This window comes from Algoriphagus mannitolivorans DSM 15301 (assembly GCF_000429425.1).
GTDB classification, from domain to species: Bacteria; Bacteroidota; Bacteroidia; order Cytophagales; family Cyclobacteriaceae; genus Algoriphagus; species Algoriphagus mannitolivorans.
Genome location: NZ_AUBV01000001.1, coordinates 1 through 57,671 on the forward strand (window position 1 = coordinate 1; position 57,671 = coordinate 57,671).

General features: G+C 41.8%; 48 protein-coding genes and 1 other RNA gene (1 of these 49 running past the window's edge). 32 read left to right on the forward strand and 17 right to left on the reverse strand.

Annotated elements, in window-relative coordinates:
• Positions 1-140 precede the first annotated feature (140 nt).
• Positions 141-707: a DUF3109 family protein gene (locus tag G458_RS0100005; RefSeq protein ID WP_026950076.1), complete on the reverse strand. Its 567-nt coding sequence runs from the start codon at positions 705-707 to the stop codon at positions 141-143.
• 250 nt (positions 708-957) lie between these two features.
• On the opposite strand from G458_RS0100005, the gene rnpB reads away from it, so the two are divergent.
• Together rnpB and G458_RS0100015 are read left to right on the forward strand one after the other, a co-directional pair.
• Positions 958-1,379, forward strand: an RNA gene (gene rnpB / locus G458_RS21295) — RNase P RNA component class A.
• A 15-nt stretch (positions 1,380-1,394) separates the two neighbouring features.
• On the forward strand, positions 1,395-2,552 hold the full coding sequence (locus G458_RS0100015; protein WP_026950077.1) for a sigma-54-dependent transcriptional regulator: 1,158 nt from the start codon (positions 1,395-1,397) through the stop codon (positions 2,550-2,552).
• A gap of 187 nt (positions 2,553-2,739) precedes the next feature.
• Here G458_RS0100015 and G458_RS0100020 read toward each other — a convergent pair whose 3' ends face one another.
• The gene (locus G458_RS0100020; protein ID WP_026950078.1) at positions 2,740-3,735 is read right to left on the reverse strand and encodes an acyl-CoA synthetase family protein; all 996 of its coding nucleotides are present in this window, start codon (positions 3,733-3,735) and stop codon (positions 2,740-2,742) included.
• 70 nt (positions 3,736-3,805) lie between these two features.
• On the opposite strand from G458_RS0100020, the gene G458_RS0100025 reads away from it, so the two are divergent.
• Entirely contained in the window at positions 3,806-4,480 is a 675-nt protein-coding gene (locus G458_RS0100025) for a hypothetical protein (protein WP_026950079.1), read from the forward strand.
• A 52-nt stretch (positions 4,481-4,532) separates the two neighbouring features.
• On the opposite strand, the gene G458_RS0100030 is transcribed toward G458_RS0100025, so the two are convergent.
• Positions 4,533-6,941, reverse strand: a complete 2,409-nt coding sequence (locus G458_RS0100030) for an alpha-ketoacid dehydrogenase subunit alpha/beta (RefSeq protein ID WP_026950080.1) — start codon at positions 6,939-6,941, stop codon at positions 4,533-4,535.
• A 437-nt stretch (positions 6,942-7,378) separates the two neighbouring features.
• Here G458_RS0100030 and ald point away from each other — a divergent pair, with 437 nt between their 5' ends.
• Positions 7,379-8,494: an alanine dehydrogenase gene (gene ald / locus G458_RS0100035; RefSeq protein WP_026950081.1), complete on the forward strand. Its 1,116-nt coding sequence runs from the start codon at positions 7,379-7,381 to the stop codon at positions 8,492-8,494.
• Positions 8,495-8,549: 55 nt separating this feature from the next.
• Here ald and G458_RS0100040 read toward each other — a convergent pair whose 3' ends face one another.
• On the reverse strand, positions 8,550-9,512 hold the full coding sequence (locus G458_RS0100040) for a tryptophan 2,3-dioxygenase family protein (protein ID WP_026950082.1): 963 nt from the start codon (positions 9,510-9,512) through the stop codon (positions 8,550-8,552).
• Positions 9,513-9,628: 116 nt separating this feature from the next.
• Here G458_RS0100040 and G458_RS0100050 point away from each other — a divergent pair, with 116 nt between their 5' ends.
• On the forward strand, positions 9,629-10,834 hold the full coding sequence (locus tag G458_RS0100050) for an acyl-CoA dehydrogenase family protein (RefSeq protein WP_026950083.1): 1,206 nt from the start codon (positions 9,629-9,631) through the stop codon (positions 10,832-10,834).
• Positions 10,835-10,875: 41 nt separating this feature from the next.
• Here G458_RS0100050 and G458_RS0100055 read toward each other — a convergent pair whose 3' ends face one another.
• Genes G458_RS0100055 through G458_RS0100065 form a run of 3 tightly spaced genes read right to left on the reverse strand, consistent with a single transcriptional unit; the run spans position 10,876 to position 16,591 of the window.
• Positions 10,876-11,754 carry a hypothetical protein gene (locus tag G458_RS0100055; RefSeq protein WP_026950084.1) on the reverse strand — a complete coding sequence of 293 codons (879 nt, stop codon included), beginning with the start codon at positions 11,752-11,754 and terminating at the stop codon, positions 10,876-10,878.
• 9 nt (positions 11,755-11,763) lie between these two features.
• The gene (locus G458_RS21595) at positions 11,764-15,480 is read right to left on the reverse strand and encodes a T9SS type A sorting domain-containing protein (RefSeq protein WP_084438787.1); all 3,717 of its coding nucleotides are present in this window, start codon (positions 15,478-15,480) and stop codon (positions 11,764-11,766) included.
• A 10-nt stretch (positions 15,481-15,490) separates the two neighbouring features.
• Positions 15,491-16,591 (reverse strand): DUF1573 domain-containing protein, encoded by a 1,101-nt coding sequence (locus tag G458_RS0100065; RefSeq protein ID WP_026950085.1) that lies wholly within the window; start codon positions 16,589-16,591, stop codon positions 15,491-15,493.
• A gap of 71 nt (positions 16,592-16,662) precedes the next feature.
• Between G458_RS0100065 and trpS the strand changes: the two genes are divergently transcribed.
• Positions 16,663-17,640: a tryptophan--tRNA ligase gene (trpS, locus tag G458_RS0100070; RefSeq protein WP_026950086.1), complete on the forward strand. Its 978-nt coding sequence runs from the start codon at positions 16,663-16,665 to the stop codon at positions 17,638-17,640.
• Between the two features lie 38 nt (positions 17,641-17,678).
• Here trpS and G458_RS0100075 read toward each other — a convergent pair whose 3' ends face one another.
• The 5 genes from G458_RS0100075 to rsmA form a co-directional block, all read right to left on the reverse strand.
• A complete protein-coding gene (locus G458_RS0100075) occupies positions 17,679-18,071 on the reverse strand; it encodes an HIT family protein (RefSeq protein ID WP_026950087.1) in 393 nt (130 codons plus the stop codon).
• A gap of 48 nt (positions 18,072-18,119) precedes the next feature.
• A complete protein-coding gene (greA, locus tag G458_RS0100080; RefSeq protein WP_026950088.1) occupies positions 18,120-18,593 on the reverse strand; it encodes a transcription elongation factor GreA in 474 nt (157 codons plus the stop codon).
• A gap of 153 nt (positions 18,594-18,746) precedes the next feature.
• On the reverse strand, positions 18,747-19,682 hold the full coding sequence (locus tag G458_RS0100085) for a 2-hydroxyacid dehydrogenase (RefSeq protein WP_026950089.1): 936 nt from the start codon (positions 19,680-19,682) through the stop codon (positions 18,747-18,749).
• Between the two features lies 1 nt (position 19,683).
• Entirely contained in the window at positions 19,684-21,051 is a 1,368-nt protein-coding gene (gene mgtE / locus G458_RS0100090; protein WP_026950090.1) for a magnesium transporter, read from the reverse strand.
• Complete coding sequence (rsmA, locus tag G458_RS0100095; RefSeq protein ID WP_026950091.1) at positions 21,038-21,823, reverse strand: 16S rRNA (adenine(1518)-N(6)/adenine(1519)-N(6))-dimethyltransferase RsmA; 786 nt, start codon at positions 21,821-21,823, stop codon at positions 21,038-21,040. Before rsmA ends, mgtE begins: the two co-directional genes overlap by 14 nt.
• Positions 21,824-21,928: 105 nt before the next feature.
• Here rsmA and pdxA point away from each other — a divergent pair, with 105 nt between their 5' ends.
• The 7 genes from pdxA to accC all read left to right on the forward strand — a co-directional run bounded on the left by pdxA (position 21,929) and on the right by accC (position 27,601).
• Positions 21,929-22,954: a 4-hydroxythreonine-4-phosphate dehydrogenase PdxA gene (pdxA, locus tag G458_RS0100100; RefSeq protein ID WP_026950092.1), complete on the forward strand. Its 1,026-nt coding sequence runs from the start codon at positions 21,929-21,931 to the stop codon at positions 22,952-22,954.
• A gap of 106 nt (positions 22,955-23,060) precedes the next feature.
• Positions 23,061-23,639 carry a YceD family protein gene (locus G458_RS0100105; RefSeq protein ID WP_026950093.1) on the forward strand — a complete coding sequence of 193 codons (579 nt, stop codon included), beginning with the start codon at positions 23,061-23,063 and terminating at the stop codon, positions 23,637-23,639.
• A 12-nt stretch (positions 23,640-23,651) separates the two neighbouring features.
• Positions 23,652-23,843 carry a 50S ribosomal protein L32 gene (rpmF, locus tag G458_RS0100110; protein ID WP_026950094.1) on the forward strand — a complete coding sequence of 64 codons (192 nt, stop codon included), beginning with the start codon at positions 23,652-23,654 and terminating at the stop codon, positions 23,841-23,843.
• A 227-nt stretch (positions 23,844-24,070) separates the two neighbouring features.
• On the forward strand, positions 24,071-25,069 hold the full coding sequence (locus G458_RS0100115; RefSeq protein WP_026950095.1) for a beta-ketoacyl-ACP synthase III: 999 nt from the start codon (positions 24,071-24,073) through the stop codon (positions 25,067-25,069).
• Positions 25,070-25,092: 23 nt separating this feature from the next.
• Complete coding sequence (efp, locus tag G458_RS0100120; protein WP_026950096.1) at positions 25,093-25,656, forward strand: elongation factor P; 564 nt, start codon at positions 25,093-25,095, stop codon at positions 25,654-25,656.
• 95 nt (positions 25,657-25,751) lie between these two features.
• Positions 25,752-26,228: an acetyl-CoA carboxylase biotin carboxyl carrier protein gene (gene accB, locus G458_RS0100125; protein ID WP_026950097.1), complete on the forward strand. Its 477-nt coding sequence runs from the start codon at positions 25,752-25,754 to the stop codon at positions 26,226-26,228.
• A gap of 23 nt (positions 26,229-26,251) precedes the next feature.
• Positions 26,252-27,601 carry an acetyl-CoA carboxylase biotin carboxylase subunit gene (gene accC / locus G458_RS0100130; protein WP_026950098.1) on the forward strand — a complete coding sequence of 450 codons (1,350 nt, stop codon included), beginning with the start codon at positions 26,252-26,254 and terminating at the stop codon, positions 27,599-27,601.
• A 51-nt stretch (positions 27,602-27,652) separates the two neighbouring features.
• On the opposite strand, the gene G458_RS0100135 is transcribed toward accC, so the two are convergent.
• Positions 27,653-28,090: a hypothetical protein gene (locus tag G458_RS0100135; RefSeq protein WP_026950099.1), complete on the reverse strand. Its 438-nt coding sequence runs from the start codon at positions 28,088-28,090 to the stop codon at positions 27,653-27,655.
• Between the two features lie 227 nt (positions 28,091-28,317).
• Here G458_RS0100135 and G458_RS0100140 point away from each other — a divergent pair, with 227 nt between their 5' ends.
• The 4 genes from G458_RS0100140 to G458_RS0100155 all read left to right on the forward strand — a co-directional run bounded on the left by G458_RS0100140 (position 28,318) and on the right by G458_RS0100155 (position 36,585).
• Complete coding sequence (locus G458_RS0100140) at positions 28,318-30,630, forward strand: PSD1 and planctomycete cytochrome C domain-containing protein (RefSeq protein ID WP_084438788.1); 2,313 nt, start codon at positions 28,318-28,320, stop codon at positions 30,628-30,630.
• A 1-nt stretch (position 30,631) separates the two neighbouring features.
• Positions 30,632-32,086: a DUF1501 domain-containing protein gene (locus G458_RS0100145; protein ID WP_026950101.1), complete on the forward strand. Its 1,455-nt coding sequence runs from the start codon at positions 30,632-30,634 to the stop codon at positions 32,084-32,086.
• A 4-nt stretch (positions 32,087-32,090) separates the two neighbouring features.
• The gene (locus G458_RS0100150; protein WP_026950102.1) at positions 32,091-34,205 is read left to right on the forward strand and encodes a c-type cytochrome domain-containing protein; all 2,115 of its coding nucleotides are present in this window, start codon (positions 32,091-32,093) and stop codon (positions 34,203-34,205) included.
• Between the two features lie 175 nt (positions 34,206-34,380).
• Positions 34,381-36,585 (forward strand): adenylate/guanylate cyclase domain-containing protein, encoded by a 2,205-nt coding sequence (locus G458_RS0100155; protein ID WP_026950103.1) that lies wholly within the window; start codon positions 34,381-34,383, stop codon positions 36,583-36,585.
• Here the strand turns inward: G458_RS0100155 and G458_RS21255 are convergent.
• Both G458_RS21255 and G458_RS21260 read right to left on the reverse strand, forming a co-directional pair.
• Entirely contained in the window at positions 36,560-37,789 is a 1,230-nt protein-coding gene (locus tag G458_RS21255) for a S8 family peptidase (RefSeq protein WP_051286922.1), read from the reverse strand. The genes G458_RS0100155 and G458_RS21255 overlap by 26 nt on opposite strands.
• Before the next feature lie 43 nt (positions 37,790-37,832).
• The gene (locus G458_RS21260; protein ID WP_084438789.1) at positions 37,833-39,164 is read right to left on the reverse strand and encodes a S8 family peptidase; all 1,332 of its coding nucleotides are present in this window, start codon (positions 39,162-39,164) and stop codon (positions 37,833-37,835) included.
• 222 nt (positions 39,165-39,386) lie between these two features.
• On the opposite strand from G458_RS21260, the gene G458_RS0100170 reads away from it, so the two are divergent.
• From G458_RS0100170 to G458_RS0100220, 9 genes are all read left to right on the forward strand, one after another.
• A complete protein-coding gene (locus tag G458_RS0100170; RefSeq protein ID WP_035467499.1) occupies positions 39,387-40,532 on the forward strand; it encodes an acyltransferase family protein in 1,146 nt (381 codons plus the stop codon).
• A gap of 79 nt (positions 40,533-40,611) precedes the next feature.
• The gene (locus G458_RS0100175) at positions 40,612-41,604 is read left to right on the forward strand and encodes an endonuclease/exonuclease/phosphatase family protein (protein ID WP_026950105.1); all 993 of its coding nucleotides are present in this window, start codon (positions 40,612-40,614) and stop codon (positions 41,602-41,604) included.
• 38 nt (positions 41,605-41,642) lie between these two features.
• The gene (locus tag G458_RS0100180; protein WP_322786233.1) at positions 41,643-42,176 is read left to right on the forward strand and encodes a DUF5655 domain-containing protein; all 534 of its coding nucleotides are present in this window, start codon (positions 41,643-41,645) and stop codon (positions 42,174-42,176) included.
• A gap of 99 nt (positions 42,177-42,275) precedes the next feature.
• Positions 42,276-44,558, forward strand: a complete 2,283-nt coding sequence (locus tag G458_RS0100185; RefSeq protein WP_026950107.1) for a S9 family peptidase — start codon at positions 42,276-42,278, stop codon at positions 44,556-44,558.
• Between the two features lie 383 nt (positions 44,559-44,941).
• A complete protein-coding gene (gene hisG / locus G458_RS0100195) occupies positions 44,942-45,802 on the forward strand; it encodes an ATP phosphoribosyltransferase (protein ID WP_026950109.1) in 861 nt (286 codons plus the stop codon).
• A 30-nt stretch (positions 45,803-45,832) separates the two neighbouring features.
• Positions 45,833-47,128, forward strand: coding sequence for a histidinol dehydrogenase (gene hisD, locus G458_RS0100200; RefSeq protein WP_026950110.1), 1,296 nt, complete (start codon positions 45,833-45,835; stop codon positions 47,126-47,128).
• Positions 47,125-48,177 carry a histidinol-phosphate transaminase gene (hisC, locus tag G458_RS0100205; RefSeq protein WP_026950111.1) on the forward strand — a complete coding sequence of 351 codons (1,053 nt, stop codon included), beginning with the start codon at positions 47,125-47,127 and terminating at the stop codon, positions 48,175-48,177. The genes hisD and hisC overlap by 4 nt, the downstream gene beginning before the upstream one ends.
• A gap of 131 nt (positions 48,178-48,308) precedes the next feature.
• The gene (hisB, locus tag G458_RS0100210; RefSeq protein ID WP_026950112.1) at positions 48,309-49,403 is read left to right on the forward strand and encodes a bifunctional histidinol-phosphatase/imidazoleglycerol-phosphate dehydratase HisB; all 1,095 of its coding nucleotides are present in this window, start codon (positions 48,309-48,311) and stop codon (positions 49,401-49,403) included.
• Between the two features lie 100 nt (positions 49,404-49,503).
• Entirely contained in the window at positions 49,504-50,304 is an 801-nt protein-coding gene (locus G458_RS0100220) for a tetratricopeptide repeat protein (protein WP_026950113.1), read from the forward strand.
• Here G458_RS0100220 and G458_RS0100225 read toward each other — a convergent pair.
• Complete coding sequence (locus tag G458_RS0100225) at positions 50,301-51,182, reverse strand: ATP-grasp domain-containing protein (RefSeq protein WP_035467502.1); 882 nt, start codon at positions 51,180-51,182, stop codon at positions 50,301-50,303. The two genes, G458_RS0100220 and G458_RS0100225, sit on opposite strands and share 4 nt — an antisense overlap.
• A 96-nt stretch (positions 51,183-51,278) precedes the next feature.
• Between G458_RS0100225 and G458_RS0100230 the strand changes: the two genes are divergently transcribed.
• A complete protein-coding gene (locus G458_RS0100230; protein WP_026950115.1) occupies positions 51,279-52,031 on the forward strand; it encodes a polyprenol monophosphomannose synthase in 753 nt (250 codons plus the stop codon).
• Here the strand turns inward: G458_RS0100230 and G458_RS0100235 are convergent.
• Positions 52,009-53,226, reverse strand: a complete 1,218-nt coding sequence (locus G458_RS0100235; protein WP_026950116.1) for an ABC transporter permease — start codon at positions 53,224-53,226, stop codon at positions 52,009-52,011. The two genes, G458_RS0100230 and G458_RS0100235, sit on opposite strands and share 23 nt — an antisense overlap.
• Before the next feature lie 41 nt (positions 53,227-53,267).
• Here G458_RS0100235 and G458_RS0100240 point away from each other — a divergent pair, with 41 nt between their 5' ends.
• The 5 genes from G458_RS0100240 to G458_RS0100260 all read left to right on the forward strand — a co-directional run.
• Positions 53,268-54,446, forward strand: a complete 1,179-nt coding sequence (locus G458_RS0100240; RefSeq protein WP_026950117.1) for an exo-beta-N-acetylmuramidase NamZ family protein — start codon at positions 53,268-53,270, stop codon at positions 54,444-54,446.
• A 97-nt stretch (positions 54,447-54,543) separates the two neighbouring features.
• Positions 54,544-55,488, forward strand: a complete 945-nt coding sequence (fmt, locus tag G458_RS0100245; RefSeq protein ID WP_245579204.1) for a methionyl-tRNA formyltransferase — start codon at positions 54,544-54,546, stop codon at positions 55,486-55,488.
• A gap of 77 nt (positions 55,489-55,565) precedes the next feature.
• On the forward strand, positions 55,566-56,411 hold the full coding sequence (locus G458_RS0100250; RefSeq protein WP_026950119.1) for a DUF4412 domain-containing protein: 846 nt from the start codon (positions 55,566-55,568) through the stop codon (positions 56,409-56,411).
• Between the two features lie 86 nt (positions 56,412-56,497).
• Positions 56,498-56,992 (forward strand): dihydrofolate reductase, encoded by a 495-nt coding sequence (locus tag G458_RS0100255; RefSeq protein WP_035467503.1) that lies wholly within the window; start codon positions 56,498-56,500, stop codon positions 56,990-56,992.
• Between the two features lie 4 nt (positions 56,993-56,996).
• A protein-coding gene (locus G458_RS0100260; RefSeq protein WP_026950121.1) for an SDR family oxidoreductase crosses the window boundary here: on the forward strand, positions 56,997-57,671 show its 5' portion. Its footprint extends 111 nt past the window's final position; only the first 675 of its 786 coding nucleotides appear in the window; its start codon is at positions 56,997-56,999; its stop codon lies off the right edge, out of view.

Sequence of the window (57,671 nt, forward strand, 5' to 3'; positions counted from 1 at the left end):
AAAGTTATTTCCGTAATTTTTCCAGGCCTTTTAAGGGGCCGAAAAATTCCAGAATAACTTTTTCTACCACTTACACACTTATCGGGACGCTACCACAATAGGCAAAGCTTCTTGAAACTTTGCCTTTTTATTTTTTGGTTTTAATCCCCTTCGATTTCTTTCACCAGTTCCTGATACCAAGATTCCCCGTATTTCCGAACCAATGCATCTTTCAAAAATCTGTACAAGGGGACTTTTAGACTATTTCCCAAATGGCAAGCCGGATCGCAGATTTCCCAGCGGTCATAATTCAAAGCATCAAACTGATCATATTTAGTAATCCGAATAGGATACATATGACATGAAATGGGCTTTTTGAAATTCACCTTTCCATCCAAGTAAGCTTGTTCGATTCCGCATTTTAATATCCCTCTTTCATCGTAAAGGGCGTAGGCACATTCCCTATTATCACCAATTGTAGGAGTCCCCTTGTCCCCGTCTTTATCAATGACCCAAGTTCCTTGCTCCTCGATGACTCTTCTTCCCTCCTCCGTGATATAATCTTTTACCAAAGGATAGATTTTTTCCAAAATCTCTGTCTCCTCATCCTCTAAGGGAGCTCCCGCATCCCCTTCGACACAACAGGCTCCCTTGCAGGCCATCAAATCGCAGACAAAATAATTTTCCTTGATATCATCCGATAGCACGGCGTTCCCTACTAAAATCATGATTAAGCGTTTTGGACAAAGGTAAGAAAAATGACTTCCTGAAATGATTTAATAAGCCTCCCAAAAAAAGAACCGCCCCTATTCGGAGCGGCTCAACCCAGCACTATGAAGAAAGGCTATTGACCTTCCAAGTAGAGAACAGAGATTGATCGGATTTGTTTTTCACCAGATGAAAAAAATTTAATTTTTTTTAAAAAATTCATTTTTGGTCTCCCAAAAACGGATTCGGTAAAAATGACGTACTTTGTATTGTGCAAGTCGGCTTGTCGCTGTCCCGATGACCATCGGGGAAGAGGAAAGTCCGGGCAACAAAGAGCGCCATACTTCCTAACGGGAAGGGTGCTGTCTGGAGACGGACAGTACACAGAAAGTGCCACAGAAAACAAACCGCCTTTTGAATTCAGGTTTCGCCCTGAGCCATTCAAGAGGTAAGGGTGAAAAGGTGGAGTAAGAGCCCACCGCCCCGACAGTGATGAAGGGGGCACGGCAAACCTTATGGGTTGAAAGATCAAATAGGCCCCGGGCAAAGAGCTGCTCGTTCGATTTCCGTGCAAACGGGATTCCGGGGTGGGTAGATCGATGGATCCCGATCGTGAGGTCGGGGCTAGATAAATGGCAAGCCTCTTTTGATTTCAGAAGAGACAGAACCCGGCTTATAGACTTGCACTTTTTTATTTAATTTACAGCATGCCTAAGATTCTGATTATAGACGACGAACGGTTTATCCGTGCCTCCTTGAAGGAGATATTAGAATATGAAAAATTTGACGTTTCCGAAGCCCAAGACGGGGAAGAAGGACTTCAAAAAATAAAAGAGGAAGATTTTGACGTAGTTCTTTGTGACGTCAAAATGCCCAAAATGGATGGAATCGAAGTTTTGGATCAAGCCAAAGCCCTTGAAAAATCCCCTCAGTTTATCATGATTTCAGCCCATGGAAGCATAGAAACAGCGGTGGAGGCAACCAAAAAAGGGGCATTCGATTTTATCCCCAAACCACCCGATCTGAACCGCCTGCTGTTGACAGTCAGGAATGCGCTGGAAAAGAAGAATCTGGTCACTGAAACCAAGGTTCTAAAGAAGAAACTTTCCAAAAAATTTGACATGGTCGGAGAATCTCCAGCCATCGCAAGAGTGAAAGATACAATTGAGAAAGTAGCTCCAACTGACGCCCGTGTCTTGATCACCGGACCAAATGGAACGGGAAAAGAACTGGTTGCGCATTGGATTCATCAAAAAAGCAACCGTAGCGCAGAACCTTTTGTCGCAGTCAACTGTGCGGCTATTCCTTCAGAATTGATCGAGTCTGAGCTTTTTGGTCATGAAAAAGGGGCGTTTACCTCTGCTCACAAACAAAGAGCTGGAAAATTTGAACAAGCACAAGGAGGAACACTCTTTCTGGATGAGATTGGCGACATGTCTCTTTCTGCACAGTCTAAGGTATTGAGAGCCCTTCAGGAAAACCTGATTAACCGTGTAGGAAGTGATAAGGACATCAAAGTGGATGTGCGGGTATTAGCGGCTACCAATAAAGATCTCAAAAAAGAAATTGAGGGAGGACGATTTAGAGAAGATTTATATCACCGCTTGAGCGTCATTTTGATTCAGGTTCCTGCCCTAAAGGACAGGAAAGAGGATATCCCATTGTTGGTGGATAAATTCCTGGATGATATCGCTCAGGAGAACGGAGATGTCAAGAAAGGCATCACCAAAGAAGCACTGGATAAACTCCAAGAATTCCCTTGGACAGGCAATATCCGTGAACTCCGAAACGTGGTGGAAAGACTCGTGATTCTAGGTGAGGCGAAAATCAGCCTGGAGGATGTAAAAAAATATGCTGACTATTGAGGCCAGCATATTTTTTTAACTATTCGATGGAGCGGTAGTGCTTGCTTTGGCATAAGCTGGGCAAGGCTTACTGGATGCGCAGGCGCCAAGCGCTAAAATTCCGATGACAAGTGCTATAGAGGCAATTCTTTTCATAAATTAATTTTTTAAGCTGATCAAATATGTTCAATAAATTTTAAGATAGCAATTACTGCACCAACAAGTTGCAGCCCCGAATTTCCGAATTGTCAAATCTTCCGAGGACTTCGAGCATTCCACTTTCGTCTAATTTCCCTAAGTCCTGTGTTTCTATGAACGAACAAGAATGAAAATTAGCCAAATCAATCACATTAATTCCACCTTGGGATCGATTTGACCAACTCAGGGGATCATTTACATCCCTAAGTTTTATTCGCATGGAAGGCGGCAGGCTAAATTTTCCCTCTCCCATAGAGTATCCCTGGGACATCAATTCCGTCATTCCATATTCTGAATGGATAACCGAAACCTCAAAATAATCCCGAAGTATTTGGTGTACTTCTTCCCGGATCATTTCTTTCCTTCTGCCTTTCATCCCCCCTGTCTCCATTACAATCAATTTGTCCATGGGAGAAAAATTCTTACCGGATTCTGCCAAATCCAATAAGGCAAATGTGACTCCTAAAAGCAGCACTTTCCGGGAGCTGTTTTTCAATTCAGCAAGAGTAGCCAACAAATCATCTTGATTATAGAGGTAAAATCCGGAAAACTCGGATTTTGATTTTTCAATAAAGTGCTTCGCCATGGAAACTAGGCTGCTTCCGGGGCGCTCCAAATAAGCCGGCAACAAGGCTAACACATGATAATCTTCAATATTGCCGTAAAAGGACTCGAAAACCCTTAGAGAATGCTTTAAGTACCAAGACTCCGACCAATAGAAATGCTTGCTGGTGGTCATTCCTGTGGTCCCACTGCTTGAATAAAACCCTTCAAAATCCTCTTCCACTCCACAGACGACTGCCCAATCCTTAAAAAAACCAATCGGTAAAAAGGGTATTTGATCTAATTGGGAAATTTGGGAAATATCAATTGATCTAGCCTTGATATATTTATGGTAAATTGGATTTGCTTTGGCCTGAAACCTAAAAATATCAAGCGCTAAATTCTCAAATTCTTCAGACTTCAAATTCTCAATCCTTTCTGAAAAACTTTTGAATTCTAGCATCGTTTTATTGTTTACGTTTTACCAAGGAAAAAACTTACCTTATTTTCAGGAGTAAATTTACCTTTAGCCCATGCGATTAAAAAACTATTTAGGATTATTCTTGACCGTTGCACTGGCAGGGACTTCGTGCATTAGTCCACCCGAAAACTTTCCCAGCACACCGGAAATTACTTTTTCAAAAATTGAATATGTGGCTACTCCGAGTTTAGACTCTCTGATTATCAGTGTCAAATTCAAAGATGCAGAAGGAGATTTAGGTTTATCGCCTACAGATATTAATCCCCCCTATAATCCACTCAACTACAAAAGAGACGCTGCTGGAAATCTAATCACCTATTCTAAAAGACCAGCCGGAGCACCAAATTATAACCCTATAGATTGGGTAATTGATCCAATTATCAATAACACCGTCATTAGAGACACGATCTGGGTAGAACAAAACGAAAACCAATACAATATTTTCGTTCGCTTTTATATCAAAAGAAATGGAAGGTTTACAGAGTTCAGATGGCAAAACCCACCCTTCTACACGACTTTCAACGGGAGATTCCCTAGGGTTTTAAACTCAGATGAAGGTCAACCTGTTGAAGGTACAATTGAGTATAAAATGCTTTCCTCCGGATGGGAATCTATCTTCAGAAATGATACCATTCGAATCGATGTTGCCATTCAGGATCGTGCTTTAAATCGAAGCAATGAAGTATCAAGTCCAGAGGTAACACTGAGAACCATCACAAGAAATTAAAAAAAATAGGCAGTGAAAATTCACTGCCTATTTTGCTTATAGCCTGGCTTTTTTAAAGAGCCGGATATTTTTGAGGATTAGTCTCGTGCATCATCCAGTAGGCTTTTTCTACCACGTCTTCGACGCTAGGTTTGGAGAAATAATCCCCATCCGAAGAATAGGCTGGTCTATGAGCTTTTGCCGCTAAGGTCTGAGGCTCAGAATCCAAATACTTGAACACATTTTGATGATCCAAAACTTGCTGTAGCATAAATGCTGTAGCTCCACCCGGAACATCTTCATCAGCGAAAATAACCCGATTAGTTTTTCGGATAGACTCCCCTATGATGCCATGAACGTCAAAAGGAAGTAGCGTTTGAACATCGATGACTTCAACGGAAACTCCAACTTCTTCCAGCTCTTGGGCAGCCTCCATGACTATTCTACACATACTTCCGTAAGTCACAATGGTTAGATCTCTTCCTTCCCTCAGAACTTCAGGTTTACCCAAGGCAACAGAATATTCTCCGATGTTGTGAGGTAGTCTTTCTTTCAATCTATATCCATTTAGACACTCAATTACAATTGCTGGTTCATCAGACTCCAATAAAGTCTTGTACATACCAGCTGCCTGAGTCATGTCTCGAGGTACACAAACAATCATTCCCCTTAAAGTAGAAAGAATCATTCCCATTGGCGAACCAGCATGCCAAACTCCTTCTAAGCGATGGCCTCGGGTTCTGACGATCAGAGGCGCTTTTTGGCCACCTTTGGTTCGGTATTGAAGAGATGCCAAATCATCAGATAGCATCTGTAATCCATAAAGCAAATAATCCAAATACTGGATTTCCGCCACAGGTCTCAATCCTCTTAAAGCTGCTCCGATACCCTGTCCGACGATAGTACATTCCCGGATGCCAGTATCCGTTACTCTCCATTGCCCGTGCTTAGCCTGTAATCCTGCAAACGCCTGATTCACATCACCTATTTTCCCTACATCTTCTCCAAAAGCAAAAAATCTTGGGTCATTTTCCAAAGTGTGATCAAAGAAAGCCTGCAAAATTTCCCGGCCGTCCACTAAGGCAGATTTATCGTCAATCTTAGCTGGGACCTCAGGAATATTCAATGCAGCCCATTGAGATTTGCTATAAAGATGACTATTGTATCGGTCATGATTTTTCTCCTTCTGCTCCTCATACCATGCTTTAATCTTGGATTTAGCGGTTTCAGAATCATCTTTTGCAATCAATAGACTCTTTCTTACAGAACTGATAACATCCTTTCGAATTGGATTAATCGTTTTGGAAAGGTCCTCAGCTATCTGCAAGAGGGTGTTTTTTTGAGCACTGGAATCCGCCAAATCTTTGATAAGGCTTACGGCTTGCTGAAGCTCAGTCTTTATTTCACCTGAGAATTGAGCCCAAGCTGCTTCTTTTTGTTTTTTTACAAATGCCTTTTCTTCAGCCTCGATTCGATCGAGTTCTTCTTCGGTAGCAATACCGTTTGCCAAAATATACTCTCTGAATTTCTTAATGCAATCCCAGTCTTTTTCCCACTGGAGTCTTTCAGCTGATTTATAGCGTTCATGGGATCCAGAGGTAGAATGACCTTGTGGCTGAGTCATTTCTTCCACATGGATCAAGACTGGCACATGTTCCTTTCTTGCTAGGCTTCCCGCAAATTGAAAAGCCTCCATTAAGCCTTCATAATCCCAGCCTTTCACCTTCAAGATTTCGAATCCTTTTTCTGATTCGGTTCTTTGAAACCCGGCTAAGATTTCAGAAATACTTCCTTTGGTTGTATGATATTCTTGAGGTACAGAAATGCCAAATCCATCATCCCATACTGATATTACCATTGGCACTTGGAGAACACCAGCAGCATTGATGGATTCAAAAAACATCCCTTCAGAGGTCGAGGCATTCCCGATCGTTCCCCAAGCCACCTCATTTCCATGATTGGAAAACTGAGATAGATCGCTCAGTCCTGGGTTTTCACGGAATAATTTGGAGGCATAAGCCAAACCCAAAAGTTTTGGCATTTGCGCTGCTGTTGGGGAAATATCCGCAGCGGAATTATACATTTTGGTCAGATCTTTCCAAGTACCATCAGCATTGATCGACCTTGTGGCAAAGTGACCATTCATCAGTCTTCCTGCACTTGCTGGCTCTGCCTCGACACTGGTATGAGCATAGAGCTGAGCAAAATACTGCTGCACGGTCAGCTCGCCCAATGCCATCATGAAAGTCTGATCCCGATAATATCCAGAACGAAAATCCCCTAATTGAAAAGCTCTTGCCATGGCGAGTTGGGCCAATTCCTTTCCGTCACCGAAAATTCCGAACTTGGCCTTTCCCATGAACACTTCTTTACGTCCCATAAGGGAAGCATGCCTACTTCTGACAGCCACCCTGAAATCTAACAACACATCGGTACTTCGAACTGAAGAAGCGTTATCTTTTTCTTGTGATTTAAAGCTCATAGAGGGTAATTTACTTAAAGTTACTTTGGGTCTTTATTTGGGTTATTCCAAAAATAACCAAAAACCTTTGACCAGCAAAAAACATAAGACCTAGATTTCCATCAAAAATTTTGAAAAAATATTTAAAACATGAATTTTGCAAAATTTTATTTTGACTTTATCTCATTTGTTAATTCTTAATATTTCAAATTGAATTTCAAACCTTAGCATTTTTTATTTGGCACTTGAAAAAAAATTTCAAAATTTTTATTTTTTAAAATTGAATTTTTGAAATTTTATAAAAGTATTTTGAATTAAAACAAATTTCATTCTGATATTTTAACATAAACCAAATCAATACAGAATACTATTTTTAAATTGATAAAATTGAGACTCCACCTTGTTATCTTTGCGCACATTACATAGCAGAATATCAAAAACCCCAAACAGAACTAGCCATGATAATAGGTGTTCCTAAGGAAATCAAAAACAACGAAAACAGAGTAGCCTTAACCCCAGCGGGTGCCAAAGAATTGGTCAAAAGAGGACATACTGTCTATGTTCAACATTCAGCTGGAGAGGGCAGTGGATTTAGTGATGCAGAATACGAAGCTGCAGGTGCTAAAATTCTTCCTACTATCGAAGAGACTTATGCGATTGCAGAGATGATCATGAAGGTGAAGGAGCCTATCGAGCCTGAGTACAAGCTGATCAAAGAAAATCAATTGTTGTTTACATATTTCCACTTTGCTTCCTACGAGCCTTTGACAAAGGCCATGGTAGAAAGCAAAGCAGTTTGCCTAGCTTATGAGACCGTAGAAAAGGCAGATAGAAGCCTTCCGCTACTTGTTCCAATGTCTGAAGTAGCCGGTAGAATGGCAATTCAGAAAGGCGCAAATTATTTGGAAAAGCCACTTGGAGGCCGTGGGATTCTTCTTGGAGGCGTACCAGGTGTTCTTCCAGCAAAAGTTTTGATTTTGGGCGGAGGTATTGTAGGTACTCAGGCGGCTTGGATGGCTGCTGGATTGGGCGCTGATGTAACTATCATGGACGTTTCTCTACCGAGAATGAGATACCTTGCAGATGTTATGCCAGCCAACGTGAAAACCATGATGTCCAACGAATACAATATCCGTGAAATGATCAAGGACGCGGACCTGATTGTTGGTGCGGTATTGATTCCAGGTGCAAAAGCTCCACATTTGATTACCCGTGATATGCTGAAAGACATGAAAAAGGGTACCGTATTGGTAGACGTGGCGGTAGATCAAGGAGGATGTATTGAGACTTGTAAGCCAACCACTCATGAGAACCCTACTTTCGTGATTGACGATGTAGTACACTACTGCGTGGCCAATATGCCAGGAGCGGTTCCTTATACTTCTACCCTTGCCTTAACCAATGCTACTCTTCCTTATGCTATTCAATTGGCGGATAAAGGATGGAAAAAGGCAGCTCAGGAAAACCCTGACTTGGTGCCAGGCCTAAATGTGATCAACGGAGAGATCGTTTACAAGGCAGTGGCAGATGCATTTGAAATGCCTTATGCAATGGTTGAAAAATATCTAGCCTAAGCCCTAAATATAGAGGAAACAAAAATCCCGTCAGGATCAAACTGACGGGATTTTTTTATGATTCATCTCCGAAAATCTCTTTGATTACCCAGCCTTTCCCCCACTCTTCCATTTCCTCCTCGGTCCAAAGCTCTGGAAAGAAAATTACTTTTTGAAAACGAGGTGGAAGGTATTTCTGCCAGTTGGTTCCTCCGGTCGCCGCAATATCCACTGGATCTTTCTGAAGATATCTAACTGCTGACTTATAGTGAGCCAGAGGCCAGAAGACATTCGCCTTTAGATCAAATTTCCGCATCAATTCTGTCATTTCTTGACTTGGTGAATCTAAATCCATGTATTTCTGCCATAAGTTCTTTCTCCTGTATTCCTCAATCAAAGATTTTAATTGCTTACCATACTTCAACTCGAAATTTTTTAGTGTAAGGGTCTTTTCGCCTGTCGCTAATTCTATTGCTCCTTTTTGCCAATAGAGATTTTCAAACAGATCATCTGCTGGAGTGTGATAGTCAAATTCATTTCTTTTGGATAATTCTACCAAATGAAATGCATCAGTAGCCATCAACTCAATTTCCCTAAACTGAGCACTTTGAAATCCTGAAGAAGGCAACAAGGACATTCGGAATTTCAAAAACTGTTCGCGTTCCATGCCTTTCCACATCATTGCAAAGGAGCTGATCAAATGATCGAAATACATCAAAATCCTTTCTAGTCTTGTTTTGAAAAACTCCTCACTCTTTTGATTTTGATCGGAGATCTGTTCCATCTCTGAAATGATCAGCTTGAAATACAGTTCTGTAATCTGATGGTAAATGATGAAAATTTTCTCGTCTTTAAAGCTGGTCTTAGGCTGCTGAAGAGATAGCAAAACGTCCAAATTGATGTATTCCCAATAGGTCAGATAGTCTGCATACAGAAGTCCCTCAAGGTAAGAAACCATATCCTGACCAGAAGCTTTAAACTTATCTTGGAGCTGTTGTATTTTATCTAAAATCTTCGGATCGAATTGCTGCTGGTTCATGGGAATTTTTAAGGAAAAAGGTAGTTTTTTATGTGCCAATCTCCTTAATTTCGGAGGTTCGCTGACCATAGGAAGCGACAAAATTGTATCATTCTGACAAATAAACCAAAATTACCATGGATGCTAATTCGATCCAGAAATCGTTGAAACAGGACACTTTTGAAGGAGTTGACTTTCTGGACCTGGATGACTTGTTGACTGAGGAGCACAAATTGATTCGTAGCTCCATCCGAGATTTTGTTAAAAAAGAGATTTCTCCATACATCGAGGATTGGGCTCAAAAAGCCCATTTCCCTTACGAAATCGTAAAAAAATTCGGGGATGTGGGAGCCTTTGGCCCTCAAATTCCTGAAGAATACGGAGGAGGAGGACTGGATTACATTGCCTATGGCCTGATCATGCAGGAAATTGAAAGAGGTGATTCCGGTATGAGGTCAACAGCTTCAGTTCAAGGTTCTTTGGTAATGTATCCGATTTATAAATTTGGCTCCGAGGAACAAAAAAGAAAGTTCCTTCCCAAACTTGCCAGTGGAGAGATGCTCGGGTGCTTTGGACTCACAGAGCCTGACCATGGATCCAATCCAAGCGGTATGGTCACCAACTTCAAAGACATGGGAGACCACTACCTGCTCAACGGAGCAAAGATGTGGATTTCCAATTCTCCCAAAGCTGATATTGCGGTGGTATGGGCAAAGAATGAAGAAGGAAGAATCCATGGTCTGATTGTAGAAAGAGGCATGGAAGGTTTTTCTACTCCTGAAACACACAATAAGTGGTCTCTTCGCGCTTCTTGCACCGGGGAGTTGGTTTTTGATAATGTTAAAGTTCCAAAAGAAAATCTACTTCCAGGTAAATCCGGCTTAGGGGCTCCATTAATGTGTTTGGACTCTGCCCGATTCGGCATTGCTTGGGGTGCTATCGGAGCTGCGATGGATTGCTATGAGTCTGCCAGAAAATATTCTTTGGAAAGAATTCAATTTGACAAACCAATAGGCAGTTTCCAGCTTGTTCAAAAGAAACTAGCTGAAATGCTAACCGAAATCACAAAGGCTCAACTTCTTGCTTGGAAAGTCGGAAAAATGCTCAATGAAGGAAAAGCCAAGACGGTTCACATCTCCATGGCAAAAAGAAACAATGTCGATATGGCTTTGAACATAGCCCGTGAAGCAAGACAAATTCATGGCGGCATGGGAATTACCGGGGAATATCCGATCATGAGGCACATGATGAACTTAGAATCTGTTATTACCTATGAAGGTACACACGACATACATCTCCTAATTCTGGGAAATGAAATAACAGGTATTCCAGCATTCAAATAAAAAAGACGAAAGCCTCTGAAAATTCAGAGGCTTTTGTCTTATCACTTATATTTTTTCGGGTTTTCCATCATTTGGCGAACATCCTCGGGATCTGTCTTTTCTTTGCCAGTCAATAGGTAGATAATCATTCCGGAGTCAGAAGGATCAAACTCATCCCCTTTTTGAGCTGCTTCTAGCCTAGAATACAACCAGTCCCAAGAGCCTTTGGAAAATGGTTTCTTATCTTTAGCCGGAGAGGTTTTTAGCCAATCATATTTGCTGATATTGGCTTTGAGCCCCTCATATCCTTCCCCTCCATTTTGGTCGGCAATGTGATCCAATTGCAAACCATGCTTTTCAAATTTCTCTTTGATTTTATCCCAAGTCCATCCAGAATGTTTTTCCCAATCGTAAGGCTTATCTGCATGTTCGTCATTCCACTTGGAATGGGATATTATCCTCACATATTTAAGCTTTAATGAATCTGCTTCATTGAGGGCAGTACCTATGATTTCCATGGGGCCAGCAGCAATGATGGTCAACGGGTCCTTGGCCGAACTGACATTGATTTGGGACGCCAATTCAATAATTGCAAAATTTTGGGCAGTCGCAGCCTCTATGAATTTTGTCTTTTTGAATCCAAAAGTTTTAGCTCCTACAAATGCACTTTCTCTCATTTCGGCAGCAGCATTTGCTTTTTCTTTTCCTGAGCCCCAAATATGATCGCTGAAAATATATACCGGAACTTTGCTTTGAAGTCCATTTGCCGCCAAAAGAGCCAAAGTCATAGGAGTCGCCGCCCAATCATCCTCATCGTGTTCATTGCCATCCGAAGAGATCGCTATCCTTCCAGTATAAAAAGGAATTGACTGTGAAAAAGATGAGGTAAAGACAAAGGATAAAGCAAAAACGGAAAGAAGTAGAAGTTTTGTTTTTAACATAATAGGATGCTATTGAATAACTAGTTTTCCTGTAAAGGAGGTTTGATTGGGGCCGAATACCCAGACTAAGTACGTCCCTTTAGCCAAATCGTTCAAGTACAATTCTAAAACATCTGATTCAATTCTCAGCCATGAAATTTGAGAACTCACCTCTTTTCCCTTGGAATCAAAGAGATGCAATTCAAATTCCTCGTTTCCAAATTTTTCATTTGAAAACTCAATTTTAGTAGTCTGCGATGCGGGGTTGGGATAAATTTTGAGGGTTTCTGGAGCCTTCACCCAATTTTTTCCTATTCCAGCAATGGTCATGGTGACTGCTGGGAGAGTTGCTTTACAACCGCTAGAACTAGTCAATTCCACTGAATATTCACCCATTCGATCCACTTCTAGAATTCGGGTAGTTTTCCCCTCTAGTTTCTCCCCATTTCTAAACCATTGATAAGTAAAGGCACCCTCTGGAGCAATAAGCTTATTTCCGTCTAATCGAATCTCTCCGCTTGGTTTGGCATTTACCTTTAATTCGAAATTTGCAGACTCTGAAAGACATCCGCCTTGGTATCGTATGACAGCATGGTACACTCCTGGCTCTCCAGTTTCCAAAGTTTTGCCTGTCTGACCAGGAATCTCCACTCCATTTCTTCTCCATCTTACAACCTCAAAAGAAGCTGAGGAGGAAAGTTCAATGACCGTTTTCTCACCTTGACATATCTCTTTTTTACCGGAAACCTGGACTACTTGATTCTCCTTCCTTTTGATCTTGACTATTGCAACAGCTTCTGTCACATTTCCAGATTGATCTTCAGCTCTAATTGCGACAGAAATCGCTTTGCCAATATCTTCGCAGGAGAAACTAGATTTACTGATTGTCAATGACTTAATTGAGCAATTATCCTTACTGAGTTCCAAAATCTGGTTAGGGGTAATCTCAGCTTTTCCAAGCGTGACATCGAGATCCAATTCTAGATTTTTTGGAACCAAGACAGGTTTTGTAGTATCCCGAACCAAGATGATGATATCCCTTTCCCAAGCTTGCCCTTCTGCATTTTTGATAATCAGCTTGACCTGCTTATCTCCCAAGTCAGCACAAGTGAACAGTTTTTGGCTGAGTTCAAATGTCAAACCAGCACTTTCAAAAGGCCATTGGGTGAAAAGCTGGGAAACGGAAAGATCTGCCTTGCCATCTTCTCCGAGAAGGAGTTCAACACGTTCTTTGACTGTTGGGAATGGAAATTCAGACAAGGAAATTTCCAATGCCTGAGACAAAACAGTACAGCCTGAGGACAATCTCAATAAGGCTTGATACCTTCCGGGCTTATCGGTGATATACACCTTACTCTTCGCTTCTTGAATTACCACAAAATTTCTTGTCCATTCCACCACTTCAAACGGCAATTCTTCTCCCAAAATCAATCCTACTGTCCCTCCTTCAAATAGCTGACCGGTCTTTGACAAAGAGACCTTCTGAGATTCTATTGAGCTAAGGAACACTTCCACCAGTTTGGATTCGGTATTTCCTGAAAAATCAGTGGCCGTGACGATGATTTCATGAGGCAAATCCAAATCCCCACAGGTGAATCTGGATTTATTGATTTCTAGTGATTTTATCCCACAGTTGTCCGAAACTGAGGCCACAAACAATTCCGGATTGATTTCCAACACTCCTTTGGTCTTGTCGAAAACCAAGGAGGGACGCTTGACTTCGAGAATTGGCTTGAGTGTATCCTTAATTTCAACCAAAACGACCTTGGTCCAGGATTCTCCTTTGGAATTGGTCACCTTGACCTGTACCTCTTTTGATCCGATATTTTCGCAAGAAAACACTGGGCCCAAAGAATACTCTGCAGTCCAATCCGGTTGAGGTTCATTTTGGAGATAATTTTTCAGGGAGGTCTCCGATTTGCCATCGGCCCCGATCTCTACCAAAATTTTCTCTTTGAATACAGGTACAATCGTCTCCTCCCCGAGTTCAACCATGATTCGAACCCTATCCTCGTAAACTCTTCTTTCTATCCTTTCCAGATCGTAATTCTGATTCATTACCGGAAAAATATAAACCGGATCAAAATCTATTTGAGCAAAATATTTATTTCCGTCTTTGATTCGGGTGAGATTGACTTCCAAATGTCCGTAGTGCTTCCCTCCATCTACCAAAATAGGGACTGAACCTGAAGTATTCCAAACCTCCGGTGAATTCAAATCTGCCGCCCATTTGGAATACGGATTGTAATTCAAAGGATTTAAAGGGTCATTATACCAATCTCTTTTCACCCCTCGCATTCCATCTCCAGCCAAACCAACATCGTAATACAGCACTCCTTTTCCGTCTGAATCTTCATCCACAAAGCTCCGCTCAAAAAGTTCATCATGCCCGGATAAAACTGCGATCACTCCATATTTTTCAAATAATGGATGCAAAACTCTCAAAGGCGTTCCTCCTTGTCCTGTAGAAAGCTCATGATTCATGGGAACTCCATGTTCTCCAGAGGCAAAAGGAATGTGATGAAACTGGACAAACACCAGGCGTTTTTCTTCTTGAGCACTTTTTAAATTGGTTTCCAGCCAAATGTATTGATCAGTTCCAGGCCCAAAGCCAGACAAGTCCGTACCTCCAGCTGCTTGATAGTCTGCCAAGGTGTAATTTTCCTGGGTATCAGTCCCTGGCCCATTATATTCCTTTCCTTTCAGCTTTTGATTAGCTGGGTAATCACTCCTTTTTTCTTCAGGAGTTCCGTTATTGGAATCCAAAGTCAGGATCGTTACTGGACCATAATCTGTACGGTAATAGCTTTGACGATGCTTCTGAAGAGGGTCTTCGTTGACTATTTCAAAAAAAGTATGGAATCTGGACCGCCCCAATATGGGATTGAATGTACCGCGTTCATTGAAACCATAACCGCCATTGTAGGCTCCAAAAGTCTCCCAATTTCCAAGCGCCGGAACCACGGGAAATTTTGTGAAAACCTGATCAAATTCTCCGGCAGTATGTCGCCAAAATTCATCCCAAGCAGGCATATACCCACTTCCCTGAACGAGATCACCAGGCATGACAATGAAATCAGGCATCCGTTCACGGATCACTTTAAGATTTTCCGAAAAGCCCTTTTGTTCTGTCAGAAAATAATTTGGGATTTCAAATCCTGCTTCGGTGGTTGTTCCAAACTTTTGCTTCCAAAGCTCTGGGGTTGAAAAAGGGCGAATCAATGGATTTCCTGGATACCAGGCCCGATGATTGATTCTTCCATATGGTTCTGTTTCGGAATCTGCTAAGGCAACAAATCGGATTTTCTCCCAGTTTTTCGGATCTGGACCGGTCTTTAGTTGGGAAGAAAATTTTTGGGAGCCTAAGGTTACCTCATAGGTAAGTGATTGATTATAGGGACTGATAAACTGATATTCATAACGAAAGTATTTCTCATCTCCTATCCAGTTTTGCCCCTCTAAACCTGGAATTACCTGATTTTTCTCTGGTGAAGTATAATACAAATTGGCCTGCTCCACTCCTACCACGTCCGAAGAAAACACCACAACCCCTTCAGAATTTTTAATCAATATGGAAGATCCCAGGGATGAAGATGAAAACCATCGAATTTGAACCAGATTATTTTTGCCAATCTGCTGGTAAGGAAGGATTCTAAAATTAGATTGCCCATTGGCTGAAAAACAAATCAAACAACTGAGGAAAACCCCGATAAACTGCAAAACAAAAAATTGGGTTTGCTTTTTCATGAGTTTAAATTTACTCAATTCTACTTTTTAAAATGATCAATTGTACCGGATTTACAGGATCATTACTAAAGATATAAATATTTCGTTGATCTATTCCTTTCCTACCGATAGGATCAAAGGTCAGAGACAATTCCATACTTTCTCCAGGTGATAGTTTATCCTTGGGAGCTTCAATAATTAGGCATTCACAATTTCCCTGGATTTTTCTGATTTCTAAAGTTTTCCTTCCCGGATTGGACAAGGTTATGCTTCTTCTTACAACAGTTTTGGAACTGATCTCCCGAAGATCAATCTCTTTTTGACCAATCTTTAACTGAGGCAAGTCATCCAGATTGGATTTTTGAACTGGTGGAAAATATTCAAACAGATCAGCAATAATATCCAAGGTCAACTCACTGCCTTCCACATTCTCCCAATTTACCGGGACAGCATCTTCATAAAACCCTAGATCCCCCTTTCGAAAACTGCTTTCGTATCGAATCTTGAGGAGCCCTCTTTCCTGTGGTCTCACCATTCGCTGAACTTGTTCAATTTTAATATAATCAGGTCCAGCTGTTCGCAATGCTGCATTTTCAAGAACATCATTTCCAAAATTGAAAAACTCCACATACTTGATTTTGGGTTCGTTGTCAAACACTTCTCCCATATTGATCTTTTTCAAACGAAACCCAAGGTCTCCCAACTGTGCAGGATATGCCTTTCTCGGATCCGAAGGATATGGAATTGATACTCCCTCTAAATACAAAGAGTCCAAAGCCCCGTGAAGATTGCCTTTGACCATGATCAATTTAGAAAAGAACCCCGCAGCCGAACTCGGGTCAAAGGAAACCTTAACTACTCCGGATTCCCCGGGTTTTAGGGTGTCTCGAGTATATTCTACCGAGGTGCAGCCGCATTCCAGGATTACATCCTCGATAAAAAACAGAGAATCTTGGGTATGGGTAAATTCAAATTCAGCCATCTGCATACCCTGCTCTTCCAAAACAGTTCCCAAATCAATCCGATTGACTTTCCAGATCAGTTTGGGCACAGAAGTCTGCTGAGCTGCTGACTGAAATGAAAGCAGAATCGAAAATAGGATGTAAAAAAGAATCTTGGAAGGTGAGTTCATATCTGCAAATAACAACTATTTTTCCCCTTAAGTATAGCTTCAAATCCTTAATTTGCGCCAAATTTCAAGAAATGGCAAGAGTTCTAACAGGAATCCAAAGCTCAGGAAGGCCCCATTTGGGAAATATCCTCGGTGCTATAGTACCTGCTATCAAACTGATTGAGCAGAACAATCAAGAAGAGTCTTTTATTTTCATCGCTGATTTCCATTCCCTTACTTCCACCAAGGATGGGGAGCTTCGCAAACAAAATACACTCGCTGTAGCCGCCGCTTGGCTTGCCTTCGGTTTGGACATCGAAAAAACAGTCTTCTATCGCCAATCCAGAATTCCGGAAGTCACCGAATTGACCTGGTATCTCAATTGCTTCACTCCTTTTCCCATGCTGGCAAATGCCCACAGCTTCAAGGATAAGTCTGAGCGGCTTGCAGATGTCAATGCTGGACTATTTACCTACCCGGTGTTGATGGCTTCAGACATTCTCTTGTACTCAGCCAACCTTGTTCCGGTAGGAAAGGATCAATTACAGCATTTGGAAATCACCCGTGATATCGCCAGCACCTTTAACAGAATCCTAGAGGAGGATATCCTGACACTTCCAGAGGCCAAGATCAGCGAGGAAGTCATGACCATTCCGGGAATTGACGGGCAAAAGATGAGCAAGTCTTATCAGAATATCATCGATATTTTCCTTCCTGAAAAAGAACTGAAGAAGAATGTCAATGCAATCATTACGGACAGCACTCCATTAGAGGAACCCAAAAACCCAGATACCTGTATTGTATTTAAAATTTACAGCCTTTTGGGGACTGCAGAACAAACAGCGTCCTTAAGAGAAAAATATCTAGCCGGCAATTTTGGGTATGGTCACGCCAAAAAGGAACTTCTAGAACTTATCCTAACCAAATATTCTAAGGAGAGAGAAACTTTCACCTATTTCATGAATAATCCCATGGAAATAGAAAAAAGACTGGAAGCAGGTGAAGAAAAAGCAAGATCCGTTGCGTTCAAGCTACTGAATCAAGTGAGGGAAAAACTAGGATTTAGATAAACAAAAAGCCCGATTTTTATTGAATCGGGCTTTACTTTTTAAAATCCTCGGCGAATTGTATCTGCAATTTCAGCAAGTTCCTCCGGATTTAATTTCAATTTTGGTCGTGTAAAATTGATATCATCCATGGTCTTTAGGGGCACGAGATGAATATGCACATGAGGAACTTCCAGCCCGATCACTGCCACTCCGATTCGGGTACACTTGATAGTTTTGTCCATCGCCTTGGCCACTTTTTGTGCAAAAAGATGGAGTTCTGCAAGGTCTGAAGGCTCCATATCAAAAATGTAATTCACTTCCTTCTTTGGAACCACTAAAACATGCCCTTTGACCAATGGCATAATGTCCAGAAATGCTATGTTTTTATCATCCTCCGCTACGATTTGAGCGGGGATCTCACGATTGATGATTTTGGTGAAAATACTTGCCATAGTCTAAATATAAAAAATCCCGGTGGTAGACCGGGATTAGGGTATGGATTAATAAGAAATTTCGAGGATTTCGAATTGAAGTGTTCCAGCAGGAGCATTGATTTCTGCAATTTCTCCCACAGTTTTTCCAACCAGTCCTTTACCAAAAGGAGAGCCAAGGGAAATTTTTCCTGCCTTAAGATCTGCTTCTTCCTCTGACACCAAAGTGTAGCTAACCGTCATGCCATTTTTGACATTTTTAATTTTCACCGTGCTCAGAATCCCGGCTTTAGAAGTATCCATTTGGGAATTATCCAGAATTCTGGCATTTCCTACTACCGCTTCCAATTTTGCGATTTTAAGTTCCAAAAGTCCCTGTGCGTCTTTAGCAGCATCGTATTCTGCATTTTCACTCAGATCACCCTTGTCTCTTGCTTCCGCAATCTGTCGCGCGATATCCGCTCTTCCTTTGGTCTTCAACTCCTGAAGCTCGTCCTTCAACCTCTTCAGGCCCTCTTCAGTGTAATATTGTACTTTTGACATAGTGAAACAGTTTATTCAACAGCCTTAAAAACAAAGTAACGGTCACGTGATGGAGACCGTTACTTTGCTTTTGGCTGTATTGATATAGGCAAAGATAGGAAAGCTTTTTGACAAAGCAAGAGTCCTGAATATGTCAAAAGACTGCCAAATCGATTAAGAATTAGGGAAAAATTCCTTGATGTTTTCTACCAAAACCTCGTTGATTTTTACATAAGACTCAAAGGTCCAACCGGCCACATGGGGTGAAAAAACAACATTTTCCCGCTGCGCCAACCGCTCAAATTCCTCCTTTTGGGAATCGGTAAACTTCTGGAATTTTTCATTTTCCAGCACGTCCAAAACAGCTCCACGAAGTATGCCCTGATCTAATGTCTGGTTTATGGTGGAAAAAGAAATGACCTCTCCTCTGGCAGTATTAATCAGCCAAATCGGTTTTTTAAACCCTTTGACTTCCTCCAAAGTAAAAAACCCTCTGGTCTCTGGGGTAAGCGGAACATGAATACTCAAAACATCTGCTTCTTCTTTCAACTTTTCCCAACTGACCTCCTCAACCTGACCATTTCCAAAACCCAGCTTGTACTTATCATAAGCGAGAATCCTTACATCAAATCCAGCAAGTCTTTTAGCAAAAGCTTCCCCCATATTTCCAAAACCCATGATGCCGACAGTTTTTCCCATCAGTTCATGACCTCGGTTTCCTTCACGATCCCATATTCCTTTCCGAACCTCCCGATCAGCCTTAATGACTTGATTAAACAAAGCTAATAGACCTCCGAGGGCATGTTCGGCTACAGCATCCCTGTTTCCTTTGGCGGCATGAAAAAGCTTGACGCCTTTGGTTTCAAGATATTTCAAATCAATTTGATCGAGACCTGCTCCTGCTCTACCGATAAACTTGAGTTGACTGGCTTTTTCAAGTAACTCGCGATCCATGGGAGTTTTGGAGCGAATAATCAAACCTTCATAAGAGGCCACTTGATCGAGAATTTCTGCACGGGTGATCTTTGGGGCATAATTCACTTCATGCCCCTCTAGCTTCAGCATATCCATAATGCTGAGGTGCATCTCATCGATAATCAGAATTTTCATATTAGAGTTTGAGTAATAGCATCGCAATACCGAAGTAAACGGCCAAGCCCAAAAGATCATTGGTAGTGGTGATGAATGGCCCAGAAGCGATGGCTGGATTGATCCCAAATCGATTTAGAACCAAAGGAGTAACGGTACCCATGAAAGAAGCCAAAAGGACTACACAGAATAGTGCAAACCCGATGGTAACTCCGAAAATAGGCTCAAAGCCGTAAATAAAGACAACTACCAAGAAGACGAAAGCACCTAAGACAACTCCATTTAAGAGTGCTACCAAGAGGCCTTTAAAAAATCTCTGCGTGGGCGTATCATCAAAGGCAGATTTGGATGCCAATGACTGTACGATCAAAGAAGAAGCTTGAATTCCAACATTTCCTCCCGTCGCTGCTACAAGTGGGATAAAAGAGGCTAAAGCCAAATATTTACTTAGCCCAACTTCAAAAAGCCCGATGATTTTGGCACCCATCAATCCTCCCAAAACTCCAATCAATAGCCACGGTAGTCGAGCTTTGGAAATGGTGAATACGGAGTCGGATTCCTCGATATCAGCTGACACCCCGGCCATTGCTTGGATATCCTCGTCTGCTTCTTCCTGAACAACGTCCAAGATATCATCCACGGTGATCCTACCTACCAGCTTGTTTTTCGCGTTGACTACAGGGACAGATTCCAAGTCATATTTACGCATCACCGCTGCTACTTCTTCCTGATCCATATGAACCGGAACGGAAATCACCTCATCGTCAAAAATATCTTCGATTTTGGTGTCTGAAGCTGCAAGAATAATTTTCTTGAGAGAGACCCTCCCCAACAGTTGCTGTCGGTTATTCACCACATAAATGGAAAATATCTTCTCGACGTTTTCTGCTTGTCTGCGGATTTCATTGATGGTCTGGATCACATTCCAGTTTTTATTGGCACGGATAAATTCTTTGGCCATGATACCACCCGCAGTGTCTTCCTCGTAGCGAAGGAGTTCCAAGATCTGCTCCAGTTTGACCCGGTCTTGGATTTCTGCAATTACCTCTTCCCTTTCTTTTTCATGAAAAAAACTCAGAATATCTGCCCCGTCATCAGAATCCATCAACTCGATCCAAGAGGCCACTTCTGCTATTTCCAGCTCTTTTAGCACTCTACCCAATGAATCCTCATCCAGCTCAATTAGAATATCAGCAGCAAGTTGTTTCTCCAAAAGCCGAAGAACATAGATGGACTCATTCATGCTGAGCTCATCCAGGATAGCAGCAATATCTGCTACATTGACCCCTTCCAGAGAATCCTGAATGAAGTCAATATTCTCCTCTTCAATCCCTATTCTGAGACTTTCAAGGTATTCTTTAGATAATTCAAACTGCTTAATGGGCTCCACGACCTTTTTCGATTTCTTGGGTCAAAAAAACAAAATCCGCAACATCCAATTGCTCGGCGCGCTTGTCCAAGATAGGATGAGTTTTGAATTCCTCGGTTAGATTAAAGGATTTTAAGGAATTTCTAAGGGTTTTTCTTCGGTTTCCAAATCCTCCCTTTACGACTTGAAAGAAAAGCTTCTCGTTACAATCCAGCTTTTCTACCTGATTTCTAGTCAGTCTAATTACTCCTGAATTCACTTTGGGAGGAGGATTAAATACCCCTGGAGGTACAGAAAACAAATATTCTATATCATAGTAGGCCTGAAGAAATACAGATAAAATCCCGTAATCCTTATTTCCTTTAGGCGAAGCGATTCTTTGGGCCACCTCTTTTTGTAGCATGCAGACCACTTCAGTCACCTTATTTTTATCCTCCAAAACTTTAAAGAAAATCTGGGAAGAAATGTTGTAGGGAAAATTTCCTGCAATGGCATATTTCTCTGGAAAGACCGCAGAAAAGTCATACTTAAGAAAATCTCCCTCTATGATTTTATCTCTGAGCTGAGGATACTTTTGATTCAGATATGTAATGCTTTCGGTATCAATATCAATCAGGTAAAGGTCAAGCTTTCCCTCGAGAAGGAAATCCGTCAATACACCCATTCCGGGTCCGATTTCTAGAACTTTGGACACACCCTCATGACCTTTGACCGCCGCTGCAATTCGCTCGGCGATACTTAGGTCTGTCAGGAAATGTTGTCCTAAATGCTTCTTGGGTTTGACGTTTTGCATCCTTCGCCTCTGATAAATTTTTATAAATTGCAGGCCTAAAAATAAGGGAATATTCTAAAACCCTCTTTGAAAATATCCAGCAGCAATAAATGCGGAAATCTTGACATGAGCACAAAAAAACAAAAACCAGTTCTCGGAATCAGTATCGGAGACATTAATGGAATCGGGGTGGAAGTTACACTGAAGGCCTTAGCAGACTCGAGAGTCTATAAGTCTTTTACTCCCTTGATTTACGGTCATGGCAAGGCGATTTCCCATTATCGCAAGCTTATGAACTTAGAGGATTTCAACTTTACACAAATCCGAACTTTGGATGAAATCCAGCACCGCAAGGTCAATGTCATTAACGTAATGGAGGAATGCCCTGAAATCATTCCCGGGGTAGAAACCATGGAAGCTGGAAAAATGGCCTTAGAAGCCTTAAAAGCAGCAGTCGAAGATCTGAAATCCGGAAAAATCCAAGGACTTGTCACCGCTCCTGTCAATAAAAATAACATCAATTCTGAAGAGTTGAAATTCGTCGGACACACGGAGTTTATAACCGATGCAGTGGGTGTCAAGGATAGCCTGATGACCATGGTGGCCGAAAATTTCCGCGTAGGTTTAATTACAGGACATCTTCCATTAGCAAAAGTACCTCAGGCCATTACCAAAGAAAGAATTCTGCAGAAGGCAAATATTTTCCTCAAGAGTTTAAATGAAGATTTTGGAATCGACAGGCCAAAAGTGGCTATTTTAGGATTAAACCCTCATGCAGGTGAGGATGGCTTGCTAGGAATGGAAGAAGAAGAAATCATCAAACCAGCCATTCGTGAACTTAAAGACCAGAATAAATTGGTGTTTGGCCCCTACCCTGCGGATGGCTTTTTCGGAATGATGCATCAAACTCGATTCGATGGGATTTTGGCCATGTACCATGACCAAGGACTGATCCCATTCAAGTCAATTGCATTTAGCTCAGGAGTTAATTTTACTGCAGGTCTTCCAGTAATTCGAACTTCCCCTGACCACGGAACAGCCTATAATATCGCCGGAAAAAATCTTGCCGACGAGGGCTCTATGCGAGCAGCATTGTATTTAGCATCTGATATTATGGCTCAGCACTTTCAAGAAGAGGAAGAAACGGTGTAATAAAAACCCTTAAAAAGTGGCGCTAAAACCAAATATTATTTCTTGAACTGTTTTAGCTAAATAAAAATATCCCTACATTTGCGGTCTTAAATCAGGAGGAGGAATCGTGAAATTCTGGAAAACCTTTGATATTGAAGTCATTAAGTTCAAGGAAGGACTCCATGATATAGACTTCCAGATCGGAGACAGTTTCTTTAAACATTTTGAGGATAACGAACTCCTGGAAAAAGGAAATTTGACCACAAGGGTCATGATGAATAAGGGAGCCAATGTTATTGAGCTTACTTTTCATATTCAAGGTACTGTACAATTGATCTGTGATCGAAGCTTGGAGCAATTTGATCATCCACTGGACATTACAGAAAAAATCCTCTACAAATACGGAGCGGAAGAACAGGAAATAGATGAAGATGTGTACATGATCACTCGTGACACCCCTTCGATCAATGTTGCTCAGTTGATTTACGAGTTCATCCTACTAGCACTTCCTGCAAAGAAAATTCATCCTGACTATCAGAATGAATTAGATGAGGAAGATTATGAAGGCGAAGGAGGATATGTATATATCGACGAAGAGGAAGCGGAAGGTGAAGAGGATAATACAGGCACCGAAAACTTAGAATCCAAGGCTATAGATCCCAGATGGGAACAGTTATTAAAATTAAAAAACAAGGAACAATCATAAACCACACATAAAATGGCACATCCTAAACGCAAAATTTCGAAAACCAGAAGAGATAAGAGAAGAACTCATTATAAACTGGAAGCTCCAGGAATGGCTAAATGCCCAACAACTGGTGAAATGCACTTGCCTCACAGAGCTTTTTGGCTTGATGGCAAATTGTACTACAAAGGACAAGTAATCATCGAAAAAGAGATCACTGCTTAATCAGTAATCTTTTTATAAGTCATAAAATCCACTCCTTTTTGGGGTGGATTTTTTTATTTGATTAAATTCAAGGAATCTGAATACCAACCCCTTACCCTTCTACCCCATCACAATCCTTGGTGGTCAGAGGGCATTGTGCTAATTTTGGCTTTTCTTAGAAAGACCAAAAACCTATCAACCCCAAATTTTGAATGCTTTTGCATCCGAATTTGGAAGAAACCCATACTATGGAGCAAATCAGAGCCATGATTACCGGAATTCAGGGATATGTCCCTGAGTACCGACTAACAAACCAAGAACTTGAGACCCTGGTTGACACTAACGACGAGTGGATTCTCTCAAGAACAGGAATCAAGGAAAGAAGAATTCTAAAAGGTGAAAACCAAGGAACTTCCGTCATGGGAGCCGAAGCGGTTAAAGGCCTTTTGCAAAAAACCGGAACCAATCCTTTAGATATCGATCTAATCATTTGTGCAACGGTGACTCCTGACATGCCATTTCCGGCAACTGCAAATATCATTTCAGATCTGGTCGGATCAAAAAACTCGTTTTCTTTCGACCTGGGAGCTGCTTGTTCCGGTTTCCTCTTCGCTCTTCAAATGGGGGCCCAATTCATTCAGACTGGCACTCACAAGAAAGTTGTTGTGGTTGGCGCGGATAAAATGTCCTCAATTGTCGACTACCAAGACCGTACTACCTGTATTCTTTTTGGAGACGGTGCAGGGGCGGTTCTTCTGGAGCCTACCCAAGAAGAATTTGGGATTATGGACGCAATCCTTAAATCAGATGGTGCCGGAGCTCCATACCTTCATATGAAGGCCGGTGGAAGCCGAAAGCCCGCAAGTCCAGAAACTATCGCCGCCAGAGAGCACTTTGCATATCAGGAAGGTTCTACCGTATTTAAATTTGCGGTAACAAACATGGCCGATGTAAGTGCGGAGGTAATGGAGCGAAACGGGTTGAAAGGCGATGATATTGCCTGGTTAGTGCCCCACCAGGCCAATAAGAGGATCATCGATGCTACTGCAAACAGAATGGGCGTGGGTCCTGATAAAGTTATGATGAATATCGAGCGGTATGGAAATACTACTGCTGCAACGATACCTCTTTGCCTTTGGGAATATGAAAACCAACTGAAAAAAGGCGACAACCTTATACTTGCTGCATTTGGAGGTGGATTTACCTGGGGGTCTATCTACCTAAAGTGGGCTTACGATCCGAAATAATAACCTAAGAATACTAAGATAACATGGCATCTACTGCAGATTTTAAAAATGGATTGTGTCTGGAAATGAACAATGACATCTATTCCATTGTCGAATTTCAGCACGTAAAACCAGGAAAAGGCGCTGCTTTTGTCCGAACCAAACTAAAAAGCCTAAGAACCGGCAAAACCTTGGACAAGACTTTCTCCGCTGGTGAAAAAGTGACTACAGCTCGAGTAGAAAAAAGACCACATCAGTTTCTCTACAAAGATGATCTGGGTTACAACTTCATGGACACAGAAACTTTTGAGCAAATGTCTTTGGAAGAACATTTGATTGAAAGACCTAACCTACTGAAAGACGGTCAATTGGTTGACATCTTAGTTCACGCAGAAAATGAAACCCCATTATCTGTAGAACTTCCTCCCTTCGTGGAATTGATGATCACATACACCGAGCCAGGTATCAAAGGTGATACTGCCACCAATGCGCTTAAGCCTGCAATCGTTGAAACCGGAGCAACTGTGATGGTGCCCCTATTTGTAGATCAGGACATCATGATCAAAGTAGATACTCGGGATGGCTCTTATTCAGAACGCGTAAAATAAATTGATATTAGCTGTGTGATTTCCTTAAATTACACAGCTTTGTTGTTTTTAACCCAACTCACATGTCAAAAGACATAGAACCAAAAAAGAACCCTATGAAAGCTAAAGAGATTCAGGAATTGATCGACTACATCTCCAATTCCGGCCTTGCTGAGGTAAAAATCAAAACTGAGGAATTCGAACTTTCCATTAAAAAATACGCAGAATCTGCTTCTGTTGTGTCCGCGCCTGCGATGGTAGCTGCCCCGGCACCTGCTCCTGCCCCAGCTCCTGCTGCATCCGCGCCAGCTCCTGCTGCGGCTCCTGCTCCAGCAGCTACTCCTTCCAATTTGGTGGAAATCAAGTCACCAATGATTGGTACTTTTTACCTAACGCCAAATCCAGACTCCGCGCCTTTCGTTTCTGAAGGCTCTTCCATCAAAGCTGGACAAACAGTATGCATCATTGAGGCTATGAAACTTTTCAATGAAATCGAATCTGAAATTTCAGGTAAGATCGTGAAGATTTTAGTGTCCAACGCTACACCGGTGGAATACGATCAGCCATTGTTCCTTGTTGATCCTGCTGGATAATTTTCCACTTAATCAAAAAGAACGTGTTCAAAAAAATATTAATCGCAAATAGAGGCGAAATCGCACTTAGAGTGATCCGTACCTGCAAGGAAATGGGGATCAAGACTGTTGCGGTTTACTCCACAGCTGATAAAGACAGCTTACACGTCAGGTTTGCTGACGAGGCTGTATGTATAGGTCCTGCTCCAAGCCGTGAATCCTATTTGAATATCCCAAGAATCATTGCCGCAGCGGAAATCACCAACGCAGATGCTATTCACCCGGGATATGGATTCCTTTCCGAAAATGCCGAGTTCTCCAGAATCTGTGATGAATACGGAATCAAGTTTATCGGTGCCTCTCCGGACATGATCGCTAAAATGGGCGATAAAGCTACTGCAAAAGCAACCATGAAAGAAGCTGGCGTACCTACTATTCCAGGATCAGATGGTCTATTGGAAAGTGTAAGCCAAGGCAAAAAAATTGCCGCAGAAATGGGCTATCCGGTCATTCTAAAAGCTACTGCCGGTGGTGGTGGACGTGGAATGAGAATTGTCAAAGAGGAAAAGGAATTTCAGAAAGCTTGGGATGATGCTAGAATGGAATCCGGTGCAGCCTTCGGAAACGATGGTTTGTATTTGGAAAAATTCGTAGAAGAGCCAAGACATATTGAGATCCAGATTGTCGGCGACAAAACCGGAAAAGCTTGTCACCTCTCCGAAAGAGATTGTTCTATTCAAAGAAGACATCAAAAATTGGTAGAAGAAACTCCTTCTCCTTTCATCACGGATGAACTTCGTGAAGCCATGGGTAAAGCGGCCATCAAAGGTGCTGAAGCCATTGGATATGAAGGTGCTGGTACCATTGAATTCTTGGTTGACAAGCATCGCAACTTCTACTTCATGGAGATGAACACCAGAATCCAGGTGGAGCATCCAATCACTGAAGAAGTGACCGACTTTGATTTGATCAAAGAACAAATCAAAGTGGCGGCAGGAGAAACTATCTCAGGAAGAAATTATTTCCCAAAGCTGTATGCCATGGAATGCCGAATCAATGCAGAAGACCCTGCAAATGGCTTCCGACCAAGTCCAGGAAAGATCCTAAATCTTCACATTCCAGGAGGTCGCGGTGTTAGAGTTGACTCACATGTCTATGCAGGATATGTCATTCCACCCAATTATGATTCCATGATTGCAAAGCTGATCGTCAGCGGACAATCAAGAGAGGAAGTCATCGTGAGAATGAAAAGGGCATTGGAAGAGTTTGTGATTGATGGCATCAAAACCACCATTCCTTTCCACATTGCGTTGTTGGAAAATGAGAAATTCAAGGAAGGTGACTTCACCACCAAGTTCTTGGAAACATTTGATTTCTCAGTAATTAAAAAATGATTCTATTCAGATTATGAATTGGAAAAGCCACTCAAAAGAGTGGCTTTTTTATTACCAGCCAAAACCACCTCCTGACGACCATATAATAGCAACAATTCCAACAAAAATTCCCAGCGCACTAATCAAAACAACGGGAGTGGTAGCAGCAGCGCTAAATCTATAAACATATACCTTTTCGATATGATCAATTGGTATTTCTAACCGCTGATTTGGTTCAATTTTTTCTTTATTCAATTTCCCAATTATCCCCACCAAATCCTTACCGTTTATCTGCTTGTAATTCAAGTAATATTTCTCTCCAGTAATAAGATAGACAATCACCTTATCTCCTTCATTTAACTTGGATAGGGACTCCTTAACAAAAGGACCCTCCTGAATCTCTTTTGAAACAGCTGGCTTTAGATTTTCTACATTTCTATAGGTTTTACAGGAAAAAATGATTCCTAAAATTGCCGTACCTAAAACGAGATGAAATATGTTTTTTTTCATAGAATTTTATTTCTCATAAAGGTAAATTCACTCGAAATCAATCCCTTAGATATTTCCTATATATTTTATTGATTATCAAAAATGACGGATTTTTATTTCGTATATAGTACTAAAGAGTATCAAATATTCCGGAATTTATGATTTCAATGAATCAATATTTTTATAATAAAGTCAGTATGTCTTTTTTAAATTTTTTCCATAACTTTTAGCCTTAACGATTTTCCCAAATGCCCAACGTGACGAAAATTTTTGCGGCTTGTATTGCCTTAACCTTTGGATTAGGTTCTTGTAAACCTTCCTCTTCTGGCTCGGTGGACTTGATTTCTACTGATCAAATCAGCTATAATTTTCATATCCGGCCTATTCTTTCGGACAAATGTTTTGCTTGTCATGGCCCGGATGCCAATAAAAGAGAAGCGGAATTGAGACTGGACACAGAAGAAGGGGCATTTACCGCATTGAAAGAAAGTCCTGGTCAGTTTGCCCTTGTTGCAGGAAAACCCGAGGAATCCGCCCTTTACCACCGAATTACTTCCCAAGATCCCGGAGAGTTAATGCCTCCTCCTGAATCCAACCTTTCCCTTTCTCCTCAGGAAATTGACCTGATCAAAAAATGGATTGAACAAGGAGCGAAATATGAACCCCATTGGGCATTTATGAAAGTAGAAAAGCCTTCAATACCTTCATCAGAGTGGGGCACAAATGAGATTGATCGATTCGCCTTTGCCAAAATGAAGGAAAAGGGTCTAAAGCCCAATGAAGAGGCTGACTCTTTTACATTAATCAAAAGAGCGTGTTTAGACTTGACAGGTCTGCCTCCCTCACCTGAGATTTTAGAAAAGTATGCCGGCTTCCGGAATGGAAACACCTATGAAAAGCTTCTCGACGAGCTGATTTCCCAACCAGCCTACGGAGAAAAAATGGCAATTCTTTGGCTGGATATTTCCCGTTATTCGGATAGTTATGGCTATCAGGATGACAACATTCGTTCTCAGTGGCCATATAGGGACTGGTTGATTCACGCATATAACAAGAAAATGCCTTACGATCAATTCCTGACCTGGCAGCTTGCCGGCGACCTTTTACCTAACCCCACCAAGGAGCAAATTCTTGCTACGGCCTTCAACAGAAACCATAAGTACACCGAAGAGGGCGGGGTGATAGATGAGGAATACCGTATTGAATATGTCCTGGACAAAACCAACACCTTCAGTAAAGGGATTTTGGGAATTACCATGGAATGTGCCCAATGCCATGATCACAAATACGATCCATTTTCCCAGAAGGAGTATTATGAGCTTTTTGCCTTTTTCAACAATTCCAAAGAGAAAGGATTCGAAGGAGATGTAAGTGTCTCCAAACCTGCCAAAACCCCAATTCTATGGGTCGAACGAGAAGATTTAAAGGGAATATTGAGTTTCATTAACCATTCTGATACCTCCCGATTGAGTATTTCGGTAATGGGAGAATTGGAGGAGAATGAGAAAAGAACCACTTTCATTTTGGATCGTGGAGTTTATGATGCACCGACGATTCCAGTGGAACCATCCACACCAGAATCAATTTTTGAATTTCCAGTAAACTTGGAAAAAAACAGGTTGGGATTGGCTAAATGGGCTACTTCAAGAGAAAACCCACTTACCTCCAGGGTTTTTGTCAACCTGATCTGGCAGGAGATTTTTGGTAAAGGAATCGTCAAATCTGCTGGAGATTTTGGGATGCAGGGAGACCTGCCAACCCACCCCGAGCTTCTAAATTGGCTTGCTGCTGACTTCATGGAAAACGGCTGGAATATTCAACGGCTTCAAAAGCAAATTCTGCTTTCTTCCACTTACAGACAATCCTCTGAAATCACCCAAAAACATTTAGAAATCGACCCCGACAACTTCTATTTGGCCAGAGCTCCAAGACTGAGACTTCCTGCCGAAAACATTCAAGATTTAGTTTTGTCCAGCAGCGGACTATTGGTTTCAGAAATAGGAGGCCCAAGTGTCAAGCCATATCAACCTTCCGGATTGTGGGAATCAGCCACTTCTGGTCGAGGGGTATTGGCTACCTACGTTCAGGACACTGGATCCAAACTCTACCGAAGAGGAATTTATAATTTCATCAAACTCACCGTTCCCCCTCCAAAAGCAATCATTTTTGACTCCAGTAATCGGGACCGATGTGAGATCACCCGAAATCGTACGAACACGCCCCTTCAAGCCTTGGTCATGCTAAATGACCCGATGATTTTGGAGGCTTCAAGAGTTTTATCGACCAAACTTTCTGAAAAATATGCTAATCCAGAGGAGGCAATTGACGAAGCATTCAAGCGGATTCTTTGCAGGGAAATGAAATCCAAAGAAAAGACCCTGCTTCTGAGGTATTTTGAGTCAGAACTGAAAGAATTTGAAAAAAAACCTGAGCGCATTCAAAGCACATTGGACGTCGGAGAATATCCCATGAACCCAAAGGCCATTCATGCCCAAAACGCTGCCCTGATGCAGGTCATTGTCAGCTTGTATAATTTGGAAGAAACTATAACCAAAAGTTAAAATGGAGAAGGAAATATTAGAGCAAGGTCTGAATCATAACCGAAGAAAATTCCTTTCCAGATTAAGTCTTGGTCTTGGGAGTGCAGCTTTAGGTTCTCTTTTGATTCCAGGCTTATTTGACGGGAGAAAAGAAGCTGAGGAATCCATGATGCGGGCTTTGCCTCATTTTGCTCCAAAGGCCAAAAGAATCATTTACCTATTCCAAAACGGAGCACCCTCCCAGCTGGAAACATTTGATTACAAACCCCTTCTTCAGAAAAATTTCGGACAAGAACTTCCGGAATCCATCCGAATGGGTCAAAGACTTACCGGAATGACGGCCGGACAATCCTCATTCCCTTTGGTAGGCTCCTATTTTGATTTCAGCCAATATGGACAAAGTCGTGCTTGGATCTCTTCACTATTCCCTCATTTGGCATCCGTAGTGGATGATCTGTGTATTGTGAAATCAATGCATACTGAAGCCATCAATCACGATCCTGCGCTTACGTTTTTCCAAACAGGAGCCCAAGTGGGGAATCGCCCCAGCATGGGGTCTTGGTTGAGTTATGGTTTGGGAAGTGAAAATGAAAACCTTCCGGCATTCTGCGTTTTGCTGAGTCGGGGAAAAGGAAATGGGCAGGGTGTGTATTCCAAACTTTGGTCAAATGGTTTTTTGGATGCCAAACATCAAGGTGTTCAGTTCTCTAATTCAGAAGACCCTGTACTTTACCTCAGTGATCCTGATGGTATGTCCAGAGATCAAAGACGAAAAATGCTGGACCAGATAGCTGCAATGAATGACTTGTCTTATCAACAATTCAACGATCCCGAAATCACAGCGAAAATTCAGCAATATGAAATGGCCTTCCGGATGCAGACGGCGGTTCCGGAGATCACCGATATCACCAAAGAACCGGACAGTATCATCAAACTTTACGGTCCAGAATGTCTTGTTCCCGGTACCTACGCTGCCAATTGCCTATTGGCCCGAAAGCTTTCCGAAAATGGAGTTCGGTTTGTCCAACTCTACCATCAAGGCTGGGACGCTCACGACAATTTACCCAACCAGATGATCGGCCAAGCCAAGGATGTGGACCAGGCTTCGGCAGCTTTGATTACAGATTTGAAACAAAGGGGACTATTAGACGAAACCTTGGTCATTTGGGGAGGAGAATTTGGTCGTACTAATTACTGTCAGGGGAAAATCGCTCCTGAAAATTATGGCCGAGACCACCACCCGAGAGCATTCTCGATTTTCATGGCAGGCGGTGGCATCAAATCCGGAATTGTATATGGAGAAACAGACGATTTCGGATACAATATCACCGAAAACCCAGTTCATGTGCATGATTTTCAAGCGACTGTACTTCACCTGATGGGAATAGACCATGAAAAGCTGACCTACAAGCATCTCGGCAGAAGATACCGACTGACAGATGTTCATGGAAATGTAGTTAAAGATCTAATTGCCTGAGTAAATGACTAGACCTTCGAGGATTATTTCAGGTTTGGAAAACCTGCTTTTTTTCTGGCTTGGACTCACCACGATCTTAATCATCGGAGGAAATAACCTGGCCATCCCAGCATTCCTCCAAGTTTTCGGAAGACTTCATCCTTTAATTCTCCATTTTCCAATCGTAATTCTCCTGATGGGCATTGCGACAATTTGGATTAAAGAGCAGACTTGGAAAGATGCTGGCAGGATGTTTCTCTTGCTTGGGTCTAATTTTGCCGGAATTACTGTAGTGGCCGGCTTAATTTTAGCAGCCGAAGATTACGAAGGGAACTCTCTTGATTGGCATAAGTGGCTGGGAATTATTTCGTTGGCACTTTCTATTTTCATCTATTTTTTAGTCAAAAAACCCAATCTATCTCAAAAAACATTCAGTTCATTTTTGGCTATTTGCTTGATTTTGACTGGTCATTTCGGCGCAAATCTTACCCATGGGGAAGACTTTTTGTTGGCCCCTATCCAATCTAAAGAGGAGAAACAAATCGCTTTGGAGGAAGCTGAAATCTTTGGAGATCTGGTAATGCCGATTTTTGAAACCAAATGCATTTCCTGCCATAAAGAAGGAAAAATCAAAGGCGAACTTCGGTTGGATGATTTGGAAGCATTGAAAAAAGGCGGAGAATCCGGCCCCTTCTTGGTGGCTGGAGATCCAGAAAACTCCCTATTTCTTCAGAAAATCCATCTGCCACTGGAAGATGAAGAACATATGCCTCCCAAAAACAAAACTCAATTAACAGATGAGGAAATTGAGCTTTTGAAAACTTGGGTAGCTTCTGGAGCAAGTTTTGACCAAAAAATAAGTGAACTAGAAGAGACCAGTCCCCTATACATCCTAGCCTCACAAAAATTTTCCGCTCAAAAAACTTATGAATTCGATCCTGCCTCCGATTCAGACATCCAGTCACTCAATAATTTCTTCAGAAAAGTAAAGCCTCTTCATCCTGAATCCCCTGCTTTGGAGGTAGCCTATTTTGGAGCATCTTCCTTTGACCCCAATTCCCTGAAAGACTTTAAAAAAATCAAAAATCAAGTCGTCAAGGTGAACCTAAATCGGATGCCTTTGGAAGGTGTTTCTTTGCAGTTTTTGGAAGATTTGAAAAATCTGGAAGAACTACAGATGAACTTCACCGGACTTCAGCCAGACCAAATACAGGTTTTGGAGAAATTGCCAAACCTTAAAAAACTGGCCATTTCCGGAAATAATCTTGGTCCAGAGAGTATGGCTCCGCTTTCCAAGCTAAACCAACTCAATTATTTGTATTTCTGGGAATCCGGACTTTCGGAAGAGCAGAAAAAAGAGCTTCAAAAGAATCTCCAAAAGACCAAAATTGATTTTGGATTCAATAGCAAAGGGGTAATTCTGGCGCTTAACCCTCCAAAAATTGAATTTGAAAATTCGATGTTTGGAGATTCTGCTAAAATCGAATTGTCCCATCCAATCCGGTCAGCTCAACTCCGATACACCTTGGATGGCAGTGAACCGGACAGCACTTCCAGTCTTATTTATTCCAATGTGATCTTCATAAAGGAATCCAGTGAAATCAAAGTCAAAGCTTTTGCCCCTGAATGGATAGGAAGCTCCCCAGTCAAGGCAGTTTTATTTAAAAAAGGAAGAAAACCTGAGTCAGCAAGCTTAACCCATGAGCCTAATCCCAAGTACAAAGCTCAGGAAGTCCAAACACTATTTGACGGAGTAAAAGGCAAAGCCAACCATACTTCAGGAGAATGGTTGGGATATTCCGAAAAACCCTTTGAGGTAATTCTCAAAATTAATCCTCAAGCGCCTCCTAAACAGCTTCAGGCAAGTCTCCTCTTGAATGAAAGCGCCTATATCTTCCCTCCAGAGTCGGTGGATTTGTGGATTTCTTCGAATGGAACCTGGAAAAAAGTAAAAATTGATTCCCCCTCACAATCTGAAAAATTCGGAGAGGTGAGATACGAACTACTCAAATATGAACTTCCGAAAGAGTCTTTTGAGGAAATAAGGTTAACCTTGAAGCCAATCAGTCAGCTACCCAAATGGCATCCCGGCGCAGGGTCGAAAGGTTGGGTTTTTGTAGATGAGATTTTCATTTATTGATTCTAATTTCTTGAAGTCGGAACAGACTTTATCCCAATAGTTCACGGGTCTATCCCTAAAATCCAACCGGTAATTGGTAAATTCCACTTTGTGGAATAAGTTGGTATTTTATATAAATTCAAAATTCCCTAGCTTGAGCGAATAAGAGGGTTCTTTCTCTTAGAATTTTAAAAGCATGAATCCAGAACTCGTTCGAAAGCAAGCCACAGTATTTTTTTCAGATATAGTCGGATACACCCGATTGATGGGAATAGATGAGGATGCTGCATTTCAGTTGATGAAGGACAACTTGGCTACCCATCAGCGGATTTTTTCAAACTATGGTGGTCAGGTGGTCAAAGAATTGGGTGATGGTATTTTGGGGGTTTTTGATACCCCAGAAGATGCTCTAAATGCCTCTTTGGAGATACAGAAGGCCTGCATGGAATACAATAAATTCCAGTTGAGAATAGGACTTCATTGTGGAGACATCATTTTTGATCATGGGGATGTTTTCGGAGACGCAGTCAATCAGAGTTCCCGAATTCAAAGTGTTGGAGTCCCAAACAGCATCTTGGTTTCTGGTCAACTCATTCAAAAGCTTGGGAAAAACAATAAGTTTTCCACGCTGGCGATAGGTTCTTTTGAGCTTAAAAATGTAGCTCACAAAGTTGAGCTTCATGCGCTTACCAATCCTCCTTTGACCATACCCAAAAAGGCAGAGATTCTTCAGAATATCAAGTATCAGGAGCGGAATCCATGGATCAGATGGGGAGTCGCAGGAGCCTTTTTGATCCTGATCTCGGCTTTGATCTATTCTCTCTTTTTTCAGGGAACGAAATGGGGACAGGAAAAATCAATTGCCGTGCTTCCTTTCGAAAATTTAAGCCAGGATGCCGGTCATGAGTATTTCTCAGAAGGTCTTACCGGGGATATCATATACCAACTTTCTGAAATTGACTCCATTCGGGTAGTTCCATTTGAGCAGGTGGAGAATTTTAAAGGAACCGAGCTTTCTTTGGATTCTATTGGGAAAATATTTGATGTCACCACAGTCTTAAAAGGCAGCGTGGACTTTATTGGCTCAAAGGTTCAGGTCAATGTCCGATTGGTCGATATCGCCAATTCGAAAAATATTTGGTCGGAAACTTATACCCGTGAAAACACCGGGATCGTCAGTATCCAAAACACCATCGCTAGGGAAATTGCAAGAGCGCTAAATGCTAACCTCAGCTCCCAGGAACTATTCCAGATCGGAAAAACTCAAACCACAAGTCCAGAGGCCTATGACCTTTACCTGAAAGCAAAAAATTATTACTTCAAATACAACAGAGAGGCAAATCCCAAAGCGATTTCCTATTTCAAGCAGGCTATCAAAATTGATCCAAATTACGCCTTGGCGTATGCCGGCCTGGCAGATGCTTTTTCTCAAATGCCCTCTTATGGTCTGGGTATGACTTGGCTGGATTCGAGCATGGAAGCCAGTGATAAGGCATTGGCCATAGAGCCGACCTTAGCAGAAGCTTATAGCTCTAAAGGGATAAATTATTACTACCAAGGCAAGAATGAATACGCTAAAATCTCATTTGAAAAAGCCTTGGCCTACAAGCCTAATCTGAGCAGAACCACAGGGAATTTGGCAACGATTTATTTCTCACAGGGAGAGCTCGTGAAATCTCTGAAGCTTCAGGCTAAATCTGCCTCTTTAAATCCCCGTGCGTTTTTACCTTATCAAATTTCCGGATGGATATACAGGATTCTGGGAGATGCGGACAACGCGGATTATTTTCTTCGAAAAGCTATCGAAATTCAAGAAAACGCCATCAATTACGAGCAATTAGCCTATAATTTAATAAGCATTGGAAAAAAGAAAGAAGCTGCTGCCCTGATTCCTGAAATCCTGAAAGACGTGGAAGATTCGAATACCTTGGCTGTTGCAGGCTTGGTGGCTTTCCACTTGGAGGATCTGGAATCGGCAAGAGAATACTTCGAAAAATCCATCGCAGTGACGAGTGACTTTGAAAATGACCCTTACTATCTCGTCCCAGTCAAACTGGCCTATATTCTAAAACTAAACGGAAATACAGTATTAGCCAATCAATATCTGGATCAGGGAATAGAGCTAAGACATGATGCTATTTTGGAGGGAGATGAAGACTTTAATCTTCCTTTAGACTTGGCAATCGCCAAAATAATCAAAGGCGAGATCAGGGAGGCAAATAAGTACCTGAATCTCGCCTTTGACAGAGGTTGGAGGGATTTATTTATTATTGATTATAATCCTGTTTTTGAGGAATATCGAAAATCACCTGAGTATGCAAGACTCTCTTCGAAAATCAAAACAGAAATAAGCAAGCTTAATCAAACCCTCGAACCTACCTCCCTGCAAAGGGATAAGTAATTCCATTGGCTTGTGTACTTCCAATAGTTCTTGGCAAACTACCAGTAGAATGAATCAAACCTGCCACCAATGCAGCAGCCATTGAGGTTCCTGACATTACTTGGTATTGATTATTTGGGAAAGTCGAGATCATATTTGATCCCGGAGCAACAAAGTCAATGGAAGGAATTCCAGTATTAGAATATCCGGCAAGGCCTTGAAGACCATCACAGGTAAAATCCAAGGCTCCGACCGTTACAATATTTTGACCGTCAATACAACCCGGAAGATTTTGGCTAGACATCATACCATCATTACCTGCTGACATCACCACAAAGATTCTGTCATTTCCCAAGCTGGTAATCAAATCTCTTAAGACTGGGTCATTGTTACATTCATTTCCTCCTCCAAGGCTCATCAAGACCACATCTCCTTTCACTCCATATTTTGCCACATGATCCAAGGCAAGGATCAATTGAGACCAAGTGCCGATGCCATTGCTATCTAGGATTTTGACCGAAATAATCTCAGCCCCCGAAGACATTCCCGTTACCCCGGGATTGCCGGCACCTTTACCTGCAGCCAAACCCGCACAATGAGTCCCATGTCCGATTTGATCAATCAAAGGATTAAGCTCATTTTCTACGAAGGAAACAGACAATAAAGGATTGGAATTCACATTGAGGTCAACATGGGAACCGTCAACTCCAGAATCTATGATCCAAATGGATGAATTGGAACGACTGGTCTGACTTCCTCCAATCAAGGGCACAGCACAGCTTGATTTTGAATTTGGGTCGTAAAATTCAGCTTCTCGAATGGGATCACCCTGCATTCTTGGACGGGATTGCATTTGAGGTCTGGTACTTTGGATAGTAAAATCAGGAAAAACTCCAGCCACATCAGGGTCACTTTGAAGCTCGCTTACTTGAGACATGCTAAGATTTGCCACAAAGCCCACGGTTCCATCCACAAAGGCTTTTCCTCTAGGTACTTCTATCCCCTTGTTTCGGGCAAATCCATTCACTTTGTCTATTTTCTGGTTTCGGCGCTGTTGATTGTCTTGGGCTTTTCTTAGCCGATTTGGATTATCTTGTCCAGTCTTTTTTACAGATTGTTCGAAGCTCTCCTTCATCAAGACTACGAATCGTTGGGAATAAACTGTCTCGGTAGAAAGTAAAAAAACAGCTAGTACCGCAAATCCAATTAATTTGAGTTTTATCATAAGAAAGGGTTTTAGAGAATCTCACCGGATTCTCACAGGTTAATTATTCAATTTTGGCTACAGGATAGCTTATTCCATCCCCTCCACGAAGTATTTGTGTGGTCCCTGAAGGCTTTCCTGAAAGCTTGTACAATAAGCCAGACATAAAGGCTGCAGAATAAGATGTTCCGGACCCCATGGCATACACCCCTTTGTTGGTTGAGGTTGTTTTGAAGGTGGTGAATATCTGTTCTCCCGGAGCCAGCCAAATGGGAAGAGTTGAACTTCCTGAGGACATTTCTCCATAATTTGAAAAGCTTGAGAAAATCAAATGATCTCCTTCACAGAACATATTCATTGATCCTACACTCAATAGGAAATTACCATCAGCAAGGCATGAGGGGAAATTGTCCGAATTCGAAGAAGTTTCATTGCCTGCAGAAAAAACAACATAAATACCTTTTGAGGCCAAATCCCGAATTTTATCATCCAATCTACCCCAGTTACAATTATTATTGTTTTCCCGTCCCAAGCTCATATTTACAACATCTCCTGGTTGGGCATTCGCTAAAATATAATCCACCCCTTTGGATAATTTACTCATATTGGAATTCCCTTTTTCATCCAAAACTTTCACGGATACCATTCTGGCTCCGGGATAAATTCCATTAATCCCGATACTGTCTCTTTTGCCCAATGGGTTGTTTTGATTATAAGAGATAGCTCCTATGATCCCGGCTATCATCGTCCCATGTCCATTTTCATCCTTAAATTCTGAAGTTGATTGAGCGCTATATCCCAAGTTTGTAACCACCACCCCATTGAGATCTTGATGCTCCTTATCAATCCCGGTATCCACAATCCAAACCGTTTTGTGAGACGGAGCCTGTCCAACCATTCCTCCACCAACCCAAACCACAAAATCATTGGCATTCCGAGCGGCGTCGTACCTCCAATCCTCCTGCATTTGTGGTTTTCTTCCCTGTGGAATGGGATTACTTTGCATCATCGGCTTTCTTCCCTGAAGATCCAGATGATCGTTGGAAACAAATTCATTCAAGAACTCCCCAGAAACTCCTCTTTCTAATTGCTTTAATTGACTTGAATTAATCTTTTCAGCAAAAAACCAGGAATCCTTACCGAAATGGATTTCCTTCAAATCCACTTCCAAGCCCTCAAATTCTTCACTAACATGTTTTTGGACTTTCTCTTTCAGTCTGGAAATCCCATCCTCATCTAAGCTTTCTAACTCTTGGTCAAAAAACTCCACCTTAAAAAAAACTAAAACTCCATCCTCATATCCTTTTGGAACCAGACTTTGGGAATTCTCAGTTTTGCAGGAAAAAAGAACGATGGCTAGGGCAAAAACAATTCTTAAAGGCATTAAATATTTCATAAAAAAACAAATTAAGTGAAACAATCTATTGAAACATTCCTATGTAAGTAATACATATTTTATTGATTATAAAACATTTCTAAGTATATATTTTGCATTTTTCTAACAATCACTCTTCTCTACCCCTCCTCAAATTCCATTATGAAAATTGAGTTTAGAATACTAGACTTAGCTTCCTAAATCAATCTTATCCTGAGACCCAAGCACCCAAAACACAACCTTATGTCAATAGACCAGCAACAAAAAACCCTGAATAATCGCTATCTGGCCTTAGATGTCCTTCGGGGCATGACCATTGCCTTTATGATCATAGTGAATACACCGGGAAGTTGGAGTAATTTATATGCTCCTTTGGCCCATGCAGATTGGCACGGATTCACTCCCACCGACTTGGTCTTTCCAACCTTCCTTTTTGTGGTGGGAAATGCGATGAGCTTTGCCCTCAAAAAGCTTAAAGAAATGAATCCCAGTGACTTTTATCGAAAAGTCTTCAAACGGGCTTTTTTGATTTTCGCGATAGGATGGCTTCTGAATGCATTCCCCTTTTTCGATTACAATGAAGCGGGGGAAATGGTCTTCATAGACCTGAGTGCCGTTCGCTTTATGGGAGTTTTGCAAAGAATTGCCCTTAGCTATCTCCTAGCTGCACTGGTCCTTTATTGGGGTGGAGAAAAGTTGGGGTGGATTTTTAGCGGATTAGCACTCTTGGGATACTGGCTTTTGGCTTCCCTATTTGGAGAACCAGGAGACCCTTATAGCCTAGCAGGAAATGCTCAACTCAAATTGGATTTAGCCTTGATTGGAGAGAAAAGAATGTACATGGGAGAAGGAATCCCTTTTGACCCAGAAGGATTGCTTAGCACGCTCACTTCTACAGTAAATGTCATCGCAGGATATATAGTCGGAAAGCTCATCCAGAAAAAAGGAAATACGCTCGAAACGGTAAAGTTTTTATTGATTTCAGGAATAATCCTAATCGCCACCAGCTATCTCTGGGATCTTGCTTTCCCAATCAACAAAAAAATCTGGACCAGTTCCTATACCTTACTTACCATAGGCTGGGGAGTGGTTTTATTGGCTGGATTGGTCTATATGGTCGAAATTCAAAAATTAACCCGATGGACTTATTTTTTTCAGGCCTTCGGAAGAAATCCTTTAGTACTTTATGTGCTTTCCGGGGTCGTAATCTCAATTTTTTCCATGATTCCGATGGGGGAAACTACCTTCAAAGGTTGGTTGTATCAAAACTTCTTTACCTCATGGCTAGGTCCAAAAAACGCTTCCTTTTTGTTTGCCATTAGCTATATGTTATTGATTTGGATTATTGGCTTTATCATGGATAAAAAAAAGATTTATATCAAAGTATAGGGATTTTATCCCTCAAAAAATCAGGCTTTTGCGGTAAAATAGTAACTTATAGGACTGTTTTATCTCAAAAGCCTTTTTTATGAAACTCAAAATTGCAGTATATAATGTAGAATGGATGCGGGAGCTTTTTGAATCCGATGGAAGTCCCAAAACCACCGGAAAACCAGCTGCCAGAAGCCGACAATTGGCCAGAGTTATCCAAGCTATGGACCCAGATTTCCTCGGGATTGTAGAAGGTCCAGACACCTTGGTGAGTGGAATCAAAACTACCTCCGGACAATTGAATCTCTGGGTCAACGAGTTCCTGCCGGGAAGCAACTATTCCGCAATTCATGGGTTTCCCTCAGCCGGTCAACAAGAGCTCGGAGCTTTGTATAAAACCAACAAACTCAAGGTTCTTTTCACTCCCGAGGTCAAAGAAGGAGAGCGATTTGATCAGCCATTTTTAAGAGACACTACCAACCGAATGATCAAGGAGCAATACCAGCATTATCGCCCTCCTCTGGAACTTAGCCTTCTTGCCCTAGATGACCGATTGCTGAGCAGAGTCATCATCGCCCATACTAAATCCAAAGGGATATTTGACAAAGTGGACTATGCGAGATTTGAGCAGATTTCCCAAAGAGATCGCTTGAGGCTGTTTGGAGAATGCATGCACATTCGGGATCGTTGCGATCAATATCTTTCCAAAGGCCAGAATGTCATGGTCATGGGTGATATCAATGATGGCTTTGAATTGGATTTTTATGAAAACAGATTCTCCAAAAGTGCTGTAGAAATCATTCTCGGGGACCTCTGGAAACCCGAATGGATTCTCAAGTCTGTATTGCCGCGTCCCAAGTTAAATGCCAACGGATGGACTCCCTACTCCGGAAGATTTAGAGACAGGATCACCGGAGATCAATTCAATGTGCTCATTGATCATATCTTGGTCAGCCAAGGCATGAAAATCCTAAGAGGCCAGGTCTGGAATCCTTTTTTGGAAAAAGCCAACCCTGTCATTCAGGGAATCAAAGACGATTTGATTCAAGCCTCCGACCATTATCCAATCTTTTGTGAAGTAGAATTTTAACATTAAATAAAAAGCCCATGGATCCCGCTGCCCAAACTATGATTGACAATCTCCAAAAAAACACCGGAAAATCCCTTGAAGATTGGATTCAGATTGTTCAGCAACAAAAGCTTCAAAAACACGGGGAAATCCTGAAATTTCTCAAAGGAGATCATGGTTTTACCCACGGGTTTGCCAATCTAGTAGCACACAAAGCTCTAAAGTCCGATGCAGGTTCCACTGAAAACACCGATGACTTGGTCAAAAATCAATACAAAGGAAAAGAGCATTTTTGGCCGATCTATGAAAAACTTAAGAAAGGCATCGAGTCCTTAGGTCCAGACATCGAGTTTGCACCCAAAAATGCCTATGTGAGCATCAAGCGCAAAAAACAATTTGCCATGCTGGTTCCTGCCACCAAAACCCGGTTTGAAATCGGAGTCAATTTGAAAGGGCAGGCACCTGAAGGGATTTTGGAAGCAGAGTCCAAAGCCAACGCCATGTGCAGTCACAAAATCGTGATCAATCACGAAGAACAACTTTCGCCGGAAGTATTGGACTGGCTAAAAAAAGCCTACCATGCCGCCGGCTAGATAATATCACCTTCATTAACTCTAAGGATCAGCCTGTCCAAAAAACAGTTTGATCCTTTTTTCTTTTGGGTAACTTCCCATTCTCCTATCTGCCTAATTATGAATTCAAAACGCTCTCTTTATACCTTCTTTGCCATTTCCCTAGTTCTGAGTTTCCTTACTTTTTCCGCCAAGTCACAAATCAGCGAGGAGACTTATCACCGAGCAGAATATTTCCTAACCTCAAACTTGGAAAAAGAGATTTATCACCTGGAAGTCAATCCCATCTGGCAATCCGGTAGCTCAAGCTTTTTGCATTGGGCTTATACCGCGGAAGGAAAAAGATTTTACAAAACGGATACCCAAACCCTAACAACCGAGGAAGCTTTTGATCCAGCCCAATTGAGCCTTTTACTCTTCGAAAAAACAGGAGAAAGCCTAGACTTCAGAGATCTTCCGATTCAATTTAACTCTGTAAGAAATGGACATATCGTGGGGTTCCGCTGGAAAAATCAGGACTGGACATGGAATACCAAGGAAAATACACTCACAGCAATCCCTTTGAATCAGAGATCCGAGTTTGAATCTTTTTCTCCAGACAGGAAATGGAAAGCATTTACCAGAAATTACAACCTTTTTGTCCAGAATCTTCAATCCGGAGAGGAAATTCAACTGAGCAAGCAGGGTAAAAAAGACTTTGAATATGCATCCTACTATGGCTGGAGCGATCTCATGGAGGGAGAAAATGGAATCAGACCGCCGCACTTTACCGTGAATTGGTCACCAGATTCCAGAAAGATTTTCACTCAGATTGTTGATTTCCGCTTAGCTGAAAAGATGTATTTGTTGGATTACAGTAAAGAAGAGAAGTTTCGTGCTGATTTGCTTTCCTACTACCGAGGATCCCCGGGAGACAGTACCGTGGTGAAATACATTCCGGTGATTTTTGATCTCGATAAGAAAACCGAGAAAGTGATTTCTGAGCTGACTGCTCCGCATTTTATCGGGATTAACCTTAGATGGTCTCCTGATGGAAAAAATCTGATAGGCTTTTTTATACCCAGAGGTTTTAAAGAATATCATCTGATCGAGCTAAACGCCCAAACAGGCAGCTTACGAAAAGTCTATTCTGAGAGCTCCCCTACCCATGTCAACCGGGATTTTCAATTCCGAAGATTGGAAAACGATCAATTCATTCTCAATTCCGAGAAATCCGGCTGGAATCAATTATACCTCTTTGACTGGAATTCAGGGCAAGAAATCCGGCCAATTACACAGGGGGAATTTGTGGTCAATAAAATTACGCATTGGGATGAAGACAATCGGCAGATCTATTTTGAAGCCTCGGGAAGAGAAACCGGAAGAAATCCATATTTCAATCATCTCTACCGAGTGAATCTAGATGGGTCAAACCTCCAGTTGCTAACCCCTGAAAATGCCTATCATGAGATATCCATGTCCCTAGACGGTAAATATGCCGTGGACAACTTTTCCACGGTCAATCAGCCAACTCAGTCCGTATTGATTGATTTGCCTTCTGGTCAAAAGGTCTATACCATCTCAAAAGCAGACATTTCAAATCTCAAAAACCGAGGATACAAATTCCCTGTGCCTTTCACTGCCGTAGCAAAAGATCGTGTGACAGAAATCCATGGAATTTACTTTCTCCCTACGACATTTAATCCCAGAAAAAAATATCCAGTCATCGACTATACCTATACTGGGCCCCATACTTCTACAGTTCCAAAAACCTTCAAAGCAGTGCTTTTTGGACACCAGCAAGCGACATCCGAACTCGGATTTGTGGTAGTGACAGTGGATGGATTGGGTGGATTTGGCCGTTCAAAGGCCTTTGCCGATGTCAGTTACAAAAACCTCGGCGACGGCACCACCGACCATGTTTTGGCGATCAGTCAATTAGCAGAAAAAGAGAAGTTTTTGGACATTACACGAGTCGGAATTTTTGGACATTCGGCAGGGGGATATGATGCAGGAAGAGCCATGCTTTTACATCCTGAATTTTATAAAGTGGGAGTTGCCTCTGCCGGGGATCATGACTTCCGAATGGAAAAAGCTTGGTGGCCTGAGATGTACATGGGCTATCCTGTTGGTGAATATTACCACGAACAGTCGAATATTACCAATGCCAAAAATCTCAAAGGCCATCTGCTTCTGGCTCATGGAGGAATAGACGAAAATGTAAATCCTTCGGCAACCTTCAAACTGGCAGAAGAACTGATCAAAGCAGGAAAGGATTTCGATCTCTTCATTTGGCCAAGCAGAAACCATAGCTTTGGCCGGCCGCCAGGGGATTATTTTACCAAAAAACGATGGGACTACTTCATTGAGCATTTGATGGGAGAAAAGCCTATTAGGCATTATCAGATTAAGGCTGGAAATTAAATTTCAGGATTTCTAGGAACCGACATTGACTAACATAGACTCCTAAAAATATTTGAAATAAAATAGCAGGCTTTCCGGAAGCTTAAGATTGAAAATAAAATCCCTCTTCGACGGGATCCCGATGAAAAAATTAATTTCAATAAAAACTTTCTGATTTATTGTATGTTTTGAAGTCAGACCTATCTTTGCCCACGATAATGGAAAACACCAATAGAAATATTGAATTTTTAGCAATTGCACAGCATGGCCACATGCTGCATCATTTCCATCATTCCTCTTGAGAGGAAGCATATAAAACACCCATCCGGTGACGCTGATGACAGGGATTCGGCTTTTCACCAAAATTTCTTAAATCAAAAACTTTACTAGCGTAACTTGTCCCCATGGAACAGATTATCCGCATTGCCGTGCAGAAAAGCGGCCGCCTTTCCGATGACTCACTTAACTTGATTAAAGAGTGTGGGATCAAATTTTATAACGGAACTGGCAAACTCAAATCCACTTCTACCAATTTCCCGGTAGAATTCCTATTTCTTCGAGATGATGATATTCCTGGCTATGTAGCCGACGGAGTAGCAGACTTGGGGATTGTCGGAGAAAACGAACTTGCTGAGAAAGACAAAGAGGTTCTTACCTTAAAAAAACTGGGATTCTCCAAATGCCGGCTTTCCTTGGCTATTCCCAAAGGCCAAGAATATCCAGGTCTAGAATATTTTCAGGGAAAAAACATCGCCACTTCCTACCCTAAAATTCTGGGGGACTTCCTTAAATCAAAAGGCATTCAAGCCGAAATCCACGAAATCAGCGGATCTGTAGAAATAGCCCCAAGTATTGGTCTGGCGGAAGGAATATTCGACATCGTGAGTTCAGGTTCTACCCTGATGATGAATGGACTGAAAGAAGTGGAAGAAGTCTTCAAATCCGAGGCAGTATTGATAGGTAACAAAAACCTGGCAGATTGGAAAAAGGCTATTTTGGACAAATTACTGTTTAGGATGAATGCGGTTCAAACAGGCAAAAGCAATAAATATGTCCTGATGAACGTACCAAACACTTCCATCCCTAGAATAATTGAGTTGATTCCTGGCATGAGAAGTCCTACGATTTTGCCATTGGCACAAGAAGGCTGGTCTTCAGTTCATTCTGTGCTCAGTGAAGATCTCTTCTGGGAAAACATCGAAGAACTCCGAGCCGCAGGTGCCGAGGGAATCTTGGTGGTTCCCATCGAAAAAATGGTCATTTAAACCGAATTTAAGCTTTTCAAATAATTAGCTATGAAACTCCTGGTCAACCCAAGTCCTGAAAAATGGCAAAAAAGTCTGGCTCGTCCAGTCCAAAAAACCAAGGAAATCAATAAAATCATCAAGCCTATCTTCGAAAAAGTAGGTAGAAGCGGTGACAAGGCTCTGAAAAAATTTGCTCTGGAATACGACCATGTAAACTTGGAAAGTCTCGTGGTCACTGAGGAAGAGATCAAAGCTTCCAAAAACCAAATCAGCAAGGAATTAAGAGATGCGATAAAAGTTGCCAAATCTAATATCGAAAGTTTTCATGCCCCCCAAGCCACTCCTGAATTGGTACAGGAGGTGATGCCAGGGGTGGTTTGTCGGAGGAAAAGTGTTCCCATTCAAAAAGTGGGCTTATACATTCCCGGAGGAACAGCTCCCTTGTTCAGCACGGTATTAATGTTGGGAGTACCCGCAAATCTTGCTGGATGTAAGGAGATTGTCCTTTGCTCTCCACCGAACCGAGAAGGCAAAATACACCCTGCAATTCTTTACACCGCAGAGCTGGTCGGCATCACCAAAATCATCAAAGCCGGAGGAGCTCAGGCTGTGGCCGCAATGACCTATGGTACCGAAAGCGTTCCCAAAGTAGATAAAATCTTTGGTCCTGGAAATCAATACGTCACTGCAGCCAAGCAACTCGCCACCAAATACGGTGTAGCCATCGATATGCCAGCCGGACCATCTGAGGTTTTGGTTTATGCCGATGAGACCGCAATTCCGTCCTTTGTGGCTTCTGACTTACTTTCCCAAGCTGAGCACGGGACAGATTCTCAAGTTGTGTTAGTAACCACCACTGAGAGGTTCGCAAAGAAAGTTCTCAAGGAAATCAATGAGCAGTTAGAAGGATTGCCAAGAAAAGACATTGCTTTCAAGGCCCTTCAAAATTCCACAACAGTAGTAATGGAAAATCCTGAAACTGCTTTGGAATTGATCAATGACTATGCTCCAGAACATTTGATTATTGCAGTGTCCAACGAAGAAGAAATATTGGAAAAGATTTACAATGCCGGATCTGTTTTCATCGGAAACTTCACTCCTGAGTCAGCAGGTGATTATGCCTCAGGCACCAACCATACACTTCCCACTTACGGCTATGCCAAAAATTACAGTGGGGTTTCCTTGGACAGCTTTGTCAAAAAGATGACTTACCAAAAGATTACTCCGGAAGGATTGCTCTCTCTAGGTCCAGTGGTAGAGATAATGGCCGCCAATGAAAAATTGGATGCTCATAAAAACGCGGTCACAGTTCGATTAAATTACCTGAAAGAGAAGAAAAAATGAGCTTTGACCTGAATTCATTACTTCGTCCGCATATTGCCCAGCTTCAGCCTTACACATCCGCCAGAGACGAATACACCGGAAAAGAAGGAATCTTTTTGGACGCCAATGAGAATCCTTTCGGTTCGATCACGGAGCAGGATTTCAACCGGTATCCAGACCCTTACCAATCGGATTTAAAAGAAGAAATCGCCAAAATTAAACAGGTCAGACCTTCTCAGATTTTCTTGGGAAATGGGTCCGATGAAGCGATTGACCTACTATACCGAGCATTCTGCAATCCAGGAAAAGACAATGTCATTCTTTTGCCTCCAACCTACGGAATGTATGAAGTGAGCGCCAATATCAATGACGTGGAAATCCGAAAAGTCGCTCTGACGGCGGATTTTCAACTTCAACCTGAAAAAATTCTGGCAGCTGCAGATGATCAGTCTAAAATTCTATTTATCTGCTCCCCAAATAATCCTTCCGCCAACAAAGCCAAGCGGGAAGACATTCTCTATTTGCTTGAAAATTTCAAAGGATTGGTAGTCGTGGACGAGGCTTATATCGATTTTAGCGATGAGCCCAGCTTTACCACAGAGCTCGAAAGGTTTCCAAACCTATTGGTTATGCAGACCTTCTCCAAAGCTTGGGGATTGGCAGCCCTTCGCCTTGGGATGGCTTTTGCCAGTGAGGAATTGATTAGAATTCTCAATAAAATCAAACCTCCTTACAATATCTCCGGATTGACTCAAGAGACAGTGTTGAATGCGATTCGAAACAAGGCAAAAGTGGATCAGATGATTGCCGAAATCCTAGAAGAGCGAAGTTTTCTGGAAAAGGAATTGGCCCAATTATCTTTCGTCCAAAAGATTCATCCATCCCACGCGAATTTTCTGTTAGTCCAAATCCCTCAGGCCAACAAGGTTTACGAGGATTTGATTAATGAAAAAATAATTGTGAGAAATCGCGCCAAGGTACTTCTTTGCGAAGATTGCTTGAGGATCACAGTGGGTACCCGGACCGAAAACAATTCCCTTTTGGAGGCTTTGAAAAAGGTATGTCATTGAATATGAAGAATCTAAATTCAATAATTAAAATTGTTTCTTGCTGCTTTTAAATTATCTCGGCTTTGAAATCATGCTGGAAAAATAGCTGAGGCCGGAGTAAAAGCTCGTAAATCATAATTCAAAAATCGTAAATGAAAAAAGTCCTTTTTATAGACCGGGATGGCACCATCATTAAAGAGCCCCCTACAGATTTTCAGGTTGACAGTCTTGAGAAACTTGAATTTCTTCCCAAAGCAATTTCAAATCTCCGGAAAATCGCCGAGGAAACTGACTTTGAATTGGTCATGGTAACCAATCAGGACGGATTGGGTACGGACTCTTTTCCTGAAAAGGATTTTTGGCCGGCACAATACAAAATGCTTAAAACACTCGAGCAGGAGAATGTTTTCTTCAAAGCAATCCATGTGGACAGAACTTTCGAGCACGAAAACGCCCCAACCCGAAAGCCAAGAACCGGGCTTTTAACTCAATATTTCTCAGAAGAATATGACTTAGCCAATTCGTATGTAATCGGAGATCGTTTTACCGATGTTCAGTTGGCGAAAAATCTAGGTTCCAAGGCAATCTTTATCGGAGAACCAAACCCCGATGCAGAACTGTCAACCACGGATTGGGATGAAATCTATGAATTTCTGAAGATGCCCCCCCGAACAGCAGAAGTCAGAAGAACCACCTCTGAGACCGATATTTTCATCAAACTCAATTTAGACGGTAGTGGAAAATGTGACATCGCCACGGGATTACATTTCTTTGATCACATGCTCGAGCAATTGGGTAAGCACGGGAGCACAGACCTTGAAATCAAGGTGAAAGGCGATCTTCATATCGACGAGCACCACACCATCGAAGACACCGCGTTGGCGCTGGGAGAAGCCTATCTGAAAGCCTTGGGTGACAAAAAGGGAATTTACCGTTATGGCTTTTTGCTGCCGATGGATGATGCTCTCGCACAGGTAGGAATTGATTTTGGGGGTCGTCCTTGGATAGTTTGGGATGCCAAGTATACCCGGGAAAAAGTTGGAGATATGCCTACAGAAATGTTTTATCATTTCTTCAAATCATTCTCAGATACTGCCAAATGCAACCTGAATATCAAGGTAGAAGGTGACAACGAGCATCATAAAATCGAGGCCACTTTTAAAGCATTGGCAAGAGCGATCAAAATGGCTGTGCAACGGGATCCCCGCAACATCAACCAACTCCCAAGTACTAAAGGAGTTTTATAAGACCTAAAGCGCTGTCAGTGAGAAAGACAGCGCTATTTTTTTTTTTTGTAAAATCAAAAATTATTTTTCTCCATTTCATTTTATTTTTGTTTATTTCGTTATGAAACGATTATATCATACTCTTACGATTATATCATCCGTATTTTTACTTTCCTGCTCCGCTGACCCTGCGACAATTGAATCGATGTATAAAGACGGAAAATATGAGCAGGCCATTTCTGCAATCAGCAGAAGGATGTTTTTTCATATCGGGGAAATTAAAATGCTCCACATCCGGGCAAGGTGCTACGAGGAACTGGGGAAATTCAAAGAAGCTTTGGATGATTATGAAAGAATTCTGGATTTTGACCCTGAATATGCTCAGGCCCATGCAGGAATAGGGAAAATCCATTTTGATCAAGAAAGGTATAGAACAGCCGAACTCCATATTCTGAAGGCCTCATCTTTGGATCCTGAAGATTTCGATATTTTATACCTCACGGGGCGCTCCCAGCTCATGGTCAAAAACTGGGAAAGAGCGGAAAATTTCCTGAAGCGGGTTCAGGACATGAATCCAGATTTCGCCCCTGTTTACTACTACATGGGGATGGCCCGTGCCAGCCGTGGCGACTTGTATGGAGCTACAGCATCCTTTAACACTTATCTGAAAAAAGAACCAGATAACCTGTCCGCACGATATAATCGGGGATTCGCGATGCTCAAAATCGGTTATTTGCCTTGGGCTTTGGAAGATTTTGATTTTGTCCTGAAAAATAAACCTGACCACAACGAAGCTTTGGCTCGAAAGGGAGTTTGTCTGGTCCTCATGGGGAATTCAGAGGGGTGTAATTTACTCAAGGAAGCCGCCAAAAAAGGAAGCGATTATGCCTTGAGTAAATTAGAAGAAATCTGTCAAAACTAGCCCAATAGCCTTTTTCGCAAAGCATTCTTATAATTGGGAATAGCTTTTTCGGACAATCCCAGAAACAGATAAGGCTCGATCAGTTCCAATTCCATCAAATGGAAAACCCCATCGATATCGACTCCATCCACTCTCCCATAAAGAGAATTTGGAGCAAATTCTTCAATCAGTTTTTGGGCTGAATCGAGCATCTCCGGTTTAGGGAAGATCTCCTGAATAGTCCCTCCAAAATAGTGTTGAACCCTAAAATCAGCCTTTGCTGGAGTTTTGAGCACAGCGTGAGAAAACTGGCCATTGAAAAAGATCAGAGAATATTCCCCGACTTCCGCCACTTCAGGAACAAATGGCTGAACCAAGAAGTCTTCTTCCTGAACCAACTTCGACACTTTTTCCTCGAAGGAGGACCATTCCTTCAAGGGTATCTTCAAGGTGTTTTTAGCTCCACCGCTTACCAGGGGTTTCACCACCAGCACCTCTGAATCCACTTTAGCGAGGATTTCCTGCAAGTTTGGCTTACTGCCTTTTTCCAAAATAAAACCTGCTATGGTAGGAAATCCTTTGGATTCTATTTCTAAAAGATACTTTTTAGACGAGTTCCATTGAATTGTATCCAATTCATTTAAGACTGGTACCCCAAGCTTTTTCACGGTTGCGATCCATTCCAAAAATTGGGGATAATAATCAAAATAATCCCATGTGGATTTGATCAGCAGATGGGAAAACCTCGACCAGTCTACCTTTGGATCTGACCATGGCTGAATCTCATGAGAAATTCCCATTTCAGTTAGAAGACCTGATAAAAGTTTATCTTCGTCAATGGTATTGGCATCGTATGCACCCGTGGAAACGTAACTGACTATAGCTACATGTTGTGTCATGGATTTTTTTATTGCAAATCTAGACTTTCGTCTTTTTTAAGATAGACCACTCTTCAAAAATCCCATCAATCTCTTACTTTTGAGCTTTGAAGCACTATGAACCACCGCAAACTCGTCATTATCCCGACCTATAATGAGCTGGAAAACATCAGCGACATGGTGCATACGGTAATGAATCTCGAAGGGGATTTTGAGCTTTTGGTAATAGACGATGGATCCCCAGACGGTACTGGAAATGTGGTAAAAACTCTCCTGCCTCTATTTCCTGCACGTTTACATCTTTTAGAAAGAAAAGGAAAACTAGGTTTGGGTACAGCCTATATCACAGGTTTTAAATGGGCTTTGGAACGCGGATACGACTATATTTTTGAAATGGACTGTGATTTTTCGCATGATCCAAAAGATCTTATCCGACTTTATAATGCTGTAAAAGACCGGAATTTTGATTTGGCTGTGGGCTCCAGATATATCACTGGGGTCAATGTAGTCAATTGGCCTATGGGCAGGGTACTGATGTCCTATTTTGCCTCCGTCTATGTCAAGTTTATCACCGGGTTGCCCATCAAAGATGCCACGGCAGGATTCAAGTGCTACCACAGAAGTGTATTGCAAGGAATTAGATTGGATGAAATCAAATTCATTGGATACGCCTTTCAGATTGAAATGAAATTTACTGCCTGGAAGTTGGGTTTTAATCTGATCGAAGTACCGATAATTTTCACAGACCGTACCAAAGGTACATCCAAAATGAGTCCTAGGATTTTTCGGGAAGCTGTACTGGGTGTGATTGGGATGAAGATTAAAAGTATTTTCTCCCCCTACAAACTCAATCGAAGCGAATCGATTTGATCGGATCAACTTTGGCAATTACAATCACAGGAATCCAAAGTACTAAAACAGTCAATACTGTGATCCCAAAATTCAGGAACAAAAATACTGGCCAATTCCAATCAATTGGGACATAACTCATGTAGTAATTGCTCGGATCCAGTGGAATCAATTTAAACTGATCCTGTAGGAAACCTATTCCCAATCCAATCAGATTTCCCAACAACAAACCTCTTCCCAAGATCTTCATCCCATTCCAGAAAAATATTCTTCGGATTTGGGAGTTTTTTGCCCCCATGGCTTTCAGTAACCCTATCATCTGAGTTCTTTCCATGATCAAAATGAAGAGGATTGCCCCCATGTTGAAAATCGCCACAAATCCAATCAAAGAGATAAACACGATCACGTTAGTATCGAGCAACTTCAACCAGTCAAATATTTCCAAAAACTTATCCCGACTGTCTATCAATCTTAAGTCGAAGTCCAGGGAAGAATCCAAAACCGAAATCAACTCATCAGATTCTCCAGGATCATTTACAAAAACCTCAAGTCCCCCGATCTGATCCTTGGTCCAGCCATTTAGGTTACGGATAGTCTGCAATTCGCCTATGACTATTTTTTCGTCAAAATTTTCCAAATAGGTCTGAAAAATCCCTACTACTTCTACCCTTCTGAATCTTGGTGGCTCCTGGACAAAATACAGCGTAACCTTATCTCCCACGCCCAAGCGCAGCTTATTTGCGATCAACTTACTGAGCATGACCTCATTGCTGACTCCTGAGTCCGGAACATGAAGAAGCCTTCCTTCCACTAAATATTGGGCGAATCCCAAACTATCAAAGTCAGTTCCTACACCTTTCACCAAAACTCCTTCGACCTCCTCATCTCCTTTCAGGAGAGCAGCCTTATGGGCAAAAGATTGCATCTTTGCCAGAAAAGGCAGGTTTTTTGCCTTTGAATAAAAATCTGATTGAAGTGACATCGGAGCTTCTTCAAAGGCATTGCTCATCTGAAATCGCTGCACCTGGAAGTGTCCCGTAAATCCATATACCCGATCAGAAACGGTCTTTTGAAACCCGCCCAAAACCATAAAGGACAGGATGGCTACAGCCAGGCCTATCGCCAAGCTTCCCACGGCAATCCGGTGGATCGTACTCGAAAATCCTCCGGCTTGTTTAAAACTGATTCTTTTGGCAATGAAATAGGAAAGGTTCAAAGGAGAGGATTAAATTTGTTCACAACACAGCGCAAATTAGCATGAAGCAACTGAAAAATTCATTTCTGACTTACTTTTTAGCATTTCTTAGTTTAATAGGATTCACCCAAGTCGCTAAAGCTCAGAGGATTTTAACCGGAGCAGAAAGACCGGATCTCTATCTGCCTTCTTTACAAGGAAAGAAAGTCGGATTGGTCGGAAATCAAACAAGCATCATGCCCCAGTCTGCCAATAAACACGTGGTGGATTTTCTTTTGGAAAATGGCGTTGAAATCAAAAAAGTATTTGTCCCTGAGCATGGCTTCCGTGGCACTGCGGATGCCGGGGAAAAAGTGGATAATTCCATCGATCAAAAAACCGGACTTCCAATTGTTTCCTTGTATGGCAACAATAAAAAACCCTCTGCTGAGCAAATCAAGGATTTGGATGTAGTGATTTTCGACTTGCAGGATGTGGGAACCCGCTTTTTCACCTACATCAGCACGATGCATTATGTCATGGAAGCCTGCGCCGAACAAGGAAAGAAAGTGATCATTTTTGATCGCCCTAATCCAAACGGAGGCTATATCGATGGCCCAATGCTTAAGTCAGGTTTTGAGTCCTTTGTGGGGATGCACAATATTCCGATTGTCCATGGCCTCAGTGTGGGAGAATTAGCCCAAATGATCAATGGGGAAAAATGGCTGAAAGGTGGATTGACGGTCGACTTGGAAGTTATTCCAGTGGCCAACTGGACCCGAGAAATGGTCTATAGCTTACCTGTAAAACCTTCCCCAAACCTACCCACCGACTTGGCTATTAAACTTTATCCAAGTACTTGTCTGTTTGAAGGAACAGTAGTCTCCTTAGGAAGAGGCACTTATTTTCCATTTCAAGTCTATGGCTACCCGGATCCAAAATTCGGATCCTTTCAGTTTACTCCAGTCAGCATAGACGGAATGTCCAAAACTCCCCCACATCAAGACAAAACCTGCTATGGGGTAGATTTGCGGGGAGAATCGATGGATCATCATTTTACACTTTCCTACTTGCTGGATGCTTATCAAAAGTCAGGAATGAAAGAGAAATTTTTCAACAACTACTTTAATACGTTAGTAGGTACTGACGAGCTGAAAAAACAGATTTTAGCAGGAAAAACTGAGGCTGAAATCAGAGCTTCCTGGCAAAAAGGATTGGAAGAATACAAAGCCAAAAGAGAGAAGTATTTGATGTATAAATGATTGGAAATTTGAGATTTGAGATTGGAAATTATTCCTAAAATCAATTCTCGAATTTCTAAGCTCAAATTCTGAATAAATATCGAATCCCATATTTCGAATGTCGAATAAAGAAATGATCTCAAAGGAGAAATTAAGAATTGTTTACATGGGCACACCCGAATTTGCGGTACCTGCCTTAGAAAAATTGGTAAAGGCCGGGTGGAATGTTGTTGGCGTCATTACTGCTCCGGACAAGCCACAAGGCAGAGGTCAAAAATTAGTTGGCTCTCCCGTAAAACAAGCTGCAGAGCAATTAGGATTGAATATTCTTCAGCCCACCAACCTCAAAAACCCTGAATTCCAGCAAGAATTAAAGGATTTGAAAGCTGATTTACAGATCGTCGTTGCTTTTCGAATGCTCCCAGAATCTGTCTGGAATATGCCTCCTTTGGGCACTTTCAACCTGCATGCATCCCTCCTGCCTGATTACAGGGGTGCAGCTCCAATTAATTGGGCCATTATTAATGGGGAAACGGAAACTGGGGTCACCACCTTTTTCCTAAAACATGAGATCGATACGGGAAGCATAATCTTCCAAAAAAAGGTGCCTATTCAACCTGAAGATGACCTTGGAACGGTCTATGAAAATCTGATGACAATCGGGTCCGATTTGGTACTCAGAACAGTGGAAGCCATCTCTAAAAATGAAGTGACACCTCTTCCTCAGGACGAAAGCAAAGCCCGGCATCATGCTCCTAAAATCTTTAAAGAGACCTGCAAAATCGATTGGAATCAATCGGCAGAATCCATTCATAACCTAGTCCGTGGACTTTCGCCATATCCAGCAGCCTGGACAGAATTTCTGGAAAAGACCTGCAAAATCTTCAAGACCGAAGTATCAGGTAAATCCTTAACCAATAAGCTCCCTGGCGAATGGGAATCAGATGGAAAAACTCATTTGACCTTTCAGTGCGGAGAGGGAAGTTTGAGGATTATGGAGCTACAACTAGAAGGAAAAAAACGGATGAAAACCGAAGATCTACTACGAGGACTCAAAATATGAGTCCTTTTTTTTGCCATTATCTTTTCATATCCCTTTCATTTTTAGGAAATTGCACTTGAACTTTTAAAAATACTACCATGAAAAATTCAATTTTAGGATTACTTGTTTTGGCTGGAATTATCATTTCAACCCCTTTACAATCTCAAGTCTTAAAGAAAATCCAGAAGGCAGCTCAAAATGCAGCAACCAATGCTGCGAATTCGAAAGCAGAAAAGGAAAGCTCCGAGCAAATTAATGGAATGCTGGAAGGAATGATGCAGTCCGCTCCCACGGAATCCGAATACTCATTTACTGGCTATATGATCATGGAGATCACTTCCACTGATAAAAAAGGAAAATCTGATCCTCCTTCGAGAATCAATTATCTCCTTGGGGAAAATGTGGATTTTATGGGAATGTCTTTCACAGACCCCAAGTCTCCCGATATTAAAACCACCACCATCATGGATTCCAAAAATCAGGCAATGGTAATGCTGATGGATAATGAGGGAGAAAAATCCAGTATGGCAATGAAAGTGAACTATGGCAAAATCCAAAAAATGGTGGACGAGGAAGCTTCAGAACAAATGGAGAATCCAGATTACGAAATAATCAAAACAGGAAATACGAAAGATATATTAGGCTATGCCTGCGAAGAATATTTAGTGAAATCTGAAGACGGAGAAGGAAGATATTGGCTGACAGAAGAGCCAATTCAAGGTTTTTCCATGTTTTCTCCACAAAGCAATCCCATGGTTTCCAACAAAACCATGGAAAGGTATGACTCATTTTTTTCCAATGCACCAAAGGGCACATTTCTGGAAATGCTCTTTACTGCAAAAGATGGAGAAATCACAGATATGAAAGTAGTAGAGATCGAACTGAATTCTCCCCAAAGCTTCAAAATGTCAGAATATCCCAATATGATGTCAGGGATGAAATAAGAAGCATTTTTAAAGGGCAGTTTTTCTGCCCTTTTTCATTTTTTAGTCCCAAAGACTGGTAAATTCAAGGCAAATTAAGCGAACAAGTGAAAATCATCCTTATTGCTGCTAAAGCCAAAAACAACGTCATCGGGAAAGACAACCAACTGATATGGAGGCTTTCTGCTGACCTCAAAAGATTTAAAAACCTTACTACAGGCCATCACATCTTGATGGGCAGAAAGACTTTTGACTCTTTGGGAAAACCCCTACCAAACAGAACTCACCTGATTATCACCCGAAACAAGGATTTTCAGGCACCAGAAGGACATTATGCTTTCGATTCTATAGAAGAAGCTTTCATTTTTTGTAACAAAATTGGTTTGGAAGAGCTTTTTATCATCGGAGGTGGACAGATTTATAACGAGTCTATTGCTCTGGCAGACCAACTTGAAATTACAGAAGTGGATATGAGTCCGGAAGGAGATACCTATTTCCCGGAAATAGACCCAAAAATTTGGGAAGAAACTTCCAGAGAGGAATTTTCCGCTGACGAAAAAAATGAATGTGACTACGCCTTCGTGACATTTGAAAGACGATAAACCCATGAATAAACCCGTCGCTTGGATCACAGGAGCATCCTCAGGAATCGGAGAAGCTATCGCCAAAAATCTGGCTGAAAAAGGCTATCGAGTCATCCTTTCAGCCCGACGGGAAAATGAGTTGCTCCGAGTAAAATCAGAGTGTCATCCAGCTGCTTCAGTAGCAATTCTTCCTTTGGATCTAACAGAAATAAGCACCTTCGAAAAGAAGGTAAAAGAAGCTATTTCTTTTTTTGGTAAAATTGATCTTATGATTCATAATGGAGGAATTAGCCAAAGATCGCTTATCCGGGATACCAAACTGGAAGTAGATCGAAAGCTGATGGAGGTTAACTTCTTCGGAACTATCGCTTTGACCAAAGCTCTCTTACCTCATTTTATCGAAAGAAAAACCGGACATTTCATCGTCATTACTTCCTTGGTCGGAAAGTTTGCATCCCCATTCCGTTCATCTTATGCAGCCTCCAAGCATGCGCTGCATGGCTTTTTTGACACCCTTAGAGCTGAACATTTTCAGGATAAAATCGAAGTAACCCTAGTTTGCCCAGGTTTTATCAAAACCCAAGTTTCTGTCAATGCACTCACCGAGGACGGGTCAGCTTTGGGAATTATGGATGATGCACAGGCCAATGGAATGAGTCCGGAAGACTTTGCCGAAAAGCTATTCAAAGCCATCCAA

Excerpts from the sequence above, each read along its gene's own strand:
- G458_RS0100005 (WP_026950076.1), bottom strand. The coding sequence starts at position 707 with ATGATTTTAGTAGGGAACGCCGTGCTATCGGATGATATCAAGGAAAAT.
- G458_RS0100015 (WP_026950077.1), top strand. The coding sequence starts at position 1,395 with ATGCCTAAGATTCTGATTATAGACGACGAACGGTTTATCCGTGCCTCC.
- G458_RS0100020 (WP_026950078.1), bottom strand. The coding sequence starts at position 3,735 with ATGCTAGAATTCAAAAGTTTTTCAGAAAGGATTGAGAATTTGAAGTCT.
- G458_RS0100025 (WP_026950079.1), top strand. The coding sequence starts at position 3,806 with ATGCGATTAAAAAACTATTTAGGATTATTCTTGACCGTTGCACTGGCA.
- G458_RS0100030 (WP_026950080.1), bottom strand. The coding sequence starts at position 6,941 with ATGAGCTTTAAATCACAAGAAAAAGATAACGCTTCTTCAGTTCGAAGT.
- ald (WP_026950081.1), top strand. The coding sequence starts at position 7,379 with ATGATAATAGGTGTTCCTAAGGAAATCAAAAACAACGAAAACAGAGTA.
- G458_RS0100040 (WP_026950082.1), bottom strand. The coding sequence starts at position 9,512 with ATGAACCAGCAGCAATTCGATCCGAAGATTTTAGATAAAATACAACAG.
- G458_RS0100050 (WP_026950083.1), top strand. The coding sequence starts at position 9,629 with ATGGATGCTAATTCGATCCAGAAATCGTTGAAACAGGACACTTTTGAA.
- G458_RS0100055 (WP_026950084.1), bottom strand. The coding sequence starts at position 11,754 with ATGTTAAAAACAAAACTTCTACTTCTTTCCGTTTTTGCTTTATCCTTT.
- G458_RS21595 (WP_084438787.1), bottom strand. The coding sequence starts at position 15,480 with ATGAAAAAGCAAACCCAATTTTTTGTTTTGCAGTTTATCGGGGTTTTC.
- G458_RS0100065 (WP_026950085.1), bottom strand. The coding sequence starts at position 16,591 with ATGAACTCACCTTCCAAGATTCTTTTTTACATCCTATTTTCGATTCTG.
- trpS (WP_026950086.1), top strand. The coding sequence starts at position 16,663 with ATGGCAAGAGTTCTAACAGGAATCCAAAGCTCAGGAAGGCCCCATTTG.
- G458_RS0100075 (WP_026950087.1), bottom strand. The coding sequence starts at position 18,071 with ATGGCAAGTATTTTCACCAAAATCATCAATCGTGAGATCCCCGCTCAA.
- greA (WP_026950088.1), bottom strand. The coding sequence starts at position 18,593 with ATGTCAAAAGTACAATATTACACTGAAGAGGGCCTGAAGAGGTTGAAG.
- G458_RS0100085 (WP_026950089.1), bottom strand. The coding sequence starts at position 19,682 with ATGAAAATTCTGATTATCGATGAGATGCACCTCAGCATTATGGATATG.
- rsmA (WP_026950091.1), bottom strand. The coding sequence starts at position 21,823 with ATGCAAAACGTCAAACCCAAGAAGCATTTAGGACAACATTTCCTGACA.
- pdxA (WP_026950092.1), top strand. The coding sequence starts at position 21,929 with ATGAGCACAAAAAAACAAAAACCAGTTCTCGGAATCAGTATCGGAGAC.
- rpmF (WP_026950094.1), top strand. The coding sequence starts at position 23,652 with ATGGCACATCCTAAACGCAAAATTTCGAAAACCAGAAGAGATAAGAGA.
- G458_RS0100115 (WP_026950095.1), top strand. The coding sequence starts at position 24,071 with ATGGAGCAAATCAGAGCCATGATTACCGGAATTCAGGGATATGTCCCT.
- efp (WP_026950096.1), top strand. The coding sequence starts at position 25,093 with ATGGCATCTACTGCAGATTTTAAAAATGGATTGTGTCTGGAAATGAAC.
- accB (WP_026950097.1), top strand. The coding sequence starts at position 25,752 with ATGAAAGCTAAAGAGATTCAGGAATTGATCGACTACATCTCCAATTCC.
- G458_RS0100135 (WP_026950099.1), bottom strand. The coding sequence starts at position 28,090 with ATGAAAAAAAACATATTTCATCTCGTTTTAGGTACGGCAATTTTAGGA.
- G458_RS0100140 (WP_084438788.1), top strand. The coding sequence starts at position 28,318 with ATGCCCAACGTGACGAAAATTTTTGCGGCTTGTATTGCCTTAACCTTT.
- G458_RS0100145 (WP_026950101.1), top strand. The coding sequence starts at position 30,632 with ATGGAGAAGGAAATATTAGAGCAAGGTCTGAATCATAACCGAAGAAAA.
- G458_RS0100150 (WP_026950102.1), top strand. The coding sequence starts at position 32,091 with ATGACTAGACCTTCGAGGATTATTTCAGGTTTGGAAAACCTGCTTTTT.
- G458_RS0100155 (WP_026950103.1), top strand. The coding sequence starts at position 34,381 with ATGAATCCAGAACTCGTTCGAAAGCAAGCCACAGTATTTTTTTCAGAT.
- G458_RS21255 (WP_051286922.1), bottom strand. The coding sequence starts at position 37,789 with ATGATAAAACTCAAATTAATTGGATTTGCGGTACTAGCTGTTTTTTTA.
- G458_RS21260 (WP_084438789.1), bottom strand. The coding sequence starts at position 39,164 with ATGAAATATTTAATGCCTTTAAGAATTGTTTTTGCCCTAGCCATCGTT.
- G458_RS0100170 (WP_035467499.1), top strand. The coding sequence starts at position 39,387 with ATGTCAATAGACCAGCAACAAAAAACCCTGAATAATCGCTATCTGGCC.
- G458_RS0100175 (WP_026950105.1), top strand. The coding sequence starts at position 40,612 with ATGAAACTCAAAATTGCAGTATATAATGTAGAATGGATGCGGGAGCTT.
- G458_RS0100180 (WP_322786233.1), top strand. The coding sequence starts at position 41,643 with ATGATTGACAATCTCCAAAAAAACACCGGAAAATCCCTTGAAGATTGG.
- G458_RS0100185 (WP_026950107.1), top strand. The coding sequence starts at position 42,276 with ATGAATTCAAAACGCTCTCTTTATACCTTCTTTGCCATTTCCCTAGTT.
- hisG (WP_026950109.1), top strand. The coding sequence starts at position 44,942 with ATGGAACAGATTATCCGCATTGCCGTGCAGAAAAGCGGCCGCCTTTCC.
- hisD (WP_026950110.1), top strand. The coding sequence starts at position 45,833 with ATGAAACTCCTGGTCAACCCAAGTCCTGAAAAATGGCAAAAAAGTCTG.
- hisC (WP_026950111.1), top strand. The coding sequence starts at position 47,125 with ATGAGCTTTGACCTGAATTCATTACTTCGTCCGCATATTGCCCAGCTT.
- hisB (WP_026950112.1), top strand. The coding sequence starts at position 48,309 with ATGAAAAAAGTCCTTTTTATAGACCGGGATGGCACCATCATTAAAGAG.
- G458_RS0100220 (WP_026950113.1), top strand. The coding sequence starts at position 49,504 with ATGAAACGATTATATCATACTCTTACGATTATATCATCCGTATTTTTA.
- G458_RS0100225 (WP_035467502.1), bottom strand. The coding sequence starts at position 51,182 with ATGACACAACATGTAGCTATAGTCAGTTACGTTTCCACGGGTGCATAC.
- G458_RS0100230 (WP_026950115.1), top strand. The coding sequence starts at position 51,279 with ATGAACCACCGCAAACTCGTCATTATCCCGACCTATAATGAGCTGGAA.
- G458_RS0100240 (WP_026950117.1), top strand. The coding sequence starts at position 53,268 with ATGAAGCAACTGAAAAATTCATTTCTGACTTACTTTTTAGCATTTCTT.
- fmt (WP_245579204.1), top strand. The coding sequence starts at position 54,544 with ATGTCGAATAAAGAAATGATCTCAAAGGAGAAATTAAGAATTGTTTAC.
- G458_RS0100250 (WP_026950119.1), top strand. The coding sequence starts at position 55,566 with ATGAAAAATTCAATTTTAGGATTACTTGTTTTGGCTGGAATTATCATT.